General features: G+C 43.0%; 41 protein-coding genes and 3 pseudogenes. 27 read left to right on the top strand and 17 right to left on the bottom strand.

Annotation, left to right across the window (positions count from 1 at the left end; translation table 11 throughout):
* Positions 1–99 (bottom strand): annotated as a pseudogene (locus IOC57_RS25830) (DUF1641 domain-containing protein); the annotation flags it as partial.
* A 324-nt stretch (positions 100–423) separates the two neighbouring features.
* Between IOC57_RS25830 and IOC57_RS09725 the strand changes: the two are divergent.
* The 3 genes from IOC57_RS09725 (at position 424) to IOC57_RS09735 (ending at position 5,121) form a co-directional block, all read left to right on the top strand.
* Positions 424–597, top strand: coding sequence for a hypothetical protein (locus IOC57_RS09725; protein ID WP_207438545.1), 174 nt, complete (start codon positions 424–426; stop codon positions 595–597).
* A gap of 485 nt (positions 598–1,082) precedes the next feature.
* Positions 1,083–3,122, top strand: coding sequence for a hydantoinase/oxoprolinase family protein (locus tag IOC57_RS09730; protein WP_207438546.1), 2,040 nt, complete (start codon positions 1,083–1,085; stop codon positions 3,120–3,122).
* A 16-nt stretch (positions 3,123–3,138) separates the two neighbouring features.
* Positions 3,139–5,121 (top strand): hydantoinase B/oxoprolinase family protein, encoded by a 1,983-nt coding sequence (locus tag IOC57_RS09735; RefSeq protein ID WP_286184685.1) that lies wholly within the window; start codon positions 3,139–3,141, stop codon positions 5,119–5,121.
* A gap of 50 nt (positions 5,122–5,171) precedes the next feature.
* Here IOC57_RS09735 and IOC57_RS09740 read toward each other — a convergent pair whose 3' ends face one another.
* Positions 5,172–5,756, bottom strand: a complete 585-nt coding sequence (locus IOC57_RS09740; protein WP_207438548.1) for a DJ-1/PfpI family protein — start codon at positions 5,754–5,756, stop codon at positions 5,172–5,174.
* Positions 5,757–5,906: 150 nt separating this feature from the next.
* Between IOC57_RS09740 and IOC57_RS09745 the strand changes: the two genes are divergently transcribed.
* Together IOC57_RS09745 and IOC57_RS09750 are read left to right on the top strand one after the other, a co-directional pair.
* Positions 5,907–6,338: an Lrp/AsnC family transcriptional regulator gene (locus IOC57_RS09745; RefSeq protein WP_207438549.1), complete on the top strand. Its 432-nt coding sequence runs from the start codon at positions 5,907–5,909 to the stop codon at positions 6,336–6,338.
* Positions 6,339–6,464: 126 nt separating this feature from the next.
* Complete coding sequence (locus tag IOC57_RS09750) at positions 6,465–7,295, top strand: STAS domain-containing protein (RefSeq protein ID WP_396020795.1); 831 nt, start codon at positions 6,465–6,467, stop codon at positions 7,293–7,295.
* 22 nt (positions 7,296–7,317) lie between these two features.
* Here the strand turns inward: IOC57_RS09750 and IOC57_RS09755 are convergent, their stop codons facing one another.
* Together IOC57_RS09755 and IOC57_RS09760 are read right to left on the bottom strand one after the other, a co-directional pair.
* Positions 7,318–7,557 (bottom strand): hypothetical protein, encoded by a 240-nt coding sequence (locus IOC57_RS09755; protein ID WP_207438550.1) that lies wholly within the window; start codon positions 7,555–7,557, stop codon positions 7,318–7,320.
* A gap of 55 nt (positions 7,558–7,612) precedes the next feature.
* On the bottom strand, positions 7,613–7,987 hold the full coding sequence (locus tag IOC57_RS09760; RefSeq protein ID WP_286184686.1) for a GNAT family N-acetyltransferase: 375 nt from the start codon (positions 7,985–7,987) through the stop codon (positions 7,613–7,615).
* Positions 7,988–8,173: 186 nt separating this feature from the next.
* Between IOC57_RS09760 and IOC57_RS09765 the strand changes: the two genes are divergently transcribed.
* Positions 8,174–8,320 (top strand): hypothetical protein, encoded by a 147-nt coding sequence (locus IOC57_RS09765; protein ID WP_207438551.1) that lies wholly within the window; start codon positions 8,174–8,176, stop codon positions 8,318–8,320.
* 114 nt (positions 8,321–8,434) lie between these two features.
* Complete coding sequence (locus IOC57_RS09770; protein ID WP_207438552.1) at positions 8,435–9,400, top strand: quinone oxidoreductase family protein; 966 nt, start codon at positions 8,435–8,437, stop codon at positions 9,398–9,400.
* A 399-nt stretch (positions 9,401–9,799) separates the two neighbouring features.
* Here the strand turns inward: IOC57_RS09770 and IOC57_RS09775 are convergent, their stop codons facing one another.
* Positions 9,800–11,191 carry a hypothetical protein gene (locus IOC57_RS09775; RefSeq protein WP_207438553.1) on the bottom strand — a complete coding sequence of 464 codons (1,392 nt, stop codon included), beginning with the start codon at positions 11,189–11,191 and terminating at the stop codon, positions 9,800–9,802.
* Between the two features lie 228 nt (positions 11,192–11,419).
* Here IOC57_RS09775 and IOC57_RS09780 point away from each other — a divergent pair, with 228 nt between their 5' ends.
* Positions 11,420–13,180, top strand: a complete 1,761-nt coding sequence (locus IOC57_RS09780) for a hypothetical protein (protein ID WP_207438554.1) — start codon at positions 11,420–11,422, stop codon at positions 13,178–13,180.
* Positions 13,181–13,301: 121 nt separating this feature from the next.
* Here IOC57_RS09780 and IOC57_RS09785 read toward each other — a convergent pair whose 3' ends face one another.
* The gene (locus IOC57_RS09785; RefSeq protein ID WP_207438555.1) at positions 13,302–13,994 is read right to left on the bottom strand and encodes an FHA domain-containing protein; all 693 of its coding nucleotides are present in this window, start codon (positions 13,992–13,994) and stop codon (positions 13,302–13,304) included.
* 1,651 nt (positions 13,995–15,645) lie between these two features.
* On the opposite strand from IOC57_RS09785, the gene IOC57_RS09790 reads away from it, so the two are divergent.
* Together IOC57_RS09790 and IOC57_RS09795 are read left to right on the top strand one after the other, a co-directional pair.
* Entirely contained in the window at positions 15,646–17,103 is a 1,458-nt protein-coding gene (locus IOC57_RS09790; RefSeq protein WP_207438556.1) for a protein adenylyltransferase SelO, read from the top strand.
* 572 nt (positions 17,104–17,675) lie between these two features.
* The gene (locus IOC57_RS09795; protein ID WP_207438557.1) at positions 17,676–19,769 is read left to right on the top strand and encodes an Ig-like domain-containing protein; all 2,094 of its coding nucleotides are present in this window, start codon (positions 17,676–17,678) and stop codon (positions 19,767–19,769) included.
* Positions 19,770–19,883: 114 nt separating this feature from the next.
* Here the strand turns inward: IOC57_RS09795 and IOC57_RS09800 are convergent, their stop codons facing one another.
* The 7 genes from IOC57_RS09800 to nikC all read right to left on the bottom strand — a co-directional run bounded on the left by IOC57_RS09800 (position 19,884) and on the right by nikC (position 26,608).
* Entirely contained in the window at positions 19,884–21,212 is a 1,329-nt protein-coding gene (locus IOC57_RS09800; RefSeq protein WP_207438558.1) for an SLC5/6 family protein, read from the bottom strand.
* Positions 21,213–21,215: 3 nt separating this feature from the next.
* The gene (locus IOC57_RS09805; RefSeq protein WP_207438559.1) at positions 21,216–21,914 is read right to left on the bottom strand and encodes a response regulator transcription factor; all 699 of its coding nucleotides are present in this window, start codon (positions 21,912–21,914) and stop codon (positions 21,216–21,218) included.
* Positions 21,911–22,678, bottom strand: coding sequence for a sensor histidine kinase (locus tag IOC57_RS09810; RefSeq protein WP_207438560.1), 768 nt, complete (start codon positions 22,676–22,678; stop codon positions 21,911–21,913). Before IOC57_RS09810 ends, IOC57_RS09805 begins: the two co-directional genes overlap by 4 nt.
* 88 nt (positions 22,679–22,766) lie before the next feature.
* Positions 22,767–23,756 (bottom strand): ABC transporter ATP-binding protein, encoded by a 990-nt coding sequence (locus IOC57_RS09815; protein WP_286184688.1) that lies wholly within the window; start codon positions 23,754–23,756, stop codon positions 22,767–22,769.
* A complete protein-coding gene (locus IOC57_RS09820; protein WP_207438561.1) occupies positions 23,753–24,778 on the bottom strand; it encodes an ABC transporter ATP-binding protein in 1,026 nt (341 codons plus the stop codon). Before IOC57_RS09820 ends, IOC57_RS09815 begins: the two co-directional genes overlap by 4 nt.
* Before the next feature lie 12 nt (positions 24,779–24,790).
* Entirely contained in the window at positions 24,791–25,711 is a 921-nt protein-coding gene (nikB, locus tag IOC57_RS09825) for a nickel ABC transporter permease (RefSeq protein ID WP_207438562.1), read from the bottom strand.
* Between the two features lie 12 nt (positions 25,712–25,723).
* A complete protein-coding gene (nikC, locus tag IOC57_RS09830; protein WP_207438647.1) occupies positions 25,724–26,608 on the bottom strand; it encodes a nickel transporter permease in 885 nt (294 codons plus the stop codon).
* Between the two features lie 228 nt (positions 26,609–26,836).
* Between nikC and IOC57_RS09835 the strand changes: the two genes are divergently transcribed.
* From IOC57_RS09835 to IOC57_RS09870, 8 genes are all read left to right on the top strand, one after another.
* Positions 26,837–28,393, top strand: coding sequence for a glutathione ABC transporter substrate-binding protein (locus IOC57_RS09835; protein ID WP_207438563.1), 1,557 nt, complete (start codon positions 26,837–26,839; stop codon positions 28,391–28,393).
* Between the two features lie 67 nt (positions 28,394–28,460).
* Positions 28,461–29,969 carry an amidohydrolase family protein gene (locus IOC57_RS09840; RefSeq protein WP_207438564.1) on the top strand — a complete coding sequence of 503 codons (1,509 nt, stop codon included), beginning with the start codon at positions 28,461–28,463 and terminating at the stop codon, positions 29,967–29,969.
* Between the two features lies 1 nt (position 29,970).
* A complete protein-coding gene (locus IOC57_RS09845) occupies positions 29,971–31,455 on the top strand; it encodes a chlorohydrolase family protein (RefSeq protein ID WP_207438565.1) in 1,485 nt (494 codons plus the stop codon).
* A gap of 115 nt (positions 31,456–31,570) precedes the next feature.
* Positions 31,571–33,136: a glutathione ABC transporter substrate-binding protein gene (locus IOC57_RS09850; RefSeq protein WP_207438566.1), complete on the top strand. Its 1,566-nt coding sequence runs from the start codon at positions 31,571–31,573 to the stop codon at positions 33,134–33,136.
* Between the two features lie 412 nt (positions 33,137–33,548).
* A complete protein-coding gene (locus IOC57_RS09855; protein WP_207438567.1) occupies positions 33,549–34,796 on the top strand; it encodes an amidohydrolase family protein in 1,248 nt (415 codons plus the stop codon).
* A gap of 30 nt (positions 34,797–34,826) precedes the next feature.
* Positions 34,827–36,077: an amidohydrolase gene (locus IOC57_RS09860; RefSeq protein ID WP_207438568.1), complete on the top strand. Its 1,251-nt coding sequence runs from the start codon at positions 34,827–34,829 to the stop codon at positions 36,075–36,077.
* A gap of 27 nt (positions 36,078–36,104) precedes the next feature.
* Complete coding sequence (locus tag IOC57_RS09865) at positions 36,105–37,352, top strand: amidohydrolase (protein ID WP_207438569.1); 1,248 nt, start codon at positions 36,105–36,107, stop codon at positions 37,350–37,352.
* A 458-nt stretch (positions 37,353–37,810) separates the two neighbouring features.
* The gene (locus IOC57_RS09870; RefSeq protein WP_207438570.1) at positions 37,811–39,106 is read left to right on the top strand and encodes a uracil/xanthine transporter; all 1,296 of its coding nucleotides are present in this window, start codon (positions 37,811–37,813) and stop codon (positions 39,104–39,106) included.
* 271 nt (positions 39,107–39,377) lie between these two features.
* Here the strand turns inward: IOC57_RS09870 and IOC57_RS09875 are convergent, their stop codons facing one another.
* A complete protein-coding gene (locus tag IOC57_RS09875) occupies positions 39,378–40,163 on the bottom strand; it encodes a response regulator transcription factor (RefSeq protein WP_207438571.1) in 786 nt (261 codons plus the stop codon).
* Positions 40,164–40,956: 793 nt separating this feature from the next.
* Here IOC57_RS09875 and IOC57_RS09880 point away from each other — a divergent pair.
* Together IOC57_RS09880 and IOC57_RS09885 are read left to right on the top strand one after the other, a co-directional pair.
* The gene (locus IOC57_RS09880; protein WP_207438572.1) at positions 40,957–42,420 is read left to right on the top strand and encodes an aldehyde dehydrogenase family protein; all 1,464 of its coding nucleotides are present in this window, start codon (positions 40,957–40,959) and stop codon (positions 42,418–42,420) included.
* Positions 42,421–42,473: 53 nt separating this feature from the next.
* Positions 42,474–44,789, top strand: a complete 2,316-nt coding sequence (locus IOC57_RS09885) for a copper amine oxidase (RefSeq protein WP_207438573.1) — start codon at positions 42,474–42,476, stop codon at positions 44,787–44,789.
* A 50-nt stretch (positions 44,790–44,839) separates the two neighbouring features.
* On the opposite strand, the pseudogene IOC57_RS09890 reads toward IOC57_RS09885, so the two are convergent.
* Positions 44,840–45,697, bottom strand: a pseudogene (locus IOC57_RS09890) (HTH domain-containing protein).
* A 475-nt stretch (positions 45,698–46,172) separates the two neighbouring features.
* On the opposite strand from IOC57_RS09890, the gene IOC57_RS09895 reads away from it, so the two are divergent.
* From IOC57_RS09895 to IOC57_RS09910, 4 genes are all read left to right on the top strand, one after another.
* Entirely contained in the window at positions 46,173–46,418 is a 246-nt protein-coding gene (locus IOC57_RS09895; protein ID WP_207438574.1) for a heterocycloanthracin/sonorensin family bacteriocin, read from the top strand.
* A 147-nt stretch (positions 46,419–46,565) separates the two neighbouring features.
* Entirely contained in the window at positions 46,566–48,515 is a 1,950-nt protein-coding gene (locus tag IOC57_RS09900) for a putative thiazole-containing bacteriocin maturation protein (RefSeq protein ID WP_207438575.1), read from the top strand.
* Positions 48,512–50,455 carry a TOMM precursor leader peptide-binding protein gene (locus IOC57_RS09905; RefSeq protein WP_207438576.1) on the top strand — a complete coding sequence of 648 codons (1,944 nt, stop codon included), beginning with the start codon at positions 48,512–48,514 and terminating at the stop codon, positions 50,453–50,455. Before IOC57_RS09900 ends, IOC57_RS09905 begins: the two co-directional genes overlap by 4 nt.
* Positions 50,456–50,476: 21 nt before the next feature.
* Entirely contained in the window at positions 50,477–52,045 is a 1,569-nt protein-coding gene (locus IOC57_RS09910; protein WP_207438577.1) for a SagB family peptide dehydrogenase, read from the top strand.
* Between the two features lie 114 nt (positions 52,046–52,159).
* On the opposite strand, the pseudogene IOC57_RS09915 reads toward IOC57_RS09910, so the two are convergent.
* Positions 52,160–53,110 (bottom strand): annotated as a pseudogene (locus IOC57_RS09915) (IS1182 family transposase); the annotation flags it as partial.
* Positions 53,111–53,488: 378 nt separating this feature from the next.
* Between IOC57_RS09915 and pdxR the strand changes: the two are divergent.
* From pdxR to IOC57_RS09930, 3 genes are all read left to right on the top strand, one after another.
* Positions 53,489–54,919, top strand: coding sequence for a MocR-like pyridoxine biosynthesis transcription factor PdxR (pdxR, locus tag IOC57_RS09920; protein ID WP_207438578.1), 1,431 nt, complete (start codon positions 53,489–53,491; stop codon positions 54,917–54,919).
* A 720-nt stretch (positions 54,920–55,639) separates the two neighbouring features.
* Positions 55,640–55,834: a hypothetical protein gene (locus tag IOC57_RS09925; RefSeq protein ID WP_207438579.1), complete on the top strand. Its 195-nt coding sequence runs from the start codon at positions 55,640–55,642 to the stop codon at positions 55,832–55,834.
* Positions 55,835–56,061: 227 nt separating this feature from the next.
* Positions 56,062–56,511, top strand: coding sequence for a YfmQ family protein (locus IOC57_RS09930; RefSeq protein WP_207438580.1), 450 nt, complete (start codon positions 56,062–56,064; stop codon positions 56,509–56,511).
* A 140-nt stretch (positions 56,512–56,651) separates the two neighbouring features.
* Here the strand turns inward: IOC57_RS09930 and IOC57_RS09935 are convergent, their stop codons facing one another.
* Positions 56,652–57,494, bottom strand: coding sequence for a MurR/RpiR family transcriptional regulator (locus tag IOC57_RS09935; RefSeq protein ID WP_207438581.1), 843 nt, complete (start codon positions 57,492–57,494; stop codon positions 56,652–56,654).
* Between the last annotated feature and the right edge of the window lie 177 nt (positions 57,495–57,671).

The following is a 57,671-nucleotide window of genomic DNA, read 5'->3' on the forward strand; positions in this document are numbered from 1 at the left end:
CTCCTGAACCTCAGGCTTTAATAATTGGTCCAGTACATCTAATTGTTTTTGGCGGGCATTAAGTTGTTCAGTTTGTGATTGGGTAATCGTTTCTGACATATCCAATTCTCCTTTGCAATAAGCATTTTGTTGATGTAAATAGAAAAACTTGTAAAATAACACACAAGGTGTGACAAGAAAAAATACTAACAAAAATGTAATAAAAGCTATCCTATAGTATATCCTTTTAGCTCCATGAAAACAGCTGATTTTTTAAAAAAGATCCATAAAATAATCTTTTCCTGCATATTTGAAGTACAGACTCTAATGAGAAATCCCATTACTTACCTAAAATGGGCTTTAAGGGGTTGTCTAACATCGTCTCCTACCATACATATTTCCATCTTGATTTGCCATCCTAAATGTTGATGGAGGTGAAGAAAGGTGACTGATTCAGAATCTAAACTTACAGGAGAGAATCATGAAGATAAGAAGCTTCATAAACTGGTTGGCAGCATGGAATATACTAAAGCGCAACTATTGGAAGGTATGAATGGAATTTCTGAAGTTTACCTCAATAACAGTGAGGAAGGCATATCGGAAACACCTGATCAATAATATTGTTGTGTAAGCATAGCGGAACAGTTATGCTTACTTCTTTTTAAAAATAAAACCCGCTCTTAATTCTTAAACTTGAGTTATTTCAATATTCAAAAAAATAACCTTGACTTTATCGTGAATTGACGTAAGATAAAGTATATAGCCATGGTATAAATAGGTAGTATTATCTGAAAATTCTACTCTGCCAACGCCTTAAATGGACTCGGTGATTTAAAAGATGAATCTATAAATAACTGTCGAATCTAATAGACTTTGCTGGCCAGCGAAGCTAACCTAGATCAAAAACCAGTTATATCAATTATTTCTTATTGATATAACTGGTTTTTTTTATTTCTTGATTCGTCTTGTTCCGTTTTTGGTCTAAGAAAATACAACGGCTGGCTGATGCTGATTCACACACAGTTCCATTAAGTGGAGAAATGGAGCAAGGCAATGTCAAAGGTATAAAGTATTTTAAATCTTGTAGCAGGGGTGGGAATTATATGATAGGTACGAAGCAAACTAGACTTGCAATTGATGTAGGCGGAACATTTACGGATGTATTCGTTTTTGATGAAAGCACGAAGGAAATTTCCATTACGAAAACGTCGTCGACTCCTCTGAATCCAGAGATCGGAATTTTAGATGGAATTGCGAAAGCGGAAATAGATTGTGAAAATATTAAAGTGTTTTCCCATGGTACAACAGTGGGCACCAATGCCTTGATTGAAAGGAAATTGCCAAAGACAGCATTGATCACATCCGCAGGATTTCGAGATGTATCGGAAATTCGCCGTGGAACCAAGCTTGAGTTATGGGATACATATGATGATGTAGCCAAACCGTATATCCAAAGAAGAGACCGTTTTGAAGTGGAAGAACGCATCGATTTTGCAGGGAACGTCTTGACGGAAATCAATGAAGAGGAAGTACGGTCACTGGCAAGGAAATTAAAAAGACGCGGTACCGAATCCATTGCGGTTTGCTTCATGAACTCATATGTAAATGGAAGCAATGAAGCGAAAGTGAAACGAATCATCCGGGAGGAACTCCCCGAAGTCTATATATGCATTTCAAGTGAAGTCCTACCTGAGATTTTTGAGCATGAGCGCATGAGTACGACGATCGTCAATGCCGTTTTAGGACCGACTGTCAGCAACTATATCAAAACCCTTGAAGGGGAAATGGATAAAAGGGGATATGAAGATGACATATTAGTGCTTCACTCCGGCGGAGGGGTAATGACTTCCCAAACCGTTCCACGTTATGCGGCAAGGCTTGCAAGCTCCGGCATCGCTGCAGGTGCGATTGCCAGTAAACATATTGCCCAGCTTTGTGGCTTTAATAATGCCATTGGGCTGGATATGGGAGGAACGAGCACCGATATTTCCTTGATGCATGAAGGTGACTTGCGGATTACTAAAGATTGGTATATCGAGTATGGTTATCCAATTGGGTTCCCGAGTATCGAAATCTTGACGATAGGAGCAGGAGGAGGAAGCTTGGCTTGGGTGGATGAAGGCGGTTCTTTACGCAATGGCCCTCAAAGTGCAGGGGCGGTTCCTGGACCTGCTTGCTATAGCAGGGGAGGAGCGGAACCGACCAATTCCGATGCCAATATTGTATTGGGACGACTTGGCACCAAACTTTTGGATGGACAAATGGAACTGGATAAACAAAAAGCGATTGAAGTCGTGGATAAGATCGCAAAGAAATTCAATTATACGATTGAGGAAGCGGCGAATGCCATCACCCGGGTGGCCAATGCCAATATGTGTGATGCACTAAGGCTGATTTCAGTCAGACGGGGGTACGACCCCCGCGATTTTGCACTTGTGGCTTTCGGCGGGGCCGGACCCTTGCATGGAGCATACTTGGCCAAGGAAATGGAAATCCCGACTGTCATCATCCCGCCGCATCCGGGTGTGGCAGCGGCAATGGGGTGCCTGTTGGTCGATGTTCGTCATGATATATCCAAAACTTATGTCAAGAACGTCAAGGATGTATCGATAAAGGATTTAGAGAAAGAATTCATCGGAATGGAAAAAGAGGCAGCGGAATTATTGCAAGAAGAAGGGGTCGCTAATGAAGCTTCCACATTGATGCGCTATATTGACATGCGGTATATGGGACAGTGGCGTTCATTGGCGATAGAAGTCGATTGCCCTATTTCTTCATTGGAAGAGACCCTTGACCGTTTCCATCAAGAGCATGAACGCGAATTTTCTTTCTCCGATAAAGAACAGGCCGTAGAAATCTACGGGCTGCTCGTTACGGCCATCGGAACTGTGCCAAAACCTGAATTCCCGACTTATGAACCTGGGGGCAAACTGGCGGATGCCTTGAAGGAAACGCGTGATGTCTATTTCGAAGAGGAAGGGTATGTGAATACGAACGTGTATAACCGGGAACTCATTCCGGCCTTTTCTGAAATCACGGGACCGGCCATAGTGGATCAGCTTGATACAACGACTGTCATTCCACCAAATTTCACGGCAAAAGTTGATAAATACAGAAACTTGATTCTTTCCCAAAATAAATAAAATGAGGTGGATTTCATTGTCGAATAAACAGTTAATTGACCAATCTGGAGTTGGAACAGGTTTAGATCCGGTGACATTTGAAGTGATAAAAAATGGCTTCGTTAATCTTGTAGATCAGATGGCTGAACAAATCCTTCGGACATGCTATTCCTTCGTCATTTATAATCGGGATTTCAGCTGTGCGCTTTGTGATGCTGAAGGAAATACAGTCATGCAAGGGACGCAGGATATTTCGGTTCATGTAGGAACACTGCATCTAACGGCAAAGGCGGTACTCGAGGACTTCGAAGGTGATATCCACCCTGGGGACGTTTTCTTGGTCAATGACCCGTATCGGGGCGGTACTCATTTCAATGACACACGGGTCCTCTTGCCAGTCTTTCATGAGAACAAGCTCATTGCATTCATGCAGACGAATGGTCACTGGGCCGACATGGGGGGATCGACACCCGGCTCCTTTGATATCAATGCAAAGGAACACTTTGGCGAGGGGGTAAGGATTCCGCCGCTCAGGATATATAGTAAAGGAACATATTTAAAAGATGTGGTCAATGTGCTTGTTTCGAACATGCGCGTCCCCGAAGAACGTGTCGGCGATCTGCGAGCTCAAGTGGAAGCGGCCAAGGTAGGCGAGCGCCAGTTGTTTGCCATCATCGAAAAGTATGGAATCGATACGACTTTGTCTGCCTTTGCGGAAGTGCAGAATTATGTGGAGCGGTTGGCAAGGGCCAAGGTCGCGGCGTTACCGAATGGAACCTGGGAAACTGTTGATTATATTGATATGGACCCGGAAGCAGGAGACGGTCTGATTCCGATCCGGGTTAAGATGACCATCACGGATGACGAAATCCTTTATGACCTTTCTGGCTCGCATTCTTATATCGGCTGCTTTTTGAATGCCGGTTTCGGTGCATCCTTATCAGCGGCATATTCAGGAACCAAGACATTCTTTCCCGAGATTCCCCTGAACTCCGGTTTTTACAGAGTGGTGAAGATCGAACTCCCGGAAAACTCCGTCGTCAATGCCCCGGCACCGATTGCCGTAACCGGTTTTTGTTCAGGGGCCTATGAAAAGATCATGAGTGCGTGCTTTGAACTTTGGTCCAATATCATGCCGGAAAGGGCGATCGCATGCTCATTTAACCTGGAGTATTTACTTATCGGCGGTTGGGATCAACGTCAGGAGCAAGATAAATACTTCATGTGGTACGACTGGATGGCAGGCGGTCATGGAGGCCGCTCGGATCGTGACGGTGTGAACGCCACTTCGCCGACATTCGGTTTGGGACTAAGCGTACAGCCTTGCGAAGGACAAGAAAGATTGTCACCCGTCGTGACGATGAAGCATGAAATCATTACCGACTCTGCCGGTCCGGGCAAGTACCGAGGTGGCTGCGGTGTGGAAAAGGGCGGTATACTCACGAATGTCAAAAACACGGTCATGTCCTATTGCTGTGACCGTTCCCGTTCCATTACATGGGGGATTTTTGGAGGGCTTCCTTCTTCCCCGCATGGAGCATGGCTGAATCCGGGCAAGGAAGACGAACGGTATTTAGGTGCGATTTTTTCAAATGTAAAAGTACAGCAAGGAGATTCCTTTGTACGCCCATCGGCTGGGGGCGGGGGACTGGGAGATCCGCTTGAAAGAAGTCCCGAAGATGTTTTGGAAGATGTTATCGATGAATATGTTTCAATTGATCGAGCTAAAAAAGATTATGGAGTCGTGATCAAGGAAATCGATAAAGATCTCGATTTATTCGAAATAGATCTAGAAGCAACGGAACAAGCCAGGTCGTATATCAGGAACAACCGAAATCGATGGCTTGAGGAAAACATTCAAAGCGTTGAAGATAAATTCGCCAACGGCGAGCTGGATAGTCTGGATGTCATTCGCCAGTATGGTGTCATCATCGATTATGCAACGAATAAAGTCCTGCCAGAATCAACAAAACAGTTCCGTGAATCCATGAAAACCCGTTCATTGGCCTATTGGCAGTAATATGTAAAAGGTTCCGGATTCATTCGGAACCTTTTTTCATCAGCGCATTTTTAATGGAAGCCCATCAATTCCTTCACATGTTTACAATTTTCTTTTGAAGTGAGCATTTCCAAGAGCATAAAGGCAACATCGAATGCTGTGGAAGGATTGTAGGATGTAATGATATTGTCAGTGACGACAATCGGTTCATTAACGACAATCGCACCAAAATCTTTTAGCTGCCCCTGTCTCTTACTGGTTGGATGGTTGTACGTAGTGGCCTTCCTTCCATCCAATATCCCGCTTTTTCCAAGAGGGAGAGAACCTACACAAATAGTTGCTATGATTTTGTTCTTATTATGAAAATACTTGATTACATCAAGAAACCTCTTTTCATAGGCATCCTCATAGAAACCGGCTTCTTTAAAACCTCCTGGAATGGCCAAAGCATCGAAGTCATCAAGGTTCACCTGATCGATGGTCAATTCGGGCTGTACGATAAAGTTCCATGTGCATTTCAATTGTTCATGAAGTCCCACTGTAACCAGATCAGTGGTACCATCACCCTCTAATTTATTCCAGCCCAGTACATCCGTAAACACACTTGCTTCAACCGCTTCGAATCCATTGGATAACAGCAATAATACTTTTTTCATACCAGCATCCCCCTTATTGATATTTGTATTTATTATATAAAATTGAAATCCCCTAATACATATGATTAATTATGTAATCATCTCGATTAAGTTTATTTTATAATGTAATTAATGTATTTTAATTAATAATGAAAAGTGAGGGTGATTGAAATGGATCGAACCGATAAAAAGATACTTTCCCTGCTGGAGAATAATGGGCGCATGTCCATGAAAGAACTGGCACAGGAAGTCTCCTTAACGGCTCCAGCAACGAAAGAACGCGTGAATAAATTAGAGGAAAGCGGAGTGATAAAGGGATATAAAACGGAAATATCACTTGAAAAACTCGATAGGAGCATAACGGCATTCATATTATTCGAAACGGATAGATGCAAAGACTTTTATCAATTTAGCTTGAGCCATCCGGAAGTCCTCGAATGCCACCGGTTAGCCGGTCAATACAGCTATCTTATTAAAATAAGTACATTTTCCATGGAAACGCTGGAAAAGTTCGTCGATGAAGCCATTAAATATGGGAAATCGTCCACCCATCTGATATTTTCGTCCACATCGAAAAATGTTTTAGCGGGAGAGGAGATGTAATCGCCTATCCCCCATTTGATGCCATCACTTTAATGTATGAGCATTTAGCAGGAAAAAACTTCGCCAATATAGAAAGTAATTAGTAACAAAAATCACAGTGGGAAGTTTAAAAGGGAGTGGAGAAGAGTGAGTTTTGTTTATGGTGAAGATAAAATAATGGAATTCCTTTTGCACCATAAAAGTGAATTTGAAGAATATCTTTTATCAGAAGCGGTCAATGTCAGGGATAAAATCGAAGAAATTTTGCTGATTGGAAATGTCGATCTTTTGAATAATGCACATAAGCTCATCCGTTATATCGTGGAACAGAATGAAACGGATATGATTGCCTTTGCCGAAAAAGAGGGAGTTACGTGGGCGACCCACTCCTTGACGCTTTCATTCAAGCTGGAATGGATTCAGGCCATCCGCAGAACGCTTTGGATTTTTATTTATAAGTTCGGACAAGCAAAAGAAGCATTTTTTGAGGATTCCAAGGTCTTTTTTGATTTAGAGATAAAAGTGAATGAAAAGGTTGATGTATTTCTTAAGTCCTTTTTCGTCAGTTACTCCGATTACAAAGATAAATTGATCCTGGCTCAGCAAAACTTGGTGGAAAATCTATCCGTCCCCATCATTCCAGTCAATTCCACCACTTGTGTCCTTCCGTTAATTGGGACAATCGATTATTCACGCATACGGATAATTGAGGAAAAAGTATTGATGGAGATAGGGAAGCTGCGGATAGAGACCTTGATCTTGGATTTATCCGGTATCATTGAAATGGAAGCTGAAATGATCAGTGATTTATTGAAAATCCTCGATGGAACGGCGATGATGGGGTGTAAGACTGTAGTGACTGGATTACGTCCTGAGGTTGTTAAGAAAATGATTCGTTCAGGGATTCAGTTCGATAATAAAACAGAAACAAAAGGGACTCTGCAACAGGCCTTGAAGGACCATCTTGTGGTCACCTAAATCGTGAAGTGGAGTCGCTGCATTAGGTGGCTTTTTTTTGTAGGTATTTTGGAATATCAAGGAAGTTCATTTTGGTGAATTCGACGATTCGAATAAGCAGATGGAATGGGGAACGGATGCTCCAAACAAACCAAATCTTGGCTCCAGTTGATTTAAGAAATCCGCCTCTTTCCGCAGACTGAATGCAAAGCCGCATCAAAGCAAGCGTCTGCTGGGTCTCGACTAGCCAGTTATTTGGCAGGGGTGCCGCAAATTCCTTCAATGGAACCCTCCAAAGAACGTTTTCGTTTCACTTCAGCAAGGTATCATGAGGGATACTATTCCTTCCTGGGTGAAGCCCAACTTAGGCAATGGTCACTTGATGGCCCGTTTTCCAGAATAACGACCGCGCCGATGCGGGTTAAATCAAGGTCGTTGAAATTAACCGATAATTTATTTAAGGACTCCTGACACAAATCCTTTGCGCCAATGTGCAGAATGGATTTCATAACCGATTTCCGCCCGCCTGTATTTGGGCTGTGGGCATGAAAGCCGATAGTGCCAATTAATCCTTGCGTATCTTTTCTTTCAATTCCCCATCGAACCGCTCGTTTTTTCCGGATAGTATTGTTCGCTATTTTCCCATGAATCCTGCCCGTAAAAACGAGTGACTTCATCTTTCGATAAACATTGGAATAGAGCTTCCCCATCACTTTTCACGAATTTCCCGTAATCGTACCCTTTCCGTGTTCAATATAGGAAGCATATTATTTCCTCCTCTCCACGAAGGTTTTTCCTTTATTATGAAGTATCGATTTTGGCCGGTATTTTCGGCGGTAATCGGACATGCTAACAGTAGTACGCATTAAACATTTATTAAATGTAAGGGGAGATAGATCATGGGAAAAAAACATCGAAACCGTACCGGTTCACCGAAAAAGAATAACCATATTCCGAAAGCGGACATCATTGCAGAACATGAAGCACATGGGAAGGAATATTCCGCAAATAAACGAAAGAACGGCCCTGGCAACAATACAGATTGAGAAACACAAGTGACCGCTCTGCCTTTAAGGGAGAGTGGTCCCTTGTGTTTCTTGCCATTAAACGGTTCATCCTATATCTTTAAGAATGAAGAACCATTGAAGGGAGTTAGGATGATGAAAGCACTCGTCTTTGATAATTTTGGCGGACCGGAAGTCCTGTCCGTAAGGGAAATTGCAGAACCTGAACATTCAAAATCAGCCGTGATTGTTCGAATGAAAGCGATCGGCTTGAATTTTGCTGATGTATATAGAAGGAAAGGGAATTATCATTTGGTGGGTGATCCCCCATTCATTTTGGGTTATGAAGGGGCCGGTGTCGTCGAATTTGCCGGGGAAGATGTTCACCATGTGAAAGCAGGTGACCGTGTCGGGTTCGCTGATGTTCCTCACGCCAATGCGGAGCTGGTTTCGGTTCCATCAGATAAACTGTTACCGCTACCTGAGGACATTTCCTATGAAACGGCCGCTTCCGTTTTACTTCAGGGGTTGACTGCCCAATATTTAACACATGACAGCCACTCAGTTAAAGAAGGGGAAACCATCCTGGTCCATGCCGCTGCAGGTGGAGTCGGTCAATTACTGACACAGATGATCAGGAGGAAGGGCGGTCAGGTCATTGGCTTGACCTCTTCAAATGATAAAGCGGCTGTTGCCAAACAAATGGGTGCGGATCATGTTTTCCTTTACGGATCTGACTGGGTGGATTCCATTAAGGATGTAACTGGCGGTAAAGGCGTTGATGTCGTTTATGAATCAGTGGGTCAAACCTTGATGGATAGTTTCGAGGCGACCCGGACTGGGGGAACGGTGGTGTTTTTTGGGATGGCAGGCGGTGATCCAGAGAAAATCGACCCCAGAATGTTAATGGATACATCGAAGGCATTGATAGGCGGTGACCTTTGGAACGTCCTGACAACCCATGAAGAACGGACAAGAAGAACTGCAGAGCTGTTCCAATGGATACTGTCAGGGGAGATCGCCATCAAGGAACCGACTCTTTTTTCGTTGGTAAATGGGGCGGATGCACATAGACTACTTGAAAGCCGGAAAAGTTCAGGGAAAATATTATTAATACCATAACAAGTCATGAGGGCTTTCCATTCTAAATGGGGGCCCATTTCTTTTACACGAATAGTTGCCTGCGGCATTCAACACCTTATTCATACTGATAATCAGAACCTTTTTCAGTTCCTTTATAGTAGACCCATTCTTAGACCCTTTGAATAATTCCAGATGAATGCCCTTGTCCATACAGGGGTCATGGCCTGCCCTCAAAACAACCTGCTGCCCATGTTCCCTTATCCACAAGATCCATATGCAATTCACGAATTCAGAGGAGAAATCCACAGTGGGACAATCACCAAATCACAATCATCATTCTGTAATTCACATACAGCTTTCGTTACAAGCAAAAAAAAGAGAACGGATCCGCTCTCTTGGAAAATATATGACCTATTAAAAGGTTTAAACCGTGTGATTTTAAGAGGGAATGGAGAGAACATCAAGACGCTTCTTTTGGATTGCGAAATAGGATTGGAGGGTTTCCTTCTTCTTTGTGAGAGAGAAGTTACGGACAGATGGGGCCACTGATTGATTGCCGAATTTAAGAAGCAAGGTCAATAGCCTGTCCAACTGGCCATATGTATCATTTCTAATGCGCGCCATATACTCGGCAGCGATCTGCTTATCATCATCGGTGCTTTTCCTTTTTCCTTCTGCCCGAGATTCCTCGGTCACAGTCTTTACACGGGAAATGAGCCATGTTTCGCACCAGTCGTTAAGAACATGGCGGATGAAGTCTGCTTGATGGTACTTATGGTGAATGGGCTCCATATGTTCAGCCATTTCTAAATCACTCACTTCCCGGCAGAGAGCCTTCTCGGAAATGTTTCTATGAAAATGAGCGCGTTCAAGCAGGCTTTTGATGGATTCTGCCTGGTGGGCATACTTGACCATCTGTTCCAATGTCTCGTTGTACATGATCTTGCTTAAATAAGCAGAGGCTTGTTTTGGGGCAAGAAGTAACTGCTGATTGGCAGGAAGCGCCTGGCCCAATTTCTTAAGAGAATGAGAATAGACGAAACGGGCTAACTTCTGCAGTTCCTTTTGGATATCATGGGAGATGTTTGTCGCTTCTTGCAGAAATGAACGGAAAATATATTTTCCGACCCGTTCCAATTCCCTGCATACGGAATCATTGATATGCCCAAGGTAGCCGGAGTCAAAAATCGTTCTCCGCAACAATGTCCGTTCCGCCCTATTTTCCTTATACTGCCCCAAGACGCCTTCGGTAAAGGTGAATACCAGAACTTCTTTCTTTGAGAAAGTCCTGCTCGCAAATGAAATCGTCACTAACTGGCCTAAAGCGCCATGGATGGCCTCGACTGCATCCAATAAGCGCTGCCTTGTGAATAGCGAGCTGGAATCAGGAACGATTTCGCTATAATCGAATAGTACTTCTTCAGACTTCAAAACAGACATTCGGAAAGCACCCATAAGCAGCAGACGTTTTCCATGAATCGTTAAGGTTTTGAAAGCATCGCTATAAAAGAAACGGTATTTCTTGCAATAACGGTCTCTCTTCCTGTTATAGACAAGATTGCTTGCAGGACCAAGGTTAAACTTATATAAAATATCTTCACCTTGATGAACAGGCACAAACACTTTTTTTAGTGATCCTTGTGGTGCGGTGAATTTATTGATGATCTGCTTTAAGTACTTTTCTGTCGTTCCGACACCTCTTGCCATCATATGAAGCGGGCTCTGGATGACCCCGTCCCAATCATTGTGGAGCAAGGCGTACAAACACGTATCGAATTCAGTGGAAGATACATTTCTTAATAAGTATTGGTAAGTCTCTTCATATATCATAAGGCATCCATCCTTTTCTAGAGTTTATATAAACCTTAAACCGGTAAAAGTAGCATCATTGGGGTAAATCGTTTAGAAAGTTTTTTTATGGTATTTCGATATATTTAAAAAATAGTAAATTAGTTGTACAAAAGTGATAAAATGGGGAAATGGGAACATACATGACAAGGAGAGATTTATAAAACCATGATACTTTCACTACTCGTTTTCATCTTGAAAGGAATTTTAATGAAACTACCTTTTGCCATATTGGGACTTTCCTTGATTCCGCAGAGATGGACAAATGCAATCATTAAAAAGGAAAAACCTTTTTTCATTGAACAAGTGCTGAGACTTTTAGTTTCTGCTGCCGTATTGTTTTACGTCATTGATATCATGCTGCTGGATCTTACTGCCGCTGCATTCTTTTCGAGTTTTGCCATTATTCTTGGGCTCATGCTCATCATCGATTCAAGAATGTATATGTACAGTGCCAGTGAATCTTCGAGTACCCGACGGAATCGGAGTGGAAATGAAGCGGCTAAGCAACCCAAAACACCTTGGAACGTACATTTCAACAGTTCGTTAGGTGCCGTTTTGATTGCTGCATGGGTCATCATGCTGTTTTACCCGATCACTTTTGCTGCAGATCTGCATGGATTAGCGAAGGTCGATAAGAAAAAAGAGCTGGAAGAAGTTCAAGATATAAAAACCATGCCGCTTGTTACAGTGAAAATGGCTGACGCAAAAGGCGATGCAGCGATTAATAAAATTGGAAATGCCTCATATTTCACTGAAGGCGAATACCGTCTAACCAATATAAATGATGAATTGGCTTATACATCCCCCATTGAGATGGACGGGTTTCTGAAAGCAGGAAAAGCGGAATATACGCCAGGTTATAATCTGATTTCCGCCGTATCAACGGATAAAGGGGCAAATACTGTCAAAGGGAAGATGCTGTATGCTCCCTCACAGTACCTCGATCATGATTTGGAAAGGACCATCCGCAAGGCCTATCCGAATAAAATCATCCATGATTCATATTTGGAACCGGACGGAGATGGAAAGCCCTACTTCGTAGCTTCAGTCGGACATTATTTGAAATACCGCAGCGGCCCCGTGGTGGACGGAGTGGTATTGGTGAATCCGGAAACGGGTGACACGAAATACTATCGAAAAGGAAAAGAACCTAAATGGGTGGATCGGACATTCACATTGGAAACAGCCTTGGAATATTGGACCTACTGGGGAAAATATGTTCACGGGTGGAAAAACCAGTCCTTGATTGGGCCGAAGAAAGATGTCCTGATTCCTAATGAGGATAATATGCAAGTTACGTTTAACGAAAAAGGCGAATTGATTTATGTAGTGGACTTTACCCGGGCTAAATCAAAAGGCAACTCGAAAACCCTGGTAGGTTATGGTGTTTTCAATGCCAAAACCGGTGACATGACGTACTATAAAGGCGTCACGTCCGTGCTTACTGGAAAGGAAGCGAAATCCAACGCCAATGCGAGTGAGTTTTTATCTAAATATCCAGGCTGGAAAGCCACTAATGGAATCTTCTATACGATTTACGGTGCTCCCACTTATGTGATTCCGGTTACAAAGGGCAGCAAGTTCCAAGGAGTGGCGATCGTTTACGCCAATAGCGATAATCCCCAGGTGGTCTTTGGGAAAACGAAAGACGAAGCTTTTCGCAATTATAAAAAACTGATTGCCTCTTTAGGGAAAGTGAGCGGTGTGACACCTCAAAAAGGCTTTGAGATGAAAGAAATAAAGGGGAAGGTAATAAGGATCAATGATGCCAATCTCTCAAATGGATACGTATTCCATTTGATCGTCGAAGGCAATGCCAAGAGGTTCTCGGTGGACCCTGGTGTCAATGCGCTATCTGATATTGTGTTGACGAATGTAGGAGACCGGGTTGTGCTGAAGGTGATGGATATGGAAGAAGACATCGTTCCAGTCGATGAATTCACTAATCTGGACTTACCGAAGAAGTGATAATGGGCCAGTGGACATCGGAATAATGGAAGAGTGGATACCCGCTTGCCATCTCCAATATAAACATGAAAAAAAGCATTGTTATACGAATGCTTTTTTTCATGTCTTCGAATGATTGTCGTTATAAGTCCGATAGATTGAATGAAAGGATGGATTCCATATAATATCCCTTTTGAATGACGGCTTTTATTGCGAAATGCCCATTTATCCGTTTCCGCACCCGGTACAGGAGTGAAGCGATTTCTTCCGCCGTCACAATTTGCTCGGGATCACCGACTCTCTCTGGCCATACTTGCCGGACAATCTCTTCCCTTGAAATGAGGTTGTCCAAATTCTCATAAAGCAGCTTAAAGCAATTGAATTCCTTAGTCGGCATTTTAATGGGTGCTTCTTCATTGATGATCACGGTCTGAAGGTACTCATTGATCGCTACGGTTTGCTGGATATCGGGGTTCACCGGCGTGAAATCCATTGTTAAATCGTTGTCGATGGAAATCATGAATTCAATCAATCCATTAACCAAAGTAATTGAATCCCCCGGTTCAATGTGACAGGGCTTGCCCGGTACGAGCGGAACCTGGTTCACCGAGGTACCGTGTTTGCTTGCCAAATCCTCAATGAGCAGCTGTCCTTCCTCCATATAGATCCGGCAATGTTCCCTGGAAACAAAGTCATTGTAAAGCTTGAAATCAGCTTTGGAGTGCTGGCTTGCACGGCCGATCAGCAGGCTGTTCCCTTCAAATACATAGGCGAATTCCTCTGTTTGACCTTTGTGCATACTCCTCAATACAACCTTGAAAGTTTTATAGATCATTCACTTCATACCCCTTAAAAAATCTGAAAATTTAAATTATTTTCATGGATTTATCATTTTGGCTACATGGCTGTTTAGTGGGTTCAATTTTATAATTATAAATTATCAGTCGCTTACTTACTAACGAAAAATGAAAAAATACAAATTAGGCACACAGCCATTATAACAAAGAGGAACGATGGATGAAGAAGAAACTCTATTTTTAGCTGATATTCGCTTTGGCTGTGGGAGGAGAATTTTTACGGCGTTTCCTCAAAGCCGACCAGGCAGCACCGGAAAAAGTATGCGATGAGAATGTACCTTACTTGAACGCAATGGAAAAGGAGTTGACCAAAGGTGAGTATGTGGAGAGATAGGATAAATGCCTTCAGCATCCTGCTGATGATCATTAGCATGATGGTATATATTATTTTTCCCCAGCCCTTTACCCTCATTCTGTACTGTATATTTGGCATTGCCTTTATCAGCCTGACTTTACTGAATTAAGCATATCCTGGATTGGAAGAGGATGTGGGAGACGAAGCGGGAAGGAAGAAGACAGGAAAAGGTGGGGGAGGCAGGCTGAAAACATGAATCCTCCACACGATTAGAAAGTTTTAGTTCACCTGTTTGTGAAAATCATAGATGATATAAAAAAGAGGCTAGGACATAAGTATTTTAGTCAACGATAAACCCGATCTATAAGCGGAATTTCCGGCGAATAGATCGGGTCTTTATTTGTTTCTTTTCCATTCCATAGATTTTGTTGCTTTTTGCATCCTATTTTTAAACATCTAGTGTAATGGAGCGGTAGACAATCGACTACTAAGGGAAATAGAGGAAAGGCTGAGACCCCGCAGGCTTGCCGAGGAGGCTCCGCTTCCTCCCCGCGGAAAGCGAGTGTCTGTAGCGCAATGGAACGAACTTGTTCTTACAGCTTGAATGGATGAATAAAAACAACATATACGAAAGCAGCATGATGTTTAATAGGTAGAATAACGTAGAATGATTCGTCTGTGAGGATGGCTTATTTAGTTATGTCACAGCCTCCTTTTGTTTGGGAATAATGGACGGTGCGCCTTAGCATTAGTGAATGAGTTTCTTTATAATATGGTTCGCACATGATTTATAAATGACTAAACAAATTCGTTTAAATAAAATATTAAAAAAGGATAATTTACCCGATTCTGATATTCTATATACCTCTTTGTAAATTTCTAAGAGTGTCAAATATCTATAGAATATTGATACGATTTATCATTTCGGTTCTTATAGTCACTGTTACCTTATTTTATTTACCCCGTTTTAATCAATTGAAGCCACTGATTCATTAGAACGATGCCAGCTTATTTTTTGATTTGTAGCATTCATTGTGGAGATTATTGTCGCTGCTTGTTGGCTCATTCCCGTTTTCATCGAAGTAGGAACAGTAATTGTTTGACTTATCTCTGCAACGTTTCTAGCCGGGTCAGTTAACTTTATATTCAGCCAATTGTATAGGAGCAGTTTTCGATAAGGTTTTTAAAAGAGCCATTTTTATGCAGAAACGGTATAATTAATAGGCAGAGGTAGACATTAAAAAATGGACTGCAATGGAGTTTTATCGCGTGTATTAACGGAATATGAGTGAAAGAACCTTTATACAAAAAATCAAATAAGAAAAGGAGAAACCATGACAAATGAAATAGGATGGGATTTAGACAATAGCTACGCACGTCTTCCGGAAAAGTTTTTCACGAGCACGAACCCGACTCCTGTACGTTCACCGGAGTTGATCATTCTCAATGAGAGTTTGGCGGGATCTCTAGGATTGGACGTTAAGTCGCTCCAAAGCGAAGATGGCGTGGCGGTGTTTGCCGGAAACGAGATTCCCGAAGGAGCTTCACCTCTTGCCCAAGCTTACGCGGGTCATCAATTCGGTCATTTTAACATGTTAGGGGACGGCCGGGCGATATTGCTTGGCGAGCAGGTCTTGCCTGGAGGCAGGAGGGTCGATATCCAGCTGAAGGGTCCAGGAAGAACGCCATATTCCCGCGGGGGCGATGGCCGGGCTGCACTTGGTCCGATGCTGCGCGAATACATCATCAGCGAGGCAATGCATGGGCTTGGCATTCCTACCACCCGAAGTCTGGCAGTGGTGACGACCGGTGAAACGGTAATCCGTGAAACCGGGCTGCCTGGTGCCATCATGACCCGTGTTGCTTCGAGTCATCTTCGTGTCGGAACCTTTCAATTCGCTGCAAAATGGGGAACGATCGAAGAACTGCGGACACTGGCCGACTATGCCATCAAGCGTCATTTTCCAGATATTGAAACCGATGAAGGCCGCTATCTTTCACTGCTGCAGGAAGTGGTCAAGCGTCAGGCAAAGCTCATTGCCCAATGGCAGTTGGTTGGCTTCATTCATGGGGTGATGAACACCGACAACATGACGATTAGCGGGGAAACCATCGATTATGGACCTTGCGCCTTCATGGATGCCTATGATCCTGCAACGGTATTCAGTTCAATTGATACTCAAGGCCGCTATGCCTATGGTAACCAGCCGGTTATTGGGGGGTGGAATCTTGCGCGATTCGCTGAATCCCTATTGCCGCTGTTGCATGATGACATGGACCAGGCCGTTACGATGGCCCAAGATAAGATTTCCGTTTTTAACGATCTGCATCACACTAATTGGTTAGCGGGAATGAGGGGGAAACTGGGGATATTCAATGAAGAGACTCAGGATGAAGCCCTTATTAATGGCATCCTCAGTATGATGAAAAAGCATGGCGCTGACTATACCAATACCTTCCGTGCTTTGACGTTTGATAAAATGGAGGATATGGTCCTTTTCGGGACACCGGAATTCGCTCAGTGGCATGAGCTCTGGCAGGCAAGACTGGGCAGGCAGAAGGAATCGAAAGAATCTTCGGATCAGTTGATGCATAACAGCAATCCTGCAGTGATCCCACGGAACCACCGGGTGGAAGAGGCATTGGAAGCGGCGGTGGGACAAGGGGATTACAGCGTGATGGAACGGCTTTTGGCTGTTCTTTCAAATCCTTATGCACACTGCGAAGAACAAGCTGAATACTCGACACTGCCTGAGTCAACAAAACCCTACCGGACCTTTTGCGGTACCTGATAATAAGTTAGTTGATGCGTGCATGGAGAAAATGAAGAGGCTCCTGCAGTTTAAGTTGATCAGTTGTCGACTTCAATTGCGGGAGCCATTTTTGTGTATGCATACCTTTAGTGAAAAAGTTTTGTTTGAAGAATGTCCAGGGCACGGTCAATATCCGCTAAATCTCCCTTTGAAGCATGCTGCAGCCGGCCATTGCAAAAGCCTCGTTCATCATTTCCCTTTCTTTGGAGAGGCGGGTTTATTGTTTCCGACTCTCTTCCGAATCACTTATTTCTTCAATTTTGTTTTAACATTTTAGATAGAACCCCTTTTGTCAACAACCTGTCTTGATCTATAAAGATCAAGCCTTTTTTATTTGTTGTGTGGAGCCGGGCAAAATGCCAATTCTCCATTTTGACTCCTTTCAAGACCTGCCGTTTCAAAACTCACAGAGGTCATTTCTAAATATTGAATTATGGAAAGATTATAAAAAATCCATACAATACCCTAATTTTATTGCATAATGAAAATATGGTATTAGATGTCGATATACTTATTGGCTGGAAAAATTTAATAAGAAAGATGGTTTACCTATGAAGAGGAATGTATTTTATAAAGTCATTGTCATGATGGTACTATCACTATCGATTGGGTTAGGCAGTAAGACGGTACAAGCTACAAGTGATCATTCTTTAAGTGATGGGACATATACGGCAGGGGAAGAAATTTCCGAAGGATTAACCAAGTTCAGTATCCCTGAAGGGGCAGCTGTCATTTCCGTTAGTCGTGGAAATAACGATATCATTTATGAAACGCTCAGTGATGAAGAATACTCATCTAAACGATTTACCATAAGCTTAAAAGCAGGAGACAAAATAGATATAACTCTATATGATGGCGCACATAACATAGAGGTACAGCAAATCCCGAAACTGGATATGAAAAGTATATCTGCTGGTTTTTACGAGGTGGGTACTGATATTCCAGCAGGAACTTATACGTTGGATATTGATCGGCCCGGTGATGGCTATGATATGGCGTATATAGACGTTTTTGATGGCCAATATAATGAAATGGATTCCTTCAGCCTCTATTATGATGATGATCCTTTTGCGTATAATCTTTCAGCGGGAGAAAAAGTCTACATCTCATCGTTGATAGGTACGATGAGTTTTAAGGAAAAAATCCTTGTTCCAAAAAGTATCGCGTTAAGTAAGTCCAGTTTGTCATTGATGGTAAACCGAACCGCACAGTTAACTGCTACAATAAGCCCATCTAGTGCCATTAATAAAAGCGTTAGCTGGACTACCAGTAAACCGGAAATCGCAACAGTGGATGCCAAAGGTAATGTAAAAGCACGTAAAGCTGGCAGTACGACCATCACCGCTACAGCAAATGGTGATCCTTCTATTAAAAAGAATATGCAAGTTACAGTGACGGACATTGTACCAACCAGTTTAAAGTTAAGTAAATCAACTTTATATATTGCAAATAATCAAACTGTAAAAGTAACTGCGACAATAGCTCCATCTGATGCAGCGAATAAAACGATTTTGTGGAAGAGCTCAAATACGAAAGTTGCAAAAGTAGATTCAAAAGGCAACATTAAAGGAATTGTCAACGGATCCGCCACCATTACGGCGACTGCAAAAGATAACGCGAAAGTTTATAAAACAGTAGCTGTAAAAGTTTCTACTAAAACAGTGAAAGTAAATAAAACAAGTTTATCCATTACAGCTGGTAAGACAGGAACTCTGACTGCGTCCGTTTCGCCCTCTGATAGTGTAGACAAGACAATCAAGTGGAAATCCGCTTCTACAAAAATTGCAACGGTGGATAGTAAAGGGAAGGTAACCGGCAAAGCAAAAGGGACCACAACGGTTACGGCAACTGTCAAAGGGGCCAAGGATTTTAAGGTGAAAGTAACGGTTAATGCTCCAATCATGGCAAAATCAGTTAAGCTGAACAAGACTTCCGCGACAATAAGTAAAGGTAAAACATTAACTTTATCTGCAACGGTAAGCCCAAGCCATACAACGAATAAAACGGTGAAATGGAAATCTTCCAATACTAAAATAGCGAAAGTCGATAGTAAAGGTAAAGTGACAGCTATAGGTGTAGGGACGGCCAAGATTACAGCTACTACTATAAATGGTAAAGCCAGTTCAACCACGATTCATGTACCGTATAGTAAAAGTTTAAGTGCAGGGAAATGGAAAGCGGGTAAAGATTTACCAGCAGGCCGTTATAAAATCACTACGAAATCGGGGAGTGGTAATTTATTTATCGCTCTCAACGCCAACGATCGTTATGTAAATGAGATTCTATCAAGTGAAGATGATGGTTTTGGGGTGACGGTTGTTACAACGGATATAAAATCGGGGGATAGTATTGAAATTTCAGGGCTGGACCGTGTACAGTTTACCAAAGTATCCAACGTTAAATCGAATACATTGCATGCAGGATACTGGACAGTCGGTAAAGATATAGCTGCCGGAAGATATAAAATTACGACATCAAGTTCATCTGGTAATTTATTTATCTACAGGGGACAAAATTTGCTTGTAAATGAAATTCTTTCAAATGAACGCGATGATTATTCAGTGACAAGTGTAACTACCACTCTAAAAACAGGAGATCGTATTAATATTTCTGGTTTGAATAAGGTGAGTTTCTCGAAAAGGTAGTTCCTAAGCGAGATGCTTCATCCGTCTCTTTCAACTTTGGGTTGCCGACTTTATGTCGGCAACTTTTCTTTTTTTATTTATTTACGTATAACGGATTGCATGATCCTGAACCAATCAATCCCGTTTTGTTTTCACGAGTCTCCATTTGTTCTTGATAAGGGTAAGGATTGTATAAATCACTAGGATCGCCAATGAAGCTAATCCGCTAAACCATATGCTTTGGAATTCACTTACATAAGGCTGGATGATGTATGAAGCCAAAATGGCCAGGACCGCGCTTATCGGTATGTAATCAGCGACTTTTCCTTTGCTGAATACGATAACCAGGATTGGAGCCAGCAATGCCGAGTATATATTGCCTGAATAAAATAAGAGCTCCAATAGGTTTGGGGAATAGAAGAGTGTAGCAACGAAAACCAATCCCCCAATACAGATTGAAAGCAGGCAGGCCATCCTTATTTTTTGCTGGTCGCTTTTTTTCGTTTGCAAGGGTTCAAGAATATTGGCTACGATCAGGCTTACCAATGAATGCAGGCAGGCACCGAATGTTGAGGTGATTGCACTGAAGGCGCAGAGAACAAAAAGGATGAAAAAGAATGGTGTGGTTATTTTGTTTGCCAATCCAGCCAGAATCGAGTGTATATCAGTGAAGCCGCCCGTAAAGATAACCATGATGAACAGGGATGAAAAGGAGAGCGGGAAGATGATCCATATTAGCCCAGATAAAGAGAATGTCAATGGAACCTTTTTGATTTCTATCATGAATAATCGCTGCCATGATGTCAGGTCAAAGAAAAACTGGCCGAACCCAACAAGAAGTCCTGCCAAAAGAAAACTCCATAGATCATACTTATTGATGACGAGCATGTATGGATGGTATAAACGAATCCCATCATATACAGGCTGAATCCCTTCCTTGACGAAAAAGTATAAAGGGATTAAGATAACCGCGGCAAACATGAAGACGACTTGAAAAGCTGCGAATCCATGTATGAGCTTTAATCCGCCGAATCCAGCAAAAAGGACACAAAAACCGAAGAAAAAGAACAACCCGACATAGAGCGGGGTATCGAAAAGAAACTGACATAGGGTGGACGCGGCCATTCCCTGAATGAATAAAATGTGTAAACTGGTTATGACTAGAATCATGGTCAATATCCAATATCCGAGGGGATGAAGCCGGGCTTTTAAATAGTCCCCCATGGTCAAGCCCACGGGGAAATCCTGCCGGACCCTCTTCCCGATGAAGCTGAACATGAACAGGGCGATCGCTCCCATCAGGGCGTATCCGATCCCGCCGAAAACTCCATACTTCACCATCGATTCGGGGGATGATAATATTGTGGTTCCTGTCACCCAGCGTGCCAGGAGGGAGATGATCCCTAAACCCATCCCGATTTGAATGGGGCCTTGTACGTATTCTTGAAATGTACGTGATCGCAATGTTCATTTTCCTTTCTCGCGGAACTCCTTGGGCGTGATCCCTTCTATCTTCCGGAATAAAGTGCTGAAATAATGCTGGCTATTGAATCCCGATTTTTCAGCGACGTCTGATATGCTCCAGCTGGTGTTATTGGTTAAGGCCCTTTTAGCGGCCTTTATTCTATAGTGCATTAAATATTCCGAAAAGGAAGTGCCGACTTCTTCATGGAATTTCCTGCTTAAATAAGTCGGATTGGTATGCACTTCACGAGCGATGTCCGAAAGGGAGAGCTTTTCGACATAATTTTCATGGATGAATGAAAGCGAATGGTGAATAAGGGTTGAATAGTTATGGGAAGATTCGCTTTTGTCATACTTAGCCAGGACTTTATGTAATTCACTTTCGATTACAGGTTTCGTTAAATAATCAACGACGCCTATCCTGATGGATTGTTGGGCATAATCAAAACTTTGATGCGCGGTAACCATTATGATTTCGACTTCTTTGTTCAGTGCCCTTAGGTCTTCACCAAATTCTAGACCCGATCGCCCCGGTAGATTAATATCCAGGAAAGCAAGGTTGATTTTATGATTTTGGTTGAGGGCCAGTGCCTGACAGGCATCAGCAGCTTTGTAAAACTTCCAAAAAGGGTATATGGACTGAATCATATATTCCATTTGTTCAAGTACCAATGGTTCGTCATCAACTAATAATACATTCATTCCGGCGCCTCCTCCTCCATTTTCTTATCAAAAACCAGTGGCCATGATACCTCTACCTTTGTTCCCGATTCATTGGAAGCTATATTCAATTGTGCACGGTCATTGAAATACAAATATAAACGTTTTTGGATATTATCCAGGCCATGGCCGCCTTCGTCCGTAACGGAAGATGCATTTCCCATTAATCCATTATCCGCCACTTCCAGATACACCATCTGCGAATCCAGATAAAACCGGATATGCAGAAGGGCTTCCCCCACTTTTTTTTCCAGACCGTGTTTAAACGAATTTTCCACCAGAGTCTGGAGAATGAAGGGGGGAACCAGTGCGGTTGATAATGGTTCCGGGCACTCCATATCAATCTTGAGCCGATCACCGAAGCGAAGGGTCTGGATGTCGAGATAATGCTGGGTATACTGAATTTCCTGGGAAAGGGGGATCAATGGTTCTGATGCTTTATATTTGAATTTCAGGAATTGCGAAAATGCCTCCAAGGCCCGTATCAATTCAGCGGTCCTGTTCAGGCGGGCCAAGCCCAATATGACATTTAGTGTATTAAACAAAAAGTGTGGCTGGATTTGCTGATTCAATTTATTATATTGTGCTTCTTGCAGTGCTTGCTCCAGGCGGATCTCTTTGTTTTTATTTTCAAGAAGGTCGATCCACTTCTCGAATATGAATAGAAATAAAAGAGCGATAGCTCCCATGATGGGAGCTAAAATGAAGAGCATGATAATTAAGGTGAATCCCTCGTAACTTAGCATGGAGAACCTCTGCTGGTTATATTTTTAAATAACTTGAATTATTCTGTTTCTTAGTATCATACTAAAGACCCCTTCGGAAATCTACAGCTTATGACACAATGTGACAAGCCACTTGATGATTTTGGGCCGATCGTTTCAGTTCGGGTAGCTGTGTTTTGCAGATATCCTGTACAAAAGGGCATCGTGTATGGAAGCGGCAGCCGCTTGGAGGGTCGATGGGTGAAGGTACATCACCCGTCAATAGGATCCGTTCCCTTTCATGCACAGGATTCGGTACTGGGATGGCCGATAGCAATGCCCTTGTATATGGATGCTGTGGCTGTTCGAAAATGGACTTTTTATCCGCTATTTCGACTATTTTCCCGAGATACATGACCATTACCCGATCCGAGATATGTCTGACCACACCTAAATCATGTGATATGAAAAGAAAGGTAAGGTCGAACTGCCGCTGTAAGGATTTTAATAAATTCAGCACTTGCGCTTGAATGGAGACATCCAGTGCAGATACAGCTTCGTCACATATGATCAATTTTGGGTCCACTGCAAGAGCCCGCGCAATACCGACCCGCTGTCTCTGTCCGCCGCTGAATTCATGCGGGTATCTTTCCATGGATTCTGGTCTCAGCCCGACATGTCCCAATAATTCTTCGATCAGGTTCTTTCGATTTTCTTTAGGCACTACATTTTGGATGGCCAAAGCTTCCCCAAGAATTTGGCCGATGGTCTGTCTAGGATTAAGGGAGGCAAATGGATCTTGAAAAATGACTTGTAGATCCTTCCTGGTACGCCTCATTTCTTTTTTTCCTAAACTCAGTAAATCCCTATCCTGAAAGTGAATGCTCCCGCTTGTTGGTTCATCCAATCGAAGTATGGCCCTACCGGTAGTCGATTTTCCGCATCCGGATTCACCGACTATGCTTAAAGTTTCACCCTGATGGATGTCGAAGGTGATATCATCAACGGCTTTTACATGATTGATGGTTCTTCCGAAAAATCCACCCTTGATCGGGAAATATTGTTTCAATTGATCCACTTTAAGCAGAACCTTTTTCTCTGCAGTTGGTACCCCCATCATTGAATCCCCACCTTCTCTTGAGCGTCATATTCCTTCTCCCATTGGGGTGTGTACATCCAGCAGCTGACCTGGGTGTTTGGGCCGGTTGCCTGGAGATCCGGTACGGCTTGTTCACAAATGCTCTTCCTGTTTGCGCAGCGGGGAGCGAAGCTGCATCCCTTGGGCATGTTGTATGGACTTGGAACGGTCCCGGGAATTGTAGACAGTTCTTCCTGGTCCATGTCCAGGCGCGGAAGGGAGTTTAATAAACCAATGGTGTAAGGATGTTTTGGATTTGTGAATATTTCCTTGGCCAAAGTGTATTCAACGATTTTCCCTGCGTACATGACGGCAACCCGATCACAGGTTTCGTATACGACACCCAAATCATGAGTAATCAAAATGACGGCCGTCCCGAAATCCTTTTGCAGCGTCTTGATCAGTTCGAGGATTTGGGCTTGGATCGTCACATCCAGTGCTGTTGTAGGTTCATCCGCTATTAAAACCTCAGGGTGGCAGGCAAGTGCCATCGCAATCATGACCCTTTGCCTCATTCCGCCGCTTAGCTCATGCGGCTCCTGTTTTGCCCTTTTTTCAGGTGAGGGGATTCCGACAAGCCGAAGCATTTCGACCGCTTTATTCCATGCTTCCTTTTTTCCCAGCTTTTGATGGAGACGGATCGCTTCAGCAATTTGCTCGCCCGCTGGATATACGGGATTCAATGATGTCATCGGCTCCTGAAATATCATCGAAATTTCATTCCCGCGTATGGACCGCATCTGCTTTTCAGTCTTTGTAAGCAAGTCCTCCCCTTTAAAAAGGATGCTGCCCCCGGCAATCTTGCCGGGTGGCGATGGAATGAGCCTTAACAATGATAGTGATGTTATGCTCTTACCGCTTCCCGACTCCCCGACGATTCCAAGCGTTTCCCCTTTATTGAGGGAGAAACTGATCCCATTGACTGCTTTACTCGTTCCTTCGTCAGTGAAAAAGTGGGTCTGCAGATTTTTTACCTCCAGTATTTTATCATCAACCTGTTTCATCATCATACCTCCTTAGTTCAAATCTATTCTTTTGTTAAAGTATCGATAGAGGACATCCACTGCCAAATTCATGAAAACGAAGATAACGGAAGCGATAAGGACCCCGCCTTGGACCATCGGTAAATCCCTCGTTCTGATTGCATCGACTATCAATCTCCCAAGTCCATTGATGGCAAAAACGGACTCTGTCAGCACGGTGCCGCCAAGGAGTGCACCGAACTGGAGGCCAACGACCGTAATGACGGGGATAAGCGCATTTTTGAGGCCATGTTTATAAATGATGATATATTCTTTTAATCCCTTGGCTCTTGCAGTCCGGATGTAGTCCTGGCGAACGACTTCAAGCATGCTCGACCTGGTCATCCTGGCAACGATTGCCGCTCCGCCGGCCCCAAGGGTTATGGCTGGGAGTATCATGTGCCTGAAAGTTCCCCAACCTGAAACCGGAAACAAATGAAGGTTTACGGAAAAGAAGTAGATAAGCATGAGGCCCAGCCAAAAACTAGGTAAAGAGATTCCTAATAAAGCAACGATCATGATGGAAATGTCAGCGGCCGAGTATTGCTTGGTAGCCGAGATGATTCCTGCGACCATGCCAAGCACAACGGTTATGAAAATGCTGGCAAGTGCCAGTTCAAGGGTGATGGGCAATCGGACCATGATCTCGTCCAAAACAGGGCGGCTGCTGCGCAGTGATTCTCCAAAGTCACCTTGAACAGCATGAAGGATATAGTCGACGTACTGATAAAGGATTGGGCGATCCAAGCCAAGCTCATGCCGCAGTGATTCAATCGTTTCTTTAGTCGCTCCTTCACCCGCAAGCAGTGTTGCCGGATCTCCAGGGACCATTTGCATGATGAGGAAAACAACAAGACTTACTCCTAGTAATACCGGTATGGTTTGAAGTACCCGTCGGATAATAAATACGAACATTTTCTCTCCTCCTTATTTTTTCATTCTTGGATCCAGGGCATCTCTAAGTCCATCCCCAAAGATATTGAAACCAAGTACGAGTGTTGATATCGCTATCCCCGGAAACAAAGCGATGTGCGGGGCGCTGAACAAATAATCCCGGCCGCTGCTCAGCATCGCTCCCCATTCTGGTGAGGGGGGCTGGGCACCCAGTCCCAGGAATGATAATCCGGCAGCCGACAGAATGGCCGTTGCCAGACGTAATGTAGCTTGAACGATGACGGGTGATAGAATATTCGGAAAAATATGCTTGCGTATGATCGTGAAGTCAGTGGCTCCCAATGCGCGAATGGCATCGATATATTCCAGCTTCCTGACTGACAATGTGGAACCGCGTACAATCCGGGCAAACATCGGTATGGAAAAGACACCGACCGCTACCATTACATTGATTAAACTTGGACCAAGGGCACTAATGATCGCAAGGGCAAGCAGGATTCCCGGGAAAGCCAGCAGAACATCGACAATCCTCATAATGACGGTATCGATCCATTTTCCGTAATAACCAGCTGTTAACCCGAGGAGTATGCCTATGAACGCCCCGAAGAATACAGAGACAAACCCAACGGTTAATGACAGTCGTGTTCCATATAATAATCTGCTTAAAATATCCCTTCCTTTATCATCCGTACCCATCCAATGTTCGGCTGACGGAGGCTGGAGTTTGTTGACTAAATTAATTTCATAGGGATCCTGCGGTGAGATCAAAGGTGCAAAGATAGCCAATAAAATATAAAAAAGTACAATGTACCCCCCTATCAATGCCAATTTATTTCGCTTGAATTTTTTATAAAAGGCTTTCCAGTGTCTTAGTTTCGGAGATTTTGTTTCTTTTACATTCAATTCGGTATGATTCATTACGACCTCTGGCTTCATTGGACTTCCTCCTTTTCTTTCATTCAATTTATTCAAAAAAGGTATTGAAGTAAATATGATGCGGAAAAGCAGTAAAGATAATTAAAAAATGAGTAAAGATTCTGAAAATATAAAATTCGGTTTTTTTTTATAATTTACAGTAAGCCCGATGTACTCATAGCTGAAAGTTACTTGGAGAAACAAAGGCAGGTTGAAAAGGGAGGAAAGAGAATGAGAAAAGGTATGATTGGGTTGCTTTTTGCATCTTTATTAGGCATCTCATCCGTTTTATCAGGGTGTGCAACAGAACAAACCGGCAGCAAGGAAACAGAGGAGAAAGCGAAAGAAGGAGGAACGCTGATCGTCGCGCGATTATCTGACGCGACCACCTTGGACCCTCATTTCATAACAGACATTCCATCAGCAAACGTCATTTATGAAAAGGTTTATCAAACATTGGTCGTTCCTGACAAAAACATGAATCCTAAACCGCTGCTCGCAAAAGAGTGGGAACAACTGGATGAGGTCACTTGGGAGTTTAAATTGCAGGAGGGAGTCAAATTCCATGATGGAGCCCCATTCAATGCCGAAGCGGTGAAAACCAATTTCGACAGGATACTGGACCCGGCAACTGCTTCTCCTCAGGCTGGTAAATTGGAAATGATCAAAGAAATTAAAGTCGTTGACGAAACGACCGTACAATTCAAGCTGAAATATCCTTATGCTCCGCTATTATCGATTTTAGTGAGTAATGAAGGAAGCATCATCAGCCCTAAAGCGATTAAGGAGCATAGTGACAAATTGAGCCAAAATCCTGTTGGGACAGGGCCATTCGTTTTTAAATCATGGAAACCAGGTGAAGAAATCACCCTTTCGAAAAACAAGGACTACTGGGGGGATCAGCCTAAGATTGATGGAGTGGTATTCAAGGTTGTCCCTGAAGATGCCACGAGGATTGCGATGATTGAAACGGGAGAAGCGCATGTGACCGATCAAGTGCCAGTGACGGAGATTGACAGGATCGAAGCGTCGGACACGATGGATCTATATCGCACGGAGGGACTTGCAGTTGAATACTTAAGCTTCAATGTTAAGAAAAAACCATTTGATGATGTACGGGTCCGAAAGGCGGTCGCTCATGCCATCGAGGTCGATTCCATCATCAAAGGGGTATATAACGACGTCGGTACGAGGGCGAATTCAACAATGAGCCCGAAGGTGTTTGGCTATGATCCGGATATAAAAGGCTACGACTATGATATTAATGAATCGAAGAAGCTCTTGACTGAAGCAGGGGTCAAGGATGGTTTGGAGTTTACACTGACGACGAGTGATCGTAAGGAAAGGATCAATATGGCCGAGGTGATTCAATCCCAGTTAAAAGGAATCGGTATTAAGGTCAAGATCCAAGTCCTTGAGTATGGTGCTTACATTGACGCGACAGCCAAGGGAGAGCACCAGGTATCGATAGGCGGCTGGGGAAATGCAACTGGGGATGGAGATTATAATCAATTTAATCTTTTCAATAGCAAATCCCAAGGTGCAGCGGGAAATAGTTCATTCTATAGCAACCCTGAAGTGGATAAATTGATTGAACATGCACGTAAAGAATCGGATGGCGATAAACGTAAGGAACTATATTCGAAGGCACAAGCAATTGAAAGGGAAGAAGTTCCATATGTTCCTATCCGAAACTATGAACACTTGGCGGTATATGGTGGGACGGTTAAAGGACTTTGGCTGAATCCGGCAAATTATTTAATGCTTGATGACGTAACCGTGAAGTAGGGAATTCATCACAAAAGGAAGGCAGCATAAGGAAGTTATGCTGCCTTCTCAATTAGGAGGGGAATATATGATAGATTTACTGCTAATCCATGGGACCGTTATTACCATGGATCAAGACAGGAGAATTCTTCAAGATGGCGCCATCGCCATAAATCAAGGGAGGATTTTAGCCGTAGATTCAACGGAAAAACTGAAATTGAAGTTTGAGGCTGTAAAAGTCATCGATTGCAGCCATCAATGCATATTGCCTGGATTGATAGATGTTCATGGTCATGGGGGACATTCCATGTTCAAAACGATCGCAATGGAGAATATAGATTTTTGGATGCCCATCATGACCAATGCGTACAAGCATTTTGTTACAGATGACTTTTGGTATTACGAAGGAAAGCTATCCTCCCTTGAGAGATTAAAGGCGGGCGTGACAACTGGGGTGAGCGTTTTAGGATCCATGCCGCGATCCGATGAACCGATTTTTGCCATCAATCATGCAAAAGCATACGCCGAAGTGGGGATCAGGGAAGTGGTATGCACGGGTCCTTGCAACCCCCCATGGCCCCATTCATTCAGTCGGTGGATTGATGGAAAGAGAGTGGTGAAGGAAGTTTCTTATGAAGAAGTGTTACAGGGGGCGGAAGCTGTAATCGAGGCGCTGAACCATGCAAATGAGGACCGAACGAGAGCCTTCATTACACCATTTGTCATCGTTACATCAGTGGATCCCTCCAATCCCACCTCTCCTGACAGGCTTTATGGGCTGAATGATCATGACCTTTATCAAGCGAAGAAAATCAGGGAGATTGCCAGGAAATATAACACACGCATTCACTCGGATGCCTTTGGCGGAATGATTCATTTAGCGATACAGGATAAGGAAAATGCCCTATTGGGTCCAGATGTCCATTTACAGCACTGTCGGGGCATTTCTTTCGATGAAGCAAGAATATTGGCAGAAACAGGTACCAATGTCAGTGCATCACCTGGATTTGGCCAGGTTCATGCCCGTACCCCGATAACTGAATTATTGGAAATGGGGGCAACTGTGGCAATCTCCACGGATGGGACTTCCCCGTCCACAAGCTTCGATATGTTTCAGGCAATGAGGAAAACACAGTTTGTTCACCAGGCAGCCCTTAGGGACTATTATTATTTACCTCCAGGCAAGCTGTTGGAAATGATCACGATAGATGCTGCGAAATGCATTGGCTGGGATGATGAAATAGGCTCCCTTGAGATCGGGAAAAAAGCGGATGTCATTACGGTCAATCTGCATCAGCCTCATCTGACCCCGGAATTCATGCATGTTCATCGGCTTGTATTTCAAGCGGTGGCGAATGATGTGGAGCATGTCATCGTGGACGGGAAATTGATCATGGAAGGGAGGAATGTACGGACGGTCCATGAAAGTACAGTCCTGAACGAAGCGAATGAGGAGGCCTTTTCAACGATAAAGCGTGCGGGGCTCGAAAAGTATATGCAACTGACGAAATATTTCTGGGGCCATGCCAGGGCCTATGTAGATGAAAAGCGATATGACGAACGAGAAGATGCCATCGCGATGTTGAAAGGGGAATAAGATGAAAACCAAGCTTAAAGGCAGATATGTAATTGGGTATGACGGGTACGATCATGTCATTTTGGAAAATGCAGAAATCGTTTATGAAAAAGATACGATTCTGTATGTCGGAAAAAATTATCCAGAAGAAGTGGACGAGGTAATGGATGTAGGTAACGCCATTATCAGTCCTGGGTTCATAGATTTAAATGCATTAGGGGACATTGACCATGATATTTTACATTTTGAAGCCGGTGCCGACAGACAAAAGAACCTTCTCTGGTCAGAGAAGTATATAAAAAGCGGACATCCTGAATTAATGACCGGGGAAGAGGAGGCTTTTAAATCACTATATGCTTACTCACAGCTCATTCTTCATGGCGTGACGACGGCGATGCCCATTACTTCCGTTTTTTATAAAAGCTGGGCTGAAACCTATGATGAATTGGCAGCTGCGGCAGAGCATGCTGCTGGATTGGGGTTAAGGATTTACCTTGGACCGAGTTTCCAATCAGGAATGAGAGTCGTCGAGCCTAACGGGAAAATAAAACTGCATTGGGATGAAAAAGCCGGTGAAGCGGGATTGCGGAAAGCGGTCGAGTTTGTAGAAAAATTCGATGGAGCCTTTGAAGGAATGGTAAGGGGGATGCTTGCTCCGGAACGTATAGAATCTCAAACGGCTGATCAATTAAAACAGATTAAATATTACAGCGAAAAATTGGATGTTCCGATAAAACTTCATGCTGCACAAGGAAGTTTTGAATTCAACGCCATATGGGAAGGCCATCATGTTACACCGATCAGATATTTGTACGACCTTGGCTTTCTCGGTCCAAGAACAGGAATCCCGCATGCCCACTTTGTTTCAGGATATAGTAAAGTGAAATATGGGCAGGGTGATGACTTGGCGCTGCTGCGGGAAACGAATACAACGGTGATTCATTGCCCTCTGATCATCGGCAGGCATGGGGAGGCGTTAGAATCCTTTGCTAAATATAAAAGGGCTGGGATCAATATAGCCCTTGGTACGGATACATTCCCTCCGGATATGTTCCAAAATGTCAGGACAGGCAGCATGCTCTCACGGATGGTGGAAGGTAAAACGGAAGGTTCTGTCTATGCCGATTTCTTTCGGTCAGCCACACTCGATGCAGCCGCTTTTCTTGGCAGGGACGATCTAGGACGCATCGCAGCGGGGGCAAAGGCGGATATCATCGTGATTGACTTGGACAGTTTCCATATGGGAGTGATCGACGATCCCATTCGAACCATGTTCGTCAGCGGGGCTGGGAGGGACGTTAAATTATCCATCATAAATGGAAAGGTAGTCATGAAGGATCAAATCATCCCCAATCTTGATTTAACTGAAATCCAATATAAGGGGCAACAATATTTTAATAGGATGAGAAGAGGCTATATGGAAAGGGATTATCAGGGGCTTCCCGAGAAAGAATTGTTTAAGCCATCATTCAAGTCCGTGGAATCGATAAGCGATACAGCAGAATAAACACCAAACAAGTAAAGAAAATGAAAAACATAGTAAAGATATTCGAAATGAATAGTCAGAATATTTCCTATAATTAGATAAGTATTCAAAAAATGAAATTGGGAGGTCGAAGTCCATGGGGGTAAAACGTGGGACAGGAAATTTTTTTCTAGTCATGATCATGGCCATCATCATTACGGGCTGTTCTTCTAACAATGATGTAAGCACAACAGCAAGTGATCCGAACCAAGCATCAAACGAAGGGGGTACATTGGTTATCGCCCGCTTATCCGACGCCGAGAATTTGGATCAGCAGTTCATGTCCACGATTAACGCCGCTAGCGTCACTCACCATAAAATCTATGAAGGTCTTGTACAACGGGATGAGGATAGTGAGATACAGCCAATGCTGGCAGAAAAATGGAAGCAAATAAATGACACGACCTGGGAATTCAAGCTTAGGGAAGATGTAAAGTTTCATGATGGCACACCATTTAATGCAGATGCTGTAAAAATGACGTTTGATCGACTATTAGATCCGAAGGTCGCTTCTCCCAGGGCGGTGGTATTCGATATGGTAAAAGAGGTGAAGCCGGTTGATGAATTTACCGTGCAATTCATTTTGAAGGAACCTTTTTCCCCTCTCCTTTCCATATTGGCGAATCATGAAGGTGGAATCATCAGTCCGAAAACGATTGAAAAGTATGGAAAGAAGATTATCCAGGAACCGAATGGAACCGGTCCTTTCGTTTTTGATTCATGGTCCCCAGGCCAGGAAATCACCTTGACGAAAAATGACAGCTATTGGGGAGACGAGCCGAAGGTGGACAAGGTCATCTTCAAGGTCGTCCCGGAAGACTCCACGAGGATATCCATGATAGAAACGGGTGAAGCGCATATTGCAGAGCCTCTTCCGGTAGCTGTCATGGATCAGGTAGAATCTTCACCAGCAATGGATGTTTATCGCAGTGAAGGGTACGGTACCGAATATTTAGGGTTCAATGTCAATAATGAACCGTTCCATGATGTAAGGGTCCGTAAAGCCATTGCCCATGCCATTGAAATGGACTCGATTATCAAGGGTGTCTTTAATAATGTGGGAGTAAAGGCGAACTCCTTGATGGGCTCTAAAGTATTCGGGTACAACGAAGAACTGGATGCCTATGATTACAATCTGGAGGAAGCAAAGAAGCTGATGGCCGAAGCAGGATATTCAAAAGGTTTGGATGCAACCATCCTGACAATGGACAGTAAAGAAAGAGTTAACTTGGCCGAGGTCCTGCAATCCCAACTAAAAGGTATCGGGATTAATTTGAAGGTACAGGTCATGGAGTACGGTTCGTTCGTGGAACAAGTGAATAATGGGCAATCGGAAATGTTCATCATCAGTTGGAGAAACGCGACCGGGGATGCTGATTATAATCAATATAATCTATTTCATACGGAATCACAGGGAGCGGCCGGAAATACGTTCTTTTACAGCAATCAAAAGGTTGATCGTTTAATAGATGCCGCCAGGAAGGAAAAAGAAGAAGAGAAACGCAAAGAACTATACGCAGAGGCACAGGAAATCGAGATGGGTGACACCCCGTATATTCCTGTACGGGTCATAGAAAATGTTGCTGCAGTCGCCAAAGATGTAAAAGGATTTTCAATCAGCCCTTCAGGTTATCTGGAGATAAATGACGTAACGATAAAGTGATGGGCAGATAAGTAGAAAGGGTTCATCCATTTTAGGGTGAGCCTTTCAGTTTGTAAACGAAAGGGGTTTGGAAAACGTATCTTTCAAAAAAATGATGTTCCCGAACTAACTGGCCTATAGTAACATTTTCAGTTCCCCAGATATGGTTTCCATCTAAATGTTCTAACAAATTTGATTGGAAAGGGTGTGCAAGACACTTATGGGAAAAGCGCGGCCAACTTTAATAAAACTGCAGGCGAACTGGATGTTCATGGAGTTGTCTCCAGAAAGGGTTCATCCATTTTAGCTTTTTTCTTTGGCACAATAAGTAAAAATAACATAAAAACGAGTAAAAATTCTGAAATTATTTACTGGTTTTTAAAACTATAATGAAGGTGATGCGTGTTCAATCTCGAATGGAAGGGTGAGTTTAATGTCTCAATCGTATTGGTTGACGAATGTACGCTTGGAAAATGGTTTTACTTATAATGAAAAGGAAACGATCACCGGCACGGAAACCGGTCATTACCACATCAAGATTGAAAATGGAAAAATATCCTCCATTTTATTGGCGAAGGAATCGATAATGGATCAGGACCCGCAGCATGATGTTCATGGTCTCCTGATGGTCCCTTCGTTTAAGGAAATGCATATCCACATTGATAAAACCTACTATGGCGGTCCATGGAAGGCTTGCCTGCCTGCCACTAATGGCGTGAAGACCCGTATAGAGGAAGAACAGGTGTTACTGCCAGAATTATTGCCTACGGCTAAAGTAAGAGCAGAAAAAATGCTGGATTTATTATTGGACTTCGGATCTACCCATATACGCACACATTGCAACATTGACCCCGTTATAGGCCTGAAAAACTTGGAGGCCACCATTCAGGCACTTGAAGGATATAAGGATAAATTGACGTATGAAATCGTCGCATTCCCACAGCATGGACTATTACGCAGCAATTCCGTCGGTTTAGTAAGGGAGGCCATGAAGAATGGGGCGAATCTGGTAGGCGGCGTGGATCCCGCCACCATTGATGAAAACATAGAGCGGTCACTTGAAACGATCATGGATATCGCGGTTGAATGCAACTCCGATATCGATGTCCATCTACATGACCCGGATCAGCTTGGACTCTTCACCATGCAGCGCCTTGCTTCTTTGACGGAAGACGCAGGCTGGCAAGGGAGGGTAACAGTTAGCCACGCCAGCGGTTTGGCTGATCTTTCAGTCCCAGAGGCAACGGGCATAGCCGAAAGGTTTTCGGAAACAGGAATATCGATTACATCCACAGTTCCCATCTTCAGGACGATCCCCATCCCCCTGCTTCATGAAAAAGGGGTGAAAGTGGAATTGGGTAATGACAGCATCACTGATCATTGGACACCATTTGGCATCGGGGACAATCTGGAAAAAGCCGGTCGCCTTGCAGAGAGGTTTCGCATGATTGACGAACGGTCCTTAGCGGAAAGCCTGCAATTCATAACAGGTGGGAAGACTCCATTAAACCAAGAAGGGGGCAAGGCATGGCCTAATGTAGGGGATGAGGCGAATATCGTTTTGCTTGAAGCCAGCTGTTCAGCGGAAGCTGTGGCTAGAAGGGCAAAGCGTGCCGCTGTCATCTTCAGGGGCAATGTTGTTAGCGGATCCATTTCATCTTTTGAGACGACAGGTGTTTAATCTTAATCTTCTATTAAAGAGAGTGATTTGATGAATGAAGCATACTGGCTTACAAACGTTATACTTGATAGTGGATTTATTTTTGAGAATGAAAGAATTGATCGGACGAAGACGGCTATATACAACATGCATATAAAAAATGGGATCATTACGGAATTGCAATTGGCTTCAAGTATGCCTTTGAAAACGGATGGTCCCGTTCACGACGCGAGAAAGCTGCTTGCACTTCCTCCTTTTAAAGAGATGCATAACCATCTTGATAAGACTTATTTAGGACTGCCATGGAAATCATGCACTCCGGTACCGAATTTAATCGAACGCTTAAAGTTAGAAGCCAAAGAGCTTGCTGAACTGGCTGAAACTGGGCAGATCCGGGCTGAACGGATGCTTGAACTACTGTTAAGTGGCGGGGCAACGCATGTAAGGACGCATGTAAACATCGATCCATACATCGGTATGAAAAACTTGGAAGAGATTCATAGTGCACTATATCGTTTCAAAGGGAAAATGACATACGAGATCGTTGCTTTCCCGCAGCATGGGCTGCTAAGGGCGAATTCAAAAGGGTTGATGAGACAAGCGATGAAAGAAGGGGCGTCCTTAGTGGGCGGCCTGGATCCTGGAGGGGTGGATAATAATATAGAAACTTCCCTATATGAAATGGTCGATCTGGCTGTTGAATTTGATGCGGATATTGATATCCATATACATGATCCCGGTCATCTTGGTTTATATACGATCAAGAAGCTGGCTTATTTGATCGATGAAGCAGGTTGGAAAGACAGAGTCGCTGTCAGTCATGCTTTTGCATTGGGGGATGTTTCAATAGGAGAATCAAATGAAGTGGCCAGTGTATTATCAAACCTGGGGATAGCCGTCATGTCTACAGTTCCGATCAACCGGGTCATTCCCCCGATTGATTCACTTCTTGAAAAAGGTGTCCATGTTGCTCTCGGATGTGATGGCTTTTATGACTCTTGGTCCCCATTCGGTACAGGAGATATGCTGGAAAAGGCAGGCCGATTGGCTGAGAGGTATAACTGGAAGGACGAGTATTCTTTGTCTCAATCGCTCCAATTCATTACGGGAGGGGTCAAGACACTGGACCCTGAAGGAAACCGTTTATGGCCGAAGGTGGGAGATGACGCAAGTATGGTTTTTGTGGATGCATCATGTGCTGCCGAGGCAGTTGCCAGGAGATCGACGCGGGTTGGGGTCATGGTCAAGGGAAGTCTGGTATACGGCGGACTCGAACGCGAATCTGCCTTGAAGTCGAATTGAAGGTCTATTCAAGAAGGGATGAAGATCATGAATACAATCTATTGGTTAAAGAATGTTCGTTTGGAATGCGGTTACCGGAAAGAGAATGAAAGAGTTACAGGAACGATAACCGGACTATTTCATCTGTTGATGGAGGATGGAAGGATCGCGAAGATTGTCAAAGATGGGGAAGCCGTACCTGGTGATATACCAGTGGAAGATGCAAAAGGATTGCTTGCGTTACCATCTTTCATTGAAAAGCATGTTCATCTTGATAAGACACTGATGGGGGATGTTTGGAGGGCGTGCTCTCCTTCATCAAGTGTCATTGAACGTTTTGAAAATGAGAAGAGGGTCCTGCCTTCCATCGCGACAAGCACATGTAAACGTGCAGAATCTTTACTGGAAATCCTTTTAGCTTCTGGCTCTGCACATATACGGACTCATGTTGATATCTATCCGGAAGTGGGATCGCAAAACTTAGAGCAAGTACAACAGGCGCTTGCTGGCTATTCTAATAGACTCAGTTCGGAGATCGTCGCATTTGCGCAGCACGGATTGTTGCGGTCCGGTTCTGTCCAGCTTGTCAGGGAGGCATTGCGAAACGGAGCGGGAGTCGTCGGGGCGGTGGATCCAGCGACAGTCGATAACAATATTGAAGCATCGCTGGTTCAATTGATGGATTTAGCAGTGGAAGCGAACGCTGATGTGGACTTGCATTTACATGATCCAGGCCATTTGGGCACGTTCACCATGAAACGTTTGGCAGTCCTGACCAAGCAAGCGGGCTGGGAAGGCAGGGTAGCGATAAGCCATGCGTTCGGTATCGGGGACGTATCCAGGGAAGAAGCCTATGATCTGGCTGACATTCTTAGGGATGCGGGGATTTCCATCGTCACCAGTGTCCCTATTAACAGGCAGATGCCCCCTGTTGATTTATTGCATGAAAGAGGGGTTGAAGTATCGGTAGGAAATGATAATATCTTTGATGTATGGTCACCTCTTGGGAATGGTGACATCTTGGAGAGAGCAGGGAGGCTCGCAGAACGTTTCAAATGGATTGATGAAGTCTCACTATCCCGAACACTCGGGTATATAACTGGCGGAAAAACTCCATTGGATGAAAAGGGTAACCAGGTATGGCCGAAAGCAGGGGATGCTGCAAGTCTGGTGTTAATTGACGCAAGCTGTTCTGCCGAGGCAGTTGCAAGGCGTTCTGAACGTAAAGCGGTCATTTACAAGGGGAACTTAGTTTCCGGTTCACTATATGAACAAAAGCAGTCCATTGAACAGTAAGACTAAACCAAAAAGGATCTCTGGATACTTCCGGATTTCCTTTTTCGTTTTGCGTTTTGAAAGGTTACCGCTTCCGTGTACTTTTACTTACTTATGTTATATGCTGTGGAAGTGATTTTTTTTGGGGGGCTATATTGGTTAAGGGATTATCCCCTGTCATATTATGATGGCCCGATATAGTTTAAACGGGCTGGCTGCTGCCTGCCCATTTGTCTTGCAGAGTCGAGCCAACAAATTAGCAGGGAGCTGCAGTCTTTGTTACTATTAATGGTAACGTTATCATTTTTCATGAATTTGCAAAGGTCATATGACTTTGATCATGTGTCCAGCAAGGCAGCAGGACCATCCGGGGACTGCGTTTTATTAGCATGGTTTTGTCCTATCGCCTTTGTTAAAGGGAAGGGCAATTGAAAATCACCATGAGCTAAAAAGTATCATGTTCAAAGGAGATGGAATCTATGAAAAGTTGGAGAACTTCTGTGACTCTATTTTCTTCTTTTCAATGGTTGTTTTTTATTTTTGCAAACACGGTAGTAGTTCCCATATCGATTGGCGCAGCTTTTGATCTTCCTCCCAATGTTACGGAAATGACCATGAGAAGCTCGCTCATTTTCACCGGGATCGCCTGCGTGTTTCAGGGGTGGAAGGGGCATAAGTATCCACTTATGGAAGGGCACTCCGGTCTATTGTGGGGAGTGATGTTGAATTTAGGTTTATCTGCACCATCCATAGGGCTCGGATATGCTGAGATAGGAGGGGGAATAGCTACTGGCCTCATTGCAGCTGGCGTCGTGACCCTCATTATTTCTGCTTTTAACCTGATTTCCCATGTTCAGAAGATTTTCACTCCCATGGTCATGACGGTTTATTTATTCCTTTTGACGTTCCAGCTCATCTTTGTCTTTTTTAAAGGGATGCTGGGGATTACGGAGACTGGGGAAATTAACATCCCGGTCAGTTTCCTATCAGTGGGGATTGTACTTTTAGTAAGTATTTTAAAGATAAAAGGACCAAGGACCATAAGCAATTTCTCCATATTGATCGGGATTATCGTGGGTTGGATTTTTTACGAGCTGCTATTTCCGGAGGCCGGGGGAGAAATGGAAGCTACGGGCGCCGCTTTTTCATTTTTCCCATTAGGTACTCCAAACCTGGAATTCGGGATAATAGCGATTTCCTTTTTTGCAGGATTACTGAATTTGTGCAACACGTTCGCTTCCATTCAAGCCGCATCAGAATTAATCGGTGATGAAGCGGGACACAAGCAGTATCGAAACTCTTTATTCATGACTGGCGGTTTTACCATTTTCGCTCCGGTGCTTGGCCTTGTTCCGTATACACCTTTTACTTCATCCATCGGATTTTTGCAGAGCACTCAAATTTATGAGCGGAGGCCCTTCTTACTTGGAGGCATGTTATTGACCATAATTGGGCTCATTCCCCCTTTTATCTCTTTCCTTGCGACCATGCCGATAACAGTCGGGAATGCAGTATTGTTCGTTGCGTACCTCCAACTGTTCGGTACGGCTTTCAACAGCGTAAAGGGTCAGCATTTCACTTCAGACACGATATTCAGGCTTGCCGTACCAGTATTGATTGGAGTGAGTTTGATGAACATCCTGCCTAATGCATTTTCGAACGTTCCCACGCTTTTACAGCCATTTTTGACAAATGGGCTCATAATGGGCGTATTGATATCAATCGTGCTGGAAAAATCGGTAAACTGGAATCGTTATGAACAACTGCAGAACTAATGGGAAAGAGTGATGTGTGGAATTTTTATTAAGCACAAGAGGTAACTGCCTTTTAAAGATTCTATACAGCTTTCTTATATTTTGAGAAGACATCGGGAAACGGCTGATTGGATACAACAGTACATAAGTGATTCTCCCGTCAATAAGGGTAGGGCAATCCTTAAAATAAGGATTTTTTCATTGTAAATGACGAAGAAAAAAGTTACTTGTAAGGCAAATAATATGAAAACCAGAAGGGTGTTGGGGACCTTCTGGTTTTTTTTGATTGTGTTTATGGTTTAACAATTTTATAGCATAAACTTGTTCGGTTTGAGACATCAAACTTCCTATAAAGATTTTGCAAATGTCTTTTTACTGTATTAACACTAATAAATAGTTCGCTGGCAATGGTGATATTGGTATGCCCTTTTAGAACCAATTTTAATATTTCTGCTTCTTTTAATGTTAAATCTGGTTGTCTGAGATCTTGAGAACTAGCCAAAATCTTATTTTTCAAAGGATTAATTAGATTTTCTTTGGGGACGTTTACAAAAGGATGAGGGAACTCGCTTGTTTTTTGCGATAAGAACCTAGAAATAACCTCTAAACACATAATATCGGATGTACTAAAAGGCTTCTCCTTTTTGGATCTAACGAAGTTCAGAACGCCTTTAATACTGTTTCTATCATATAAAAAAACACCTATATCATAATAAAATCCATATTTTAACATGAAATCATTGTAGTATACACTTTTTTCATATAAGTCAGGCGGAAGTAAATCAAGGTTTTTTATAACAGTTTGTTTACTTGCTTTTTGCATATTGTATTTTGGGACTAGCAAATCTAATTGATAAAAGTTATTAAGATAATCATCCATAACATATTTATCTATATTTAAGGTAATAGGTTCGAACAAGTCATTATTATCATCACATAACCAAAAAATAGATTGGCAGTAACCAAATAAATTTTCAAAGGTCTGCAGTACTTTTTCACGGAAATTTTCATTAGAAAAAGTAATTTCATCCATAAAAGATAAAATTTTTTTGTAGCTGGGGTTAGACATTTCCTTCATAGGCTTTCCTCCATGTTAACTTTTTGTTGATTATATAACATTTTAAAATAAAATGAATTACTTTTTGATATAAAATGACCCATTTGGGTAATAGTAAATTTTTTGATTTTTCTGGATAATATAAAATACTTACATGTAATAGTTAATAAATTAGAAAGAGTTTTTAAAATGAACCTAAGGAGATGAAAGAAACGTAAGTGTGCGAGGTAGGAAAATAAACATCTCCTTATCAAAACTGAATAAGTGGATGCGTAGTACACTTTTGAGTTATTGATTTAAATTGAAGGAGAGTAATGTTTATTTATATAACGTTTTTGTAACGGTTGTTAATTTTTTGAGTATGTTTATGTGTGTTTTAGAGTTACTAATTCTCTATTACTTAAAAAAATCAATAAAATATTGGAAGAGTTATGCTTTCATGTACAATTCAGAAATTGAAACGCTAACTCGTGCTGAAATGGAAGCACTATAAATGAGCAGATTTCAGACTACATTATGACATATCTATCTGAATATAGAGTTTATCGAACGAAGTTTAAAGAGCAAGGGATTACTCCAGATGACATTCAATTTCAATGGATGCCATTTACCAAAAACAAGACTTAAGAGTTCATTATCCGTGTTGAAAAATCATAAAAATATAATCACTTTCCATCGTGCATGTAAACAAAGTTAGGAGCTTTTAGCTTATTGAATTTACGCATCACTTAAGGAAACCTAGCAACCTATGTTTCTCAAAATTGTATGGTTAGTAATTTCGAAGTTTTATCAAAAAAAATAAGAGGTGGAGAAAATGAAAAAATATCAACTATTTATCGATGGAAAATGGACAGATTCACTCTCAGGAGAAACATTTGAAACGATTAATCCTGGCACAGGAGAAGTCCATGCCCTTGTTTCAAAAGGGGGCGAGGAAGATGTAAACCATGCCGTTAAAGCAGCTCGAAAAGCGTTCGAATCCGGACCATGGGCGACTATGTCTCCTAGTGACCGAGGTAGACTTCTGTATAAAGCAGCTCAGAAAATGTGGGAGAATTCAGACTTTTTAGCGGAAGTAGAATCAAAGGATAATGGTTTACCAATCAATGAAACCAAGCATATAGCTCTTCCTACTACCATAGATGTACTGGAGTTCTATGCAGGACTTGCAAATAAGGTGCAGGGCGATACATTGGCATCACCCCACAATCGTTTCAACTACACATTAAAAGAACCATTAGGTGTAATTGGCGCCATTGTCCCTTGGAACTTTCCTTTAATGCTGACGATGTGGAAATTAGCTCCTGCTTTAGCTGCTGGAAATACAATTGTTATTAAGCCAGCAAAAGAAACATCAACAAGTATTTTAGAACTGGCTAAACTGTTCCAAGAAGTCGGTATTCCTGATGGGGTGATTAATATTGTACCCGGTCCAGGTTCAACCGTGGGATCTGCTTTAGCTTCTCATCCAGACGTCGATAAAATTGCTTTTACGGGGTCAACGGACACGGGGCGTTTAATCATGCAAGCCGCTACAAAAAACTTGAAACCAGTTTCGTTAGAACTGGGAGGGAAATCACCTAACATTGTATTTGACGATGCCACTCTTGAAGATGCAGTTAATGGAGCGATGTTTGGCATTTACTTTGCACAAGGTCAAGTTTGTGCTTCTGGTTCTCGATTATTTGTCCAAGAAAGCATTTATGATAAATTTATGGATCTTTTTGCTAGTAAAGTACAATCCATACGGGTAGGAAATCCCCTTGAAGCGACAACACAAATGGGTCCACAAGTTTCCGCACAACAGTTAAAGACGATTGAAAGGTATGTAGCGGTTGGTCTTGAAGAAGGTGCGGAATTAGTGACAGGTGGCCAAAGAGGCAAAAAAAATGGATATTATTTCACTCCTACCATCTTTGGAGATGTAACCAACGAAATGACAATTGCGCGTGAAGAGATATTTGGGCCAGTTGTGTCGGTTATTCGCTTCAAAGACGAAGAGGATGCCCTACGACAAGCAAATGATACTATTTACGGTTTAGCTTCAGGGATATGGACCAATGACTTAAAAAGAGCTCATCGTATGGCGCGTGGTATCCAATCAGGAACTGTCTATGTGAATACGTACAGTATGCTGGATAGTACAACTCCTTTTGGAGGAATGAAACAAAGTGGATTTGGTAGGGAATTAGGGGTACAAGCCATGGATATGTATACGCACTCAAAGAGTGTATGGATTGATTTAGGTGAAAAAGGCTTAAATTGGTACGGTGGCTAAGACTATTATTTAGCTAATGAAAGTTAAAAATAAAAAATGAAAGGAAACATTCTATGAAAACAAAGCAAAGAACTTACAAAGCAGCAATTATTGTAATGACTGCACTAACTTTCATATTCTCTCCTTATTCATTCATTCATAATAACAATGCTTCTGCTCATGGCGGTGAAGTGGAATTAATTAAGCTAGAAACAGCTTTAGAAGGTACTGGTGCAACTGTTAAATCTAATTTTTGGAGCTTTTTTACAAAAAAAATCACCATCGAAAAAGATGATACGGTCATAAAAATAATACCTGATTCCGATAAAGCGTATATTAATGGAAAGGCGATTACACTTGAATCAAACGTGATAGAAAAAGATGAGAAGATCTACGTAACTGATCATTTTGTGAATGAAGTTCTCCCTGACATCAAGCAAACAGCTAAAATAAAAGAAGCTTATCATCCTTTAGATCCTTTAACTCCTAAAGAAATTAAAGCGGTGGTTAATGTAATCAAAGAGGCAGGGAAATATAAAGATACTCTTCGTTTTACAGAAATTACACTGAAGCTTCCCGAAAAAAAGAAAGTGTGGGAGTGGGAGTACGATAAAGAGAAAAAAGACAACGCATTTACAAGAAAAGCAGAGTTCATTGCATTGGATGGCAAACAAGTTATTGAGGGTGAAGTGAATATATCATCAAAAAAACTAGTTTCATGGAATGAAATGGACGGCGTTCATGGCATGCTTATTCTGGATGATTTCGCTACTGTTCAAGGAGCCATTGAAGCAAGTGAAGACTATGCAAAAGCGCTAAAAAAGCGGGGGGTAGATGACCCTAAAAAGGTCGTTGCGACCCCTTTGACAGTAGGTTATTTCGATGGTGAAGATAAATTGGAGCATGATAAGCGTCTATTGAAAATCGTATCTTATTTGGATACAGGAGATGGGAATTTTTGGGCGCATCCAATTGAAAATTTGGTCGCTGTTGTAGATCTTGAAAAGAAAGAGGTCATTAAAGTAGAAGATGAAGGTGTCATTCCAATCCCGATGCAATTAAACGCATATGATGGTAGAGATTATGAGAAGAAATCCGATGTAAAACCGTTAAATATCACCGAGCCTGAAGGCAGGAACTATGAAATAAAAGGAAATACGATTAGCTGGCAAAATTGGGATTTCCACTTACGATTGGATACTCGGGTAGGACCTGTGTTATCAACTGTTACTTATGATGACCATGGAAAAAAAAGAAAAATTATGTATGAAGGATCGCTGGGCGGGATGATAGTTCCTTACGGAGATCCTGACGTTGGCTGGTACTTCAAGTCCTATTTGGATGCTGGTGAATATGGAATGGGCACATTAACTGCACCGCTAGAACTTGGAGCTGACGTACCAGAAAACGCCGTGCTGCTAGATGCAACAATTGCCGATAACTCGGGCAATCCTTACGTTATTAAAAATGCCATTGCAGTATTTGAACAATATGCGGGGCCAGAATATAAACATGCCGACCTTGCGACATTTAAAGAAGAAAATCAAAGCCGTGAACGCCGTGAATTAGTGGTTCGCTGGGTTAGTACAATCGGAAACTATGATTATATCTTTGATTGGAAGTTATCACAAAATGGAATAATTAATATTGATGTAGGAGCATCTGGTATTGAAGCAGTGAAAGGTGTTAAATCAAAAACAATGCATGACAAAACTGCAAAAGAGGATACAAAATATGGTACTTTGCTTGATGATAATATTGTCGGAACCACTCACCAGCACATTTATAATTTCAGGCTTGACCTAGATGTTGATGGCGAAAGTAATTCCCTAATGGAAATTAATCCAAAGGTAGAAAAAAATCAAGAGGGCGGTCCACGCAAAAGTGTTATGGTAACAGAAGAAAAAACAGTAAAGACGGAGCAAGAGTCGATTCAGAAATTTGATTCTTCCACTATTCGACTATTCAGTAATCTTAATAAAGAGAATAAGGTAGGAAATCCTGTTTCATATCAAATCATCCCTTTTGCAGGAGGCACTCACCCGATTGCCAAAGGAGCCTTATTTAGTGATGATGACTGGCTTTTTAAGCGAGTTAACTTTATGGACAAGCAATTGTGGGTCACAAATTATGACCCGGATGAGCGCTATCCGGAAGGGAAATATCCGAACCGCAGCAAAACAGATACAGGATTAGGACAATATACCGCAGACAACGGTTCCATTGACAATACAGATAATGTGGTATGGATGACCACAGGTGCAACTCATATAGCACGAGCTGAAGAATGGCCAATGATGCCAACAGAGTGGGTACACGCCATGTTAAAACCGTGGAATTTCTTTGATCGTACTCCAACATTAGATTTACCAAAAGAAAATTCAAAGTGATTAAATAAAGGCCTTGCATAAGTTTAAAATGTACCCTTTGTAAAGGACAGCTAAAAAAAGCCTAGGCAGCTTGAAAAAGATGATTTCTGTATTGAGTATTGAACAGGAGTCATCTTTTTTAAATTCCATTGGTATCGGTAGTGATTGTAATACGTCCTATATTGCTTAATAATTCATCTAAAGTTGAACATGCTTTAATAGAGGCTTCAACTTTAAAATGGCCAAAAAAAGATTCTTGAGGAGCATGATCCCAGCAGTTCCCGCGCCTTGACATTGACTGGCCTAACCCAGTTTTTTTACTGATTTCTGAAAGTCCGGCTGGGTATAATGAGTTCCCTGATCACAGTGGATAAAGGCATTCTTTGCTTTGGGAAATCTTCAATTTTCCTTTAATGGTACGCTTTTATGATGGTTTCTTTCACTATCTCCTCCTTTTTTTCATCTTTTCGATTTCTTTTTTGAAAGGAGGGAGAATTACTTCTTCATCCCCCTTTCTTCAAAACGAATCTTTTTTAACAGTTCGTTTTCTGCCTTTAGTAAGTTGATTTGTGATTCCAAGCGAGCGTTTTTCTCCTCTAGGGTAAGTTTTCCTTCTTTTTGGCGCCCTGAATTTTCTGCTCTAGTGTCACATAAACCAATAATCCCGTTCTTCTCGTAAACAGCTTGCCCTCTCTTACTCGCTGATTTAATTCTTTCCATCCCCAAAACCTCTACATCAAACCCAAATTCTTCAAAAATTCCCCTTGCGAATTTGCCTTTCTGTTTTTCCGCTATAAATATATGCTTAAATCCATCCGTATAAGTAATCCCTTTTGAACTTATACAGATTTAACATAATTATTAGATGATAGTAGTTTGATTTCTTTCTCAGTAAAAAGCTTTTTACTCATAATCTTCTCCAGTCCCATATTGTGTTTCTTAAGTATACAAAAAAGTACCCAATAGGAGACTTTTTTTAGGTGTCTAATCTATAGGGTACATTTTGGTTAGTGCAAGGGCTTTATTTTGGTCCGTAGCGAGAGTGAATTCATACATTAATTAATTGTTTGGAGTAGCATCATCTACACAAAGAAGCCCTTTTCGAGTTGATAGGCTAAGCTCCTTTCCTAGGCTTGCCAACTTAGTTCCAGGTTCTTTCAGCTTTGTCTCGATGTTTTTGATTTGTACTTAGCCACATTATTAATTAAGTGATTATCCTGTTTCCGTCTTGAACGGTTTTATGAAGATTCAATAAAAATATGCTTTTGAATCAGTTCCAATACCCACTCCCCTTACATATTTTGTTGGAGGGAGTACTTGATGTGGTGTTAATTCCCTGACTATTTCGTTCCGATTTCCTGTTGTAAGCATTGCCTTATTAATTAATATACGGAGGTTATATAAATGAATGAGTTTCAAAATCAATTGCAAATGTTGAATGTTGACGATTTCCAGGTAAGTCAGCCGGTTCCTTGGGAACAAGTCCCTCAGCAGTATTCCATGGAAGATTCTCGTCTTATTGGTTTAGGCTGTTTCGGCTGTTTCTTGTGTTTTGGCTGCTTTGGCTGTGGAGGATGCGGAGGTCGCTGTGGTGGATGCGGAGGCCGCTGTGGAGGATGCGGAGGACGTTGCGGACGTTGTGGTCGTTAAGGATTCAGGTTTTCTAAAGAAAGTCCCTGTATGTACAGGGACTTTCTTTATTTCATTAGACATAAGGGACAATTTGTCGTTCATAGGATTAAAGTGAAGTGCTGTGTTGTAGCAGTATTTAGAATGCATCGGGTTAGGAGGAGCGGAATGGTGAATTTGACCCCTTCTATGCGTTTGAAAGTGAAAAGGGATACGTTTTTTCTTCCGGAACCAAACAGGGGTGTGTATTTCAGGAATAACATAAGTTCCTTCCGAATGGAGGGCAGTACGATCGTCCAGTGGATTGAAAAGTTATTACCGATGTTCAACGGGAACCATACATTAAGTGAGTTGACGGATGGATTACCTGGCCCATACCGGAACAGGGTGATGGAGATTGCCGAGGTTTTGTACAGTAATGGGTTTGTTCGGGATGTAAGTCAGGACAGTTCCCATCAATTAAGGAATCAAGTTCTTGAAAAGTATGCTTCGCAAATCGAGTTCCTGGAAAGTTACGTCGATTCAGGGGCTCACCGTTTTGAAGCTTATCGAAGGAAAAAGGCGTTGGCTATAGGATCTGGTCCACTGTTCCTTTCATTGGTGTCCTCACTTATCGAATCCGGATTGCCTGCATTCCATATCCTCATTACGGACACGGTGCCGACCAATAGAAAAAGGCTGAATGAAATCGTGGCACATGCGCGTAAGACGGACGACGAGACTGCGATAGAGGAGGTCGTGCTTGAAAAGGGGGCAGAGATTGAATGGCAGGAGATCGTACGGTCTTTTGACTCGATATTATATGTGTCACAGGAGGGTGATATAGAGGAATTAAGAGAACTTCATTCGGTTTGCAGGCAAGGGAAAAAGATCCTGTTTCCCGCATTGATCATCAATCAAGTAGGCATGGCTGGTCCGCTTGTCCATCCGGATTCCAAGGGATGTTGGGAGTCAGCCTGGCATCGTTTACATCAAGCTGAGCTGGAAAAGAATCAGGCACCATCTTCTTTTTCCGCCACAGCCGGAGCGATGTTAGCCAATATAATGGTATTCGAATGGTTTAAAGAGGCTACAGGCGTTATTACAGCTGAACAAGCCAATCAATTTTATCTGTTGGATATGGAGACATTGGAGGGGAAATGGCATCCGTTCATTCCCCACCCGGGGGTAGCAGGAAAAGAGACTGCTGCATGGATTGAAGATTTTGAACGGCGGCTCGAACAGAAACCGGATCCGGGTGAGCCGGGGAAGGTGTTTATGTATTTCAGCAGGTTGACATCCTCGGAATCCGGAATCTTTCATAGTTGGGATGAGGGGGATTTAAAACAGCTGCCATTGGCTCAATGCCGCGTTCAGGTCGTTGATCCACTATCGTCCGGTCCGGCCGAACTACTGCCCGAAATTATCCGTTCAGATCTGACGCATCAGGAAGCGAGGAGGGAAACCGGTCTTGCAGGAGTTGAAGCATATGTATCCCGAAAACTTAGCCAGCTCGTTTCGACCCTTCCTCCGCTTCGGGGGGCAGACCATATAAAGGAACCGATCGGTGTTGGGGCAGGGGGAACATTTGCTGAATGTGTTTGCCGTGGACTGCAAAACAGTTTGGATACAGAGTTTGGCAATAAGCGGTTCAACCAGGAAAAACTTGTGACGGTGCAGTTGACTCATGTGGAAGATGAGCGCTGCAGGTATTATTTACAAGCGCTGACCCGGCTGCAAGGAGATCCGATCATCGCGTTGGGGGAGGAAGTGTCCGGTTTCCCGGTAGTTTGGGCCGGAACGGACGATGGATGGTCTGGCGCTGTCGGTGTGAATGTAACGATCGCATTACGGAATGCCTTGCAAAAGGCCGTCATGAAAGTCCAAAACCAGACCGTTTGCCTCACAGCTCCAGGTTTAGTGGCATCACCTGTTCTTGAGGAAGAAAAGGGGCCCATGAATCTTGTGATTCCTTCGTGTGAGGTGAGAGGGAATTCCGAACTAGTACAGTCCGCCATTCAAGTCCTGAAGAAGGACAGTAAGCGGATCCACGTTTTCGAAATGGATGTGGAGCCTTTCTTGAAGGAAGAAATTACAGGTGTGTTTGGGGTGTTTTTGCGAGAGGAGGAATCAGGGTGAAAACTGACATATTGGTTGTCGGGGAAGGAGTGTTGGCCGACCATGTTCATGGGGACCTGTCCGGCCAATATCAGGTCAATCGCCAAAACGATTTCGAGGCAGGAATCCCGCAAACGACGGCTTTGGTCCTTCTGCTGCAAGATGCTTGGAATCCCGCTGTCCATCTAAAGGCGGAAGAGGTGATAAGGGAAGCGGGCATTCCATGGATGCGGGGGTTCGTATCATTTGGAGAGGGAGTGGTAGGTCCGTTGGTCCGACCGGGCGTTCCTGGCTGCTCACAGTGTGCAGATCAAAGGCATCTCATGGCCGGGCGTGATCGAAAGGAAATGTGGGAATTCCGCAAACATCTGCAGGAAAATGGGGGGATGGACCGTGATGCGGCTGCGTCCCGCACAGGTCTTTTACAGATGGCGCACTTGATTTGTGCAGAGGTAAGGAAGACGATGAAAGGAGAACATGCCCGGTCGGAAGGGCATGTATCAATAATCAGCCTGATAACGCTGAATGGATCATGGCACTCATTCTTACCAGATCCATTGTGTCCGATGTGCTCAACCTTACCTGATGACTCGAAGGAGCGTGCAAGGATTTCGTTGCAGCCAAGTCCGAAAATCAGTCCCGATAGTTACCGTACCCGTTCAATGGAAGAGCTGAATGAAGTTCTGGCCAAGGATTACTTGGACCGACGCACAGGATTCTTGAATAATAAGATGATAGACCTAGTGCCGCCATTTGCCGATGTAAGTGTTAATTTGCCATTGTTCATAGGAGATGAGGGGGCGGCAGGCCGGACCCTCTCATACGCGGTCAGTGAGATGACTGCCATATTGGAGGGATTGGAAAGGTATTGCGGAATGGAACCCCGCGGTAAACGGACAGTCATACATGACAGTTACAACAACGTGAAAGAGTTTGCGCTCGATCCCATAAGGATCGGGGTACACACGAAGGAAAATTATGCACAGCAGGATTTTCCATTTCAACCGTTTAATCCTGACCGCTCGATGGATTGGGTGTGGGGCCACTCATTTTTGCAAGATCGGCCCATCCTGGTCCCGGAATTGCTTTCTTATTACAGCTTGGGCTGCGGTCATGGATTTGTCTATGAAACGTCCAATGGCTGTGCATTAGGGGGGAGTTTGGAGGAGGCCATTTTCTACGGCATCATGGAAGTGGTCGAACGTGATTCATTCCTGCTGACTTGGTACGCACAGCTGCCCCTCACTCGCCTTGACCCCTATTCTGCAAATGACAAGGAACTGGAGATGATGATTGACAGGGCGAGGGCGGCAGCGGGATATGATATCCATCTGTTTAACTCGACGATGGAACATGGTATACCAAGCGTATGGGCGTTGGCAAAAAACAGGAAAGAAAAAGGTTTGAATATCATATGTGCGGCAGGGGCCCATCTTGACCCGGTCCGCGCGGTGAAAAGTGCAGTCTTCGAGTTGGCTGGCATGATGCTGACACTTGACGATAAATTGGAAGAGAACCAGGATGAGGTTGAGAAAATGCTGCATGATGCCTCACTGGTACGGAAAATGGATGATCATGGCATGCTGTACGGTTTACCGCAAGCCGAAGAGCGACTGCACTTTCTGCTGGATGATGACCGCCCGATGCGAACATTCGCTGAAGAATACGGGAAAAAGGTGAACCATCCGGATTTGACGGAAGATTTGCAGGAAATCCTTCAGGAGTTTCGCCGGTTGCAACTCGAGGTGATTGTGGTGGATCAGACGACACCGGAAATTGCACGGAATGGATTACATTGCGTGAAAGTGCTGATTCCGGGGATGCTACCGATGACATTCGGCCATCATCTTACCCGCATAACGGGACTGGAGAGAATACTGAAGGTTCCGATGGAACTTGGATATGCAAAACGGCCGCTTGAATTCGAACAGCTCAATCCGCATCCGCATCCTTTTCCATAAGGTGACTTAGGAGGTTGGAGGATGAGTCTAGAGGCATTTTTGCACAATTTGCATTTTGATATCGAAAAGGCAAGTCCGCCGGATTGGAAAGTGGATTGGGATGATGCACCGTTAACGTATAAACTTTACCGTGACTTGCCTGCTTTTCCACTATCACTGGATGTGCCGCTGACGCTCGATGAGTGCAGAGGGCCTTCAAAACAGGACTTCGAAGGAATCGGTCACTTCCTCTGGTATGCATATGGCCTGACCCAAGTCAGTCAGGTACCGAGCTCCGCGGAATCTGAGGACCTCATGCAGTCATTCCGGCGTTTTCCGGCCTCAGGGGGAGCTTTGTATCCAAGTGAATTGTACGTGTACTTGAAGATGGAGGGACTGCCTGCTGGTGTATACCATTATGATGCGGCACACCACCGGTTGGTTTTGCTGAGGGAAGGGAATTTTGATTCCTATGTAACAAAGGCTTTTGGTGATACCGTTGATATGTCCGCATGCTTTGGCACGGTTTTTGTATCGACGATGTTTTGGAAAAACTTCTACAAATATAATAACTTTTCATACCGTCTGCAAGGTCTGGATGCGGGCGTGCTTCTTGGACAGTTGCTCGAAGTGGCGAAACGGTTCGGAATCGCGGCAGGGGTGTGCTTCCAATTCCTTGATCGGGCCATCAATCATCTGCTCGGGCTTTCGGAAGAGGAAGAGAGCACGTATGCAGTGATCCCCTTATCAGCAGACCCTTCTTTTAGTTTTAGAGAAGAAGGGAGTATGGACGGACCTGTCACTTCGACGGAATTATGCAGGGAATTGCCGGATATTCAGCCTGAACACTATGTTCGATCGCAGAGGATCAGGGAATTTCCAATGTTAACTAAAATGAATGAAGCATCCATGATTGAGTCCACCCAATCATTCCGGCGGATCCATCCAAAGAATGGGGCGGAATCCGAAGGACGAATGGTAGTTCTCCCTATCGTGAAGCGGCTGTCCTATGATTTGGCATCAGTTTGCCGGAAGCGATTTTCACCTGAAATGGACTTCGTACTGGGGAAAGTCAGTCAATGGCAACTGGCGGCTCTCCTGCAGGAGGCAACCGCTTCGTTCTCCTATCGAAATGATTTGGATGCAATAAACGGGAACAACGAGCATCGCGTTTCCTTATATGCATGTTTGTATAATGTGGAAGACATTCAAGATGGTGCATATCATTATGACCGCACGACACGTTCATTACGACAGATACAATCAGGAGATCATCGGCTCCGGCTACAATACGGAATGTCCCTCGATATCATGAATTTTCAGCAAGTCCCGATCTGCATACATGTAGTTGGCGAGCGGGATCTTTCCAAAACGCAGCTTGGATATAGAGGTTACCGCATCAAGCAAATGGAGGCGGGGATGCTCGTTCAGAAATTACTGCTAGCGTCGTCAGCCCTCGGAATGAACGGGCATCCACTGCTCGGCTTTGATGTGAATATGTGTGATGAACTTTATCAGATAGATGGTCCGCAAAGGAAAACGAGCCTGATCCAAATCCCGATCGGACACTATCGGGATCGCCCTTGGCTGAAGGGGAGTCTGCATAGTTGAAGAAGGTGAAGAGGGCCTCCATAGAAATGGAGGCCGCAGTTTGTAGACAAAAGGGGTTCGGAATTAAAAAATTCCGAACCCTTTTTGAGATTCCCTTTGAATTTTTGCCTAAAGTTAAGAGATGGGGGCTATTTTTGGACCTTGCCATGTCCAAGTGGCCATCTTCTTTACATTAATGGCAGCGAAAGTAAGCATCGCTTGCATCGACAATTTTTTAAGTCCCCTTAAAGTAGTCCAACGCATACCATGCTTTTCTTTTGCATCTGCGAATACACGCTCAATCGTTTCTTTGCGTTTCGCATAGATAGGTTTTACCTCTTGATGATGACGCAGATGATCTGCTTCTTCCACATATGCTTGCCAGATATGCCGTGTCACTACTTTTTGATGGTCTTTGCTTTCAGTACACCGTGATAAAAATGAGCATGTTGCACAAATTTGTTTTGGCGATTTGTACTCGCGATAGCCCTCTTTATTTGTTGTTGAGTACTTTAAAGTTTCTCCCGAAGGGCAAAGGTAACAATCAAAGTGTTCATCGTAAACATAGTCATGTTTGCGAAAGAATCCTTCTTTTGTACGAGGACGTGTATAGGGTAAAGCAGGTGTGATTTCTTTGTTAAATAGGTAGCTTGTAATCGCTGGTGTTTTATAAGCTGCATCTGCGGCAACGGCTTCCGGTTTTCCAACTTTCTCAATCACTTGTTCAACTAGTGGCTCTAAGATATGACTGTCATGTGTATTTCCAGGTGTTACAATCGTTCCCAATACAAAACCGTTGCGGTCTGCGGCCGCGTGGAATGAATAGGCAAACTGTTTTGTTCGTTCATCTTTCACATAGTAGCCACTCTCAGAATCCGTTGTACTTTCTTTAATCTCTTTGGTCTCTTCCTTATCAAATTTATCTGGTGGAAAAGGCTTCTTTCCATGGTTTTCACGATCTTGATTTATTTCTTCTTGAAGACGTCCTTGATACGCTCGTGTTTCTTTGCGAACGATTTTCTTTTCAAATTTCCGCTTATTCGCACTGGCTTTCACATGTGTGGAATCCACGAAAACGTGTTCAGCACTTACAAAGTTGATTGGAACGAAAGGTACGAGACTCCTGCGGGAAAAGCGCGTCTAGGGGAGACCCCGCAGGCAAAGACGAGGAGGCTCCCCGACCGCCCCGCGGAAAGCGAGTGCCTGGAGTGGAAATCAACGGCCAAATAGTTCAACTCATAAAAATAGACAAACTCGATTTTCATCGAGTTTGTCTACAGTCTGTGGCCTCCATAGAAATGGAGGCCATTTTCATTTTAGAGTAAGGCTTCTATCCTAAAAGTGCAATAATCTCTGCTGAAGATTATACTGAAATTAAAGATTTGACTGCTCTTGGGAATGAATAAGTATATGAAGTTAATAATGTAGTACACTTTTAACTAAACATTTTAAAGGATGTAGCTTATGGAATGGAAAACGGACAGAAAATCCAAGAAGCCTTTATATAAACAAATAGCTGCTCACATCGAGAGTGGCATTGCTGACGGAACATTTTTATTGGATAAGCCGCTACCGTCGGAACGCTTCTTGGCAAGTGAACTGGGAGTTAACAGAAGCACAGTTGTTGCTGCTTATGATGAATTGGAAGCAAATGGGCTGGTTGAACGAAAAAAAGGAAGCGGAACGATGATCAGCAAGGATATCTGGGGAATTACCCGAAAACGCATCCCTAGTTGGAATAGATACATCGAAGCGGGTTCTTTTTTGCCTAATATGCCAGTAACCCAAAAAATACGTAAAGAGACGGAAGGGCATAACCTTATTAACTTAGCTAGTGGGGAGCTTTCAGAAGACTTATTTCCAGTCCGATCCTTACGTGAAATCATTTCCAATAGGTCCTTCATTGGCAGCTTAGGTTATGATCACCCCCAAGGCAATGCGGTTTTAAGGGAAACGATAACCAATCATGTTAAACAGTATAGGGGAATTGACACGGATCCATCTTCTATACTCATTACTTCTGGAGCACAGCAAGCCCTGCATTTGGTGGTCCAATGCTTGTTAAAGCCGGGAGATGCCGTTGTATTGGAAGATCCATCATATAGTTACAACCTTCCCATCTTTCAATCCGCGGGGCTAAGAACTTTTCCTTTGCCGGTTGATAAAGATGGAATCAACCCAGAGGACTTACTGGAACTCCATAAAAAACATCGGATCAGGATGATTTTTTTGAACCCTATATTTCAAAATCCTACAGGAACTGTCCTCCCTATCAACCGCCGTAAAAGGATTCTTGAGCTTTCATCCGAATATGGAATACCGGTCATAGAAGACGATCCTTATAGTTTAACGTCCTTTGCCGGGGAAGAAATTTCCACTCTTAAATCGATGGACAACAACGGTAATGTTTTATATATAAGCTCTTTGTCGAAAATTATTGCTTCTGGTTTAAGAATTGGGTGGATTATAGGACCGAAATCAGTCATAGCTAGACTATCGGATGCTAAGCAGCAGGTTGACTTCGGTCATGGCTCATTCACTCAATGGATAGCGAACGATTTTTTGGATTCAGAGTATTTTCCTGCCCATCTTGCCGGCTTAAGGGGGCAACTGGAAAAAAGAAGGGATGCAATGGTTTCGAGTCTTCAACAATTCCTGCAAAAGGAAGTTGATTATTATTCGCCAAATGGTGGAATTCATTTGTGGTGTAAGCTGAAAGTGCCATTGAACGAAATAAAGTTACTGGAGGAATCCATCAAAAGAGGAGTCATATATGTTCCGGGTTCAACGCTAGGTACAAATAAGGAATACGTACGCTTTACATTTGGAAGGGAAAATGAGGATTCCATTCACGAAGGCATCAAAAGGTTTGCAGAGGCGGTAAAAAGTTTATAAACATATGCTTGGATATTCACGAAAGAGAGTCATGGTGATTCCAGACTGCAGGCCAACTTGATGAAAGAGTTTGTTTACGGTTTTATGGCTTGTACAATTTAGACGTTGATTTCCGCTCCGGGCACTCGCTTTCCGCGGGCGGCGGTCCGGGAGCCTCCTCGGCTTACGCCCTGCGGGGTCTCCCCTTGACGCGCTTTTCCCGCAGGAGTCTCGCACCTTCCTCTCCAATCAACTATTTATAAGCTTAGATAGAAAACATACCGGAGGAGTTAAAGGTGTTGTTTTGGGTCAGTTGGTTCAGGAACATCATTTGATGAAAGCTGACGTTTCTTGAATCCCTTTTGTCTACAAACTGGAGTCATGACAAAGTCATGATTCTTTTTTGTCTTTTTCGAGCAAGCAAGTTAGGTCCGTGTTCCTGCAAGGCGTGGTATCTTAGCCATTTCTTCAGTGGCGCTTTTACTTTTCTATGTATAAACGAAAGAATTCAGCAAGTGGATGGTGAAAATTTCACTTGATTGGATGGTCCTAAAATGGGTTGTTCTTTTATTATAGAGAAGAAGGCTTTTTCTAATATATTGACTCAGTAAACACGAAGAGGGATCTACTTGGACAATTTAATTTTGACATGCAAATTAGGTATGATTTTTATGTAGTTATACTACGATGATAATCGGAATAACTTGGGAGATGGATAATGATATTGGGAGGCGTTGAATCATGATGATAAGTGTAATATTGGTAGTAGCCATTAGTTTAGTTGCCCTGGTTGGCACCCTTTCGTTAACGGGGAAGGGTGATAATGATTATTCTGCAGCAACGAGAGGGAATTTGTTGAACCTTAGTTATATTTATATGGGTCTCGCCCTAGTATTAACTGTGGGCATCATCTACTTCATAATAAAATCAGCCTAAGATACCGTGAATGATTATTATAATAGTCTTGCCTTGAGTCATAAGACATACTCTATTTGTATAAAAATGTGAATTTGTTCACAAATGTGGCGGAAATATGAACGAAAATAATCTGATCGATACCTTGAAACAATCACCTTTGTAAGCTGAGTGAACAATCCTTTCGACATAATTATGGATGAAAAATATATAGATGAATCATTAAATAATAGCGGAGATGATCAAATATGACATGGCCTGTATTGATTTTGACAATTATCTTAAGTTTGCTTAAGTTATTCGTTACCTGTCTTCCAACCGATGCCGTGAATTGGATTTTGAGTAAATTTAAAATGCATTCGGAAATTGGTGAAGCGAATGCAATCGTAACCTTTGATGGAAAACCTTTAGAGGATGAAGACAAAATTCAAGTAATCAATGATTTTAACGAAGGTAAGTTTTTGAAAAGAAATCATATATTCCCAGGGAACGAGAAATTATTTTTACATCCAGAGAACAGTGGGATTCCAATCATAATTGATACTAAAAGAGGAAAAAACGATGTTAGAATATTTGTGTACATTTACAACGACCACGTGGATGTAGTCAAACAGTACAAGAAGAAAGTAGTGGCGTATAGTCTTCTTTCCGAGAGCCTCCAAGAACGTTCCATGCCAGTAATAAGGAATTTAGTTTAAAAGGAATAAAAGTGAACTGCACCCCAATTGTCAGTAAATCTAACCAATTGGAGATGCAGTTTTTTTATGAAGAATAACGAAAAGGACTTTCGCTCAGGTTCAGCTAAACAAGCAAACTGATAACTTTCAGGTGCCAAAAGTCAGTCGGTCTCGGATAATACCTTTAAAGTCTTTTCCCTGATGCTTATCCGGTTTTTATAATCTTTAGCAACCAACTCTGTATAGATTAAATCAAAAAGTAATAAGAGCGGGAGCAATGGAGAGATGTTTTGTCCCATATGCATGCTGTTTTTGCTTGTGACCAATAGTGTGAGATCGCCAAGCTGGGAGAGCGCGGAATTCTTATCTCCAGTAAAGATCAAGATGCATGCGCCTTGCTTCTTTGCGATTTTAACTGCAGAAATCACTTCTTTCGTCGTTCCAGAGATGGAAATGCCGATGACGACACTATTCTCGTTACTTAAAGCTGCATCCATTATGGACTGGTGGGGATCTGTAATGGCTTCGACAGTTAAGCCGATACGGAAAAACTTGGACTTGAACTCCTGGGCCGCTATACCAGAACTCCCTATTCCATATACATGAATCTTATTTGCCTTTGTAAGGAAAGAGACAGCTTTTTGGATATTGTCATATGTGGTTATATGAAAGGTATTATCAATGATACCTAAGTGATCTTGATACAGTTTAGCGAAATAATCCACCTGCTTGATGTTCTTCATGTTTTTCGGCGTATTACGGAGATCCACGAACCTTTTTAACTCATGCCTGAACTCATTAAACCCGGAAAAGGCTAATTTCTGGCAGAAACGCGTAATGGTTGCAGGTGAAATATGAAGCTTTTTAGCTATTTGACTGATCGTTAACTGACTTACTTCTTCAGGGCGCTGCAGGATATAATGGGCCAATTCCTCCTCTGTTTTGGTGAACTTGTCCATGCTGCACTCTATGCCATATATGAGGTTTTCTGCTAGATATTCCATTTGATCACCCATTTCGGATTTCTTATCTGTATGTATAGTTTAATGTATCCAGTAGGGACGTCAATAACCGGTTTGTTTAAAGGGTCGTTGCAACAGTAATAATAGAAAAATAACTATTATCCATTCCTATCATCCGTAAGATTGAGGTAAAGCTATAATTTTAGACCCTGCCTTACC

The organism is Bacillus sp. SD075, from assembly GCF_017355165.1.
Lineage (GTDB): Bacteria > Bacillota > Bacilli > Bacillales > DSM-1321 > Peribacillus.

Coding starts and splice junctions, on each gene's coding strand:
- IOC57_RS09780 (WP_207438554.1), top strand. CDS start 11,420: ATGAAACTACCTTTTGCCATATTGGGACTTTCCTTGATTCCGCAGAGA.
- IOC57_RS09770 (WP_207438552.1), top strand. CDS start 8,435: ATGAAAGCACTCGTCTTTGATAATTTTGGCGGACCGGAAGTCCTGTCC.
- IOC57_RS09775 (WP_207438553.1), bottom strand. CDS start 11,191: ATGATATATGAAGAGACTTACCAATACTTATTAAGAAATGTATCTTCC.
- IOC57_RS09925 (WP_207438579.1), top strand. CDS start 55,640: ATGATGATAAGTGTAATATTGGTAGTAGCCATTAGTTTAGTTGCCCTG.
- IOC57_RS09935 (WP_207438581.1), bottom strand. CDS start 57,494: ATGGAATATCTAGCAGAAAACCTCATATATGGCATAGAGTGCAGCATG.
- IOC57_RS09820 (WP_207438561.1), bottom strand. CDS start 24,778: ATGAAACAGGTTGATGATAAAATACTGGAGGTAAAAAATCTGCAGACC.
- nikB (WP_207438562.1), bottom strand. CDS start 25,711: ATGTTCGTATTTATTATCCGACGGGTACTTCAAACCATACCGGTATTA.
- IOC57_RS09810 (WP_207438560.1), bottom strand. CDS start 22,678: ATGCTAAGTTACGAGGGATTCACCTTAATTATCATGCTCTTCATTTTA.
- IOC57_RS09745 (WP_207438549.1), top strand. CDS start 5,907: ATGGATCGAACCGATAAAAAGATACTTTCCCTGCTGGAGAATAATGGG.
- IOC57_RS09840 (WP_207438564.1), top strand. CDS start 28,461: ATGATAGATTTACTGCTAATCCATGGGACCGTTATTACCATGGATCAA.
- nikC (WP_207438647.1), bottom strand. CDS start 26,608: ATGAATCATACCGAATTGAATGTAAAAGAAACAAAATCTCCGAAACTA.
- IOC57_RS09805 (WP_207438559.1), bottom strand. CDS start 21,914: ATGAATGTATTATTAGTTGATGACGAACCATTGGTACTTGAACAAATG.
- IOC57_RS09815 (WP_286184688.1), bottom strand. CDS start 23,756: ATGATGGGGGTACCAACTGCAGAGAAAAAGGTTCTGCTTAAAGTGGAT.
- IOC57_RS09850 (WP_207438566.1), top strand. CDS start 31,571: ATGGGGGTAAAACGTGGGACAGGAAATTTTTTTCTAGTCATGATCATG.
- IOC57_RS09835 (WP_207438563.1), top strand. CDS start 26,837: ATGAGAAAAGGTATGATTGGGTTGCTTTTTGCATCTTTATTAGGCATC.
- IOC57_RS09730 (WP_207438546.1), top strand. CDS start 1,083: ATGATAGGTACGAAGCAAACTAGACTTGCAATTGATGTAGGCGGAACA.
- IOC57_RS09795 (WP_207438557.1), top strand. CDS start 17,676: ATGAAGAGGAATGTATTTTATAAAGTCATTGTCATGATGGTACTATCA.
- IOC57_RS09900 (WP_207438575.1), top strand. CDS start 46,566: ATGGTGAATTTGACCCCTTCTATGCGTTTGAAAGTGAAAAGGGATACG.
- IOC57_RS09910 (WP_207438577.1), top strand. CDS start 50,477: ATGAGTCTAGAGGCATTTTTGCACAATTTGCATTTTGATATCGAAAAG.
- IOC57_RS09895 (WP_207438574.1), top strand. CDS start 46,173: ATGAATGAGTTTCAAAATCAATTGCAAATGTTGAATGTTGACGATTTC.
- IOC57_RS09765 (WP_207438551.1), top strand. CDS start 8,174: ATGGGAAAAAAACATCGAAACCGTACCGGTTCACCGAAAAAGAATAAC.
- IOC57_RS09870 (WP_207438570.1), top strand. CDS start 37,811: ATGAAAAGTTGGAGAACTTCTGTGACTCTATTTTCTTCTTTTCAATGG.
- IOC57_RS09860 (WP_207438568.1), top strand. CDS start 34,827: ATGAATGAAGCATACTGGCTTACAAACGTTATACTTGATAGTGGATTT.
- IOC57_RS09880 (WP_207438572.1), top strand. CDS start 40,957: ATGAAAAAATATCAACTATTTATCGATGGAAAATGGACAGATTCACTC.
- IOC57_RS09865 (WP_207438569.1), top strand. CDS start 36,105: ATGAATACAATCTATTGGTTAAAGAATGTTCGTTTGGAATGCGGTTAC.
- IOC57_RS09930 (WP_207438580.1), top strand. CDS start 56,062: ATGACATGGCCTGTATTGATTTTGACAATTATCTTAAGTTTGCTTAAG.
- IOC57_RS09785 (WP_207438555.1), bottom strand. CDS start 13,994: ATGATCTATAAAACTTTCAAGGTTGTATTGAGGAGTATGCACAAAGGT.
- IOC57_RS09790 (WP_207438556.1), top strand. CDS start 15,646: ATGACAAATGAAATAGGATGGGATTTAGACAATAGCTACGCACGTCTT.
- pdxR (WP_207438578.1), top strand. CDS start 53,489: ATGGAATGGAAAACGGACAGAAAATCCAAGAAGCCTTTATATAAACAA.
- IOC57_RS09885 (WP_207438573.1), top strand. CDS start 42,474: ATGAAAACAAAGCAAAGAACTTACAAAGCAGCAATTATTGTAATGACT.
- IOC57_RS09740 (WP_207438548.1), bottom strand. CDS start 5,756: ATGAAAAAAGTATTATTGCTGTTATCCAATGGATTCGAAGCGGTTGAA.
- IOC57_RS09875 (WP_207438571.1), bottom strand. CDS start 40,163: ATGAAGGAAATGTCTAACCCCAGCTACAAAAAAATTTTATCTTTTATG.
- IOC57_RS09855 (WP_207438567.1), top strand. CDS start 33,549: ATGTCTCAATCGTATTGGTTGACGAATGTACGCTTGGAAAATGGTTTT.
- IOC57_RS09845 (WP_207438565.1), top strand. CDS start 29,971: ATGAAAACCAAGCTTAAAGGCAGATATGTAATTGGGTATGACGGGTAC.